41 protein-coding genes are annotated in these 48,944 nt (G+C 43.4%); 13 read left to right on the plus strand and 28 right to left on the minus strand.

Features of this window, described 5'->3' with window-relative positions; genetic code table 11:
- Window positions 1-33: 33 nt before the first annotated feature.
- The 19 genes from D0T57_RS04835 to D0T57_RS04925 form a co-directional block, all read right to left on the minus strand.
- Entirely contained in the window at window positions 34-1,593 is a 1,560-nt protein-coding gene (locus tag D0T57_RS04835; RefSeq protein ID WP_163271438.1) for an MBOAT family protein, read from the minus strand.
- Window positions 1,590-3,011, minus strand: coding sequence for a LysM peptidoglycan-binding domain-containing protein (locus tag D0T57_RS04840; protein ID WP_163271440.1), 1,422 nt, complete (start codon window positions 3,009-3,011; stop codon window positions 1,590-1,592). The genes D0T57_RS04835 and D0T57_RS04840 overlap by 4 nt, the downstream gene beginning before the upstream one ends.
- Window positions 3,012-3,014: 3 nt before the next feature.
- Window positions 3,015-4,424, minus strand: coding sequence for a hypothetical protein (locus tag D0T57_RS04845; RefSeq protein ID WP_255490500.1), 1,410 nt, complete (start codon window positions 4,422-4,424; stop codon window positions 3,015-3,017).
- Between the two features lie 107 nt (window positions 4,425-4,531).
- Window positions 4,532-5,011 (minus strand): pyridoxamine 5'-phosphate oxidase family protein, encoded by a 480-nt coding sequence (locus D0T57_RS04850; protein WP_163271444.1) that lies wholly within the window; start codon window positions 5,009-5,011, stop codon window positions 4,532-4,534.
- A gap of 25 nt (window positions 5,012-5,036) precedes the next feature.
- Window positions 5,037-5,336 carry a hypothetical protein gene (locus D0T57_RS04855; protein ID WP_163271446.1) on the minus strand — a complete coding sequence of 100 codons (300 nt, stop codon included), beginning with the start codon at window positions 5,334-5,336 and terminating at the stop codon, window positions 5,037-5,039.
- 16 nt (window positions 5,337-5,352) lie between these two features.
- Window positions 5,353-6,264: a DUF3316 domain-containing protein gene (locus D0T57_RS04860; protein WP_163271448.1), complete on the minus strand. Its 912-nt coding sequence runs from the start codon at window positions 6,262-6,264 to the stop codon at window positions 5,353-5,355.
- On the minus strand, window positions 6,239-8,965 hold the full coding sequence (locus D0T57_RS04865) for a DNA gyrase/topoisomerase IV subunit A (protein ID WP_163271450.1): 2,727 nt from the start codon (window positions 8,963-8,965) through the stop codon (window positions 6,239-6,241). Before D0T57_RS04865 ends, D0T57_RS04860 begins: the two co-directional genes overlap by 26 nt.
- Window positions 8,966-9,181: 216 nt before the next feature.
- Window positions 9,182-10,162, minus strand: a complete 981-nt coding sequence (pfkA, locus tag D0T57_RS04870; RefSeq protein ID WP_163271452.1) for a 6-phosphofructokinase — start codon at window positions 10,160-10,162, stop codon at window positions 9,182-9,184.
- Window positions 10,163-10,392: 230 nt separating this feature from the next.
- Window positions 10,393-11,283 carry a 4-hydroxy-3-methylbut-2-enyl diphosphate reductase gene (locus D0T57_RS04875; protein WP_163271454.1) on the minus strand — a complete coding sequence of 297 codons (891 nt, stop codon included), beginning with the start codon at window positions 11,281-11,283 and terminating at the stop codon, window positions 10,393-10,395.
- The gene (gene cmk, locus D0T57_RS04880; protein ID WP_163271456.1) at window positions 11,270-11,974 is read right to left on the minus strand and encodes a (d)CMP kinase; all 705 of its coding nucleotides are present in this window, start codon (window positions 11,972-11,974) and stop codon (window positions 11,270-11,272) included. Before cmk ends, D0T57_RS04875 begins: the two co-directional genes overlap by 14 nt.
- A gap of 183 nt (window positions 11,975-12,157) precedes the next feature.
- Window positions 12,158-12,616, minus strand: coding sequence for a hypothetical protein (locus D0T57_RS04885; protein WP_163271458.1), 459 nt, complete (start codon window positions 12,614-12,616; stop codon window positions 12,158-12,160).
- A gap of 4 nt (window positions 12,617-12,620) precedes the next feature.
- The gene (rpiA, locus tag D0T57_RS04890) at window positions 12,621-13,319 is read right to left on the minus strand and encodes a ribose 5-phosphate isomerase A (protein ID WP_163271460.1); all 699 of its coding nucleotides are present in this window, start codon (window positions 13,317-13,319) and stop codon (window positions 12,621-12,623) included.
- A gap of 138 nt (window positions 13,320-13,457) precedes the next feature.
- Entirely contained in the window at window positions 13,458-15,254 is a 1,797-nt protein-coding gene (locus D0T57_RS04895; protein ID WP_163271462.1) for a chloride channel protein, read from the minus strand.
- Window positions 15,255-15,581: 327 nt separating this feature from the next.
- Window positions 15,582-16,649 carry a 3-isopropylmalate dehydrogenase gene (leuB, locus tag D0T57_RS04900; RefSeq protein ID WP_163271464.1) on the minus strand — a complete coding sequence of 356 codons (1,068 nt, stop codon included), beginning with the start codon at window positions 16,647-16,649 and terminating at the stop codon, window positions 15,582-15,584.
- Between the two features lie 135 nt (window positions 16,650-16,784).
- On the minus strand, window positions 16,785-18,296 hold the full coding sequence (locus D0T57_RS04905; RefSeq protein WP_163271466.1) for an alpha-isopropylmalate synthase regulatory domain-containing protein: 1,512 nt from the start codon (window positions 18,294-18,296) through the stop codon (window positions 16,785-16,787).
- 85 nt (window positions 18,297-18,381) lie between these two features.
- The gene (gene leuD / locus D0T57_RS04910) at window positions 18,382-18,975 is read right to left on the minus strand and encodes a 3-isopropylmalate dehydratase small subunit (protein ID WP_368666901.1); all 594 of its coding nucleotides are present in this window, start codon (window positions 18,973-18,975) and stop codon (window positions 18,382-18,384) included.
- A gap of 66 nt (window positions 18,976-19,041) precedes the next feature.
- Entirely contained in the window at window positions 19,042-19,389 is a 348-nt protein-coding gene (locus tag D0T57_RS04915) for a four helix bundle protein (RefSeq protein WP_163271470.1), read from the minus strand.
- Between the two features lie 40 nt (window positions 19,390-19,429).
- Window positions 19,430-20,824, minus strand: coding sequence for a 3-isopropylmalate dehydratase large subunit (leuC, locus tag D0T57_RS04920; RefSeq protein ID WP_163271472.1), 1,395 nt, complete (start codon window positions 20,822-20,824; stop codon window positions 19,430-19,432).
- A gap of 73 nt (window positions 20,825-20,897) precedes the next feature.
- Complete coding sequence (locus D0T57_RS04925) at window positions 20,898-22,388, minus strand: 2-isopropylmalate synthase (RefSeq protein ID WP_163271474.1); 1,491 nt, start codon at window positions 22,386-22,388, stop codon at window positions 20,898-20,900.
- Between the two features lie 628 nt (window positions 22,389-23,016).
- On the opposite strand from D0T57_RS04925, the gene D0T57_RS04930 reads away from it, so the two are divergent.
- On the plus strand, window positions 23,017-24,099 hold the full coding sequence (locus tag D0T57_RS04930) for a retron St85 family RNA-directed DNA polymerase (protein ID WP_163271476.1): 1,083 nt from the start codon (window positions 23,017-23,019) through the stop codon (window positions 24,097-24,099).
- 127 nt (window positions 24,100-24,226) lie between these two features.
- Here D0T57_RS04930 and D0T57_RS04935 read toward each other — a convergent pair whose 3' ends face one another.
- From D0T57_RS04935 to D0T57_RS04955, 5 genes are all read right to left on the minus strand, one after another.
- Window positions 24,227-24,847 carry a DUF4230 domain-containing protein gene (locus D0T57_RS04935; RefSeq protein ID WP_163271478.1) on the minus strand — a complete coding sequence of 207 codons (621 nt, stop codon included), beginning with the start codon at window positions 24,845-24,847 and terminating at the stop codon, window positions 24,227-24,229.
- Between the two features lie 360 nt (window positions 24,848-25,207).
- Window positions 25,208-25,822 carry a hypothetical protein gene (locus D0T57_RS04940; RefSeq protein WP_163271480.1) on the minus strand — a complete coding sequence of 205 codons (615 nt, stop codon included), beginning with the start codon at window positions 25,820-25,822 and terminating at the stop codon, window positions 25,208-25,210.
- A gap of 290 nt (window positions 25,823-26,112) precedes the next feature.
- A complete protein-coding gene (locus D0T57_RS04945) occupies window positions 26,113-31,929 on the minus strand; it encodes a DUF3320 domain-containing protein (RefSeq protein ID WP_163271482.1) in 5,817 nt (1,938 codons plus the stop codon).
- A gap of 362 nt (window positions 31,930-32,291) precedes the next feature.
- A complete protein-coding gene (locus D0T57_RS04950) occupies window positions 32,292-32,999 on the minus strand; it encodes a DUF4276 family protein (RefSeq protein WP_255490501.1) in 708 nt (235 codons plus the stop codon).
- On the minus strand, window positions 32,996-34,144 hold the full coding sequence (locus D0T57_RS04955) for an AAA family ATPase (protein WP_163271484.1): 1,149 nt from the start codon (window positions 34,142-34,144) through the stop codon (window positions 32,996-32,998). The genes D0T57_RS04950 and D0T57_RS04955 overlap by 4 nt, the downstream gene beginning before the upstream one ends.
- Before the next feature lie 350 nt (window positions 34,145-34,494).
- On the opposite strand from D0T57_RS04955, the gene metA reads away from it, so the two are divergent.
- The 11 genes from metA to D0T57_RS05010 all read left to right on the plus strand — a co-directional run bounded on the left by metA (window position 34,495) and on the right by D0T57_RS05010 (window position 43,934).
- Window positions 34,495-35,445 carry a homoserine O-succinyltransferase gene (gene metA, locus D0T57_RS04960; protein ID WP_163271486.1) on the plus strand — a complete coding sequence of 317 codons (951 nt, stop codon included), beginning with the start codon at window positions 34,495-34,497 and terminating at the stop codon, window positions 35,443-35,445.
- Between the two features lie 2 nt (window positions 35,446-35,447).
- The gene (locus D0T57_RS04965) at window positions 35,448-36,125 is read left to right on the plus strand and encodes a suppressor of fused domain protein (RefSeq protein WP_163271488.1); all 678 of its coding nucleotides are present in this window, start codon (window positions 35,448-35,450) and stop codon (window positions 36,123-36,125) included.
- 30 nt (window positions 36,126-36,155) lie between these two features.
- Entirely contained in the window at window positions 36,156-37,991 is a 1,836-nt protein-coding gene (locus D0T57_RS04970; protein ID WP_163271490.1) for a U32 family peptidase, read from the plus strand.
- Between the two features lie 172 nt (window positions 37,992-38,163).
- The gene (locus tag D0T57_RS04975; RefSeq protein WP_163271492.1) at window positions 38,164-38,583 is read left to right on the plus strand and encodes a VanZ family protein; all 420 of its coding nucleotides are present in this window, start codon (window positions 38,164-38,166) and stop codon (window positions 38,581-38,583) included.
- A 15-nt stretch (window positions 38,584-38,598) separates the two neighbouring features.
- A complete protein-coding gene (gene hisH / locus D0T57_RS04980) occupies window positions 38,599-39,192 on the plus strand; it encodes an imidazole glycerol phosphate synthase subunit HisH (RefSeq protein WP_163271494.1) in 594 nt (197 codons plus the stop codon).
- A 13-nt stretch (window positions 39,193-39,205) separates the two neighbouring features.
- Window positions 39,206-39,925 (plus strand): 1-(5-phosphoribosyl)-5-[(5-phosphoribosylamino)methylideneamino]imidazole-4-carboxamide isomerase, encoded by a 720-nt coding sequence (gene hisA / locus D0T57_RS04985; RefSeq protein WP_163271496.1) that lies wholly within the window; start codon window positions 39,206-39,208, stop codon window positions 39,923-39,925.
- Window positions 39,926-40,286: 361 nt separating this feature from the next.
- On the plus strand, window positions 40,287-41,039 hold the full coding sequence (hisF, locus tag D0T57_RS04990; RefSeq protein WP_163271498.1) for an imidazole glycerol phosphate synthase subunit HisF: 753 nt from the start codon (window positions 40,287-40,289) through the stop codon (window positions 41,037-41,039).
- Between the two features lie 53 nt (window positions 41,040-41,092).
- Window positions 41,093-41,974 (plus strand): hypothetical protein, encoded by an 882-nt coding sequence (locus D0T57_RS04995; protein WP_221412283.1) that lies wholly within the window; start codon window positions 41,093-41,095, stop codon window positions 41,972-41,974.
- Between the two features lie 34 nt (window positions 41,975-42,008).
- Window positions 42,009-42,605 carry a bifunctional phosphoribosyl-AMP cyclohydrolase/phosphoribosyl-ATP diphosphatase HisIE gene (gene hisIE / locus D0T57_RS05000; RefSeq protein ID WP_163271500.1) on the plus strand — a complete coding sequence of 199 codons (597 nt, stop codon included), beginning with the start codon at window positions 42,009-42,011 and terminating at the stop codon, window positions 42,603-42,605.
- Window positions 42,606-42,694: 89 nt separating this feature from the next.
- Complete coding sequence (locus D0T57_RS05005) at window positions 42,695-43,435, plus strand: cell division ATP-binding protein FtsE (RefSeq protein ID WP_163271502.1); 741 nt, start codon at window positions 42,695-42,697, stop codon at window positions 43,433-43,435.
- Window positions 43,404-43,934, plus strand: a complete 531-nt coding sequence (locus D0T57_RS05010) for a GNAT family N-acetyltransferase (RefSeq protein ID WP_163271504.1) — start codon at window positions 43,404-43,406, stop codon at window positions 43,932-43,934. The genes D0T57_RS05005 and D0T57_RS05010 overlap by 32 nt, the downstream gene beginning before the upstream one ends.
- Before the next feature lie 319 nt (window positions 43,935-44,253).
- On the opposite strand, the gene uxuA is transcribed toward D0T57_RS05010, so the two are convergent.
- From uxuA to D0T57_RS05025, 3 genes are all read right to left on the minus strand, one after another.
- Entirely contained in the window at window positions 44,254-45,429 is a 1,176-nt protein-coding gene (gene uxuA / locus D0T57_RS05015) for a mannonate dehydratase (protein ID WP_163271506.1), read from the minus strand.
- A gap of 81 nt (window positions 45,430-45,510) precedes the next feature.
- On the minus strand, window positions 45,511-46,326 hold the full coding sequence (locus D0T57_RS05020) for an SDR family oxidoreductase (protein WP_163271508.1): 816 nt from the start codon (window positions 46,324-46,326) through the stop codon (window positions 45,511-45,513).
- A gap of 11 nt (window positions 46,327-46,337) precedes the next feature.
- Window positions 46,338-47,414, minus strand: coding sequence for a substrate-binding domain-containing protein (locus D0T57_RS05025; RefSeq protein ID WP_163271510.1), 1,077 nt, complete (start codon window positions 47,412-47,414; stop codon window positions 46,338-46,340).
- 826 nt (window positions 47,415-48,240) lie between these two features.
- On the opposite strand from D0T57_RS05025, the gene D0T57_RS05030 reads away from it, so the two are divergent.
- On the plus strand, window positions 48,241-48,711 hold the full coding sequence (locus tag D0T57_RS05030; RefSeq protein WP_163271512.1) for an energy transducer TonB: 471 nt from the start codon (window positions 48,241-48,243) through the stop codon (window positions 48,709-48,711).
- 58 nt (window positions 48,712-48,769) lie between these two features.
- Here D0T57_RS05030 and D0T57_RS16075 read toward each other — a convergent pair whose 3' ends face one another.
- The gene (locus D0T57_RS16075) at window positions 48,770-48,940 is read right to left on the minus strand and encodes an HU family DNA-binding protein (RefSeq protein ID WP_368666902.1); all 171 of its coding nucleotides are present in this window, start codon (window positions 48,938-48,940) and stop codon (window positions 48,770-48,772) included.
- Window positions 48,941-48,944 lie beyond the last annotated feature (4 nt).

Below are 48,944 nucleotides of genomic sequence, written 5' to 3' on the forward strand. Positions count from 1 at the left end.
GTTACTAAGTATTGCTGCAAAAATTTGCTACTTTTAAAACTGAAAATATATAAACGGTTGAGGCCCGCTCGATGCCGTAGCAAATATCATCCAGAATATCAGTCCGGCAATAAGTGCTTTTACGAACAAAGGCGTACTGATAAAGCCCGCTTTCAGCTTATTTACAAAATTCTCAGGCAGGAAGTGCATTACATACCCTATTACCACCAGTATAAATACATTCTGGTAGCCTTCGAGTATCGCCCACCATTCGTTTGGTGCAAATGTCAGTTGCCCGATATTGGAGATCACATTACCTGCCAGTTCGAAGCTGCCTGCCCGGAAGAATATCCAGCAAAACGCTACGAAATGGAATGTTAGCAGGATACAGATAATACGCGTCAGGCGGTTGTCCGGTACTTTGATAAACTGTTTGAAGAAACGCTCGACAACAAGCAACAGCCCATGCAATCCGCCCCATATCACAAATTTCCACGAAGCACCATGCCAAAGCCCGCCGATGAGCATAGTCATAAACAAGTTGAAATACGTTCTGAATTTGCCCTTACGGTTTCCCCCCATCGAGATATACAAATAGTCGCGAAGCCACGACGACAATGATATATGCCAGCGACGCCAAAACTCGGTTATCGACTGCGACTTGTATGGAGTGAGAAAGTTGGGCGGTATCTTAAAGCCCATCAGCAGCGAAAGTCCTATCGCCATATCCGAATAACCCGAGAAATCGCAGTATATCTGCAAGGTATAGCCGTAAACAGCCATCAGGTTCTCGAACGAGGTATAACTCATCGGCGAATCGAATACACGGTCGACAAAGTTGACGGATATATAATCGGATATAATTGCTTTCTTTATCAGCCCAATAAGTATCAAAAACATAGCCATTCCAAACTCTTCCTTTGTCAGTCCGAGCTTGTTTTTCATCTGTGGCAAAAAATCTTTTGCCCTAATGATAGGCCCCGCCACCAATTTAGGGAAAAAAGCTATATAGAAGCAGAAGTCGAGCAACGAGTCGGCAGGTTTCATCTCCCTGCGATAAAGGTCTACGGCATAGCTTATAGCCTCGAAAACAAAGAAGGATATACCTATCGGCAGAATGATATTCTGAAACGAGAGGTCGCCATGAAATATCGCATTTATATTGTCGATAAGGAAATTGGTGTACTTAAAGTAGGCAAGCATCAGCAGGTTGCCCACTATAATCAGTATGAGGTATGCCTTTTGTGTCGATTGCCTTTCTGAATTGTACATCCTTACAGCAAGCAGATGCGTGGCTACAGCGCAAATGACGAGCAGCACAAAGTAATTGAGGGAAAAATAATATCCGAACAAGTTGATATCCATCGTATCGCCCCCTGCCAGATAATAGAAGTAGAGGGAAAATACGATAAGGTATATCTTGCGGAAAGTATCGTGATTTTTACTCAGCACATATACAGTATATACTACAAGGAAAAACCCAAGGAAAAAGGCACTGTTGAACAACAGCCGATGATCGGGGTTGAACACGAAATAGGGTGTTATGTCGTCGATAAGTTTCCCGATGAAGTCGGGTAAATAAAAATTGCTAAGGTCGTCAAGTAGTGTTTTCAATTTTCCCTGTTTTTCTTAAAATTAGTATAAGCGTCGATAAAGTCGGATGCAAAAAGCTGTCCCTGAGCCGAATATCCCCCTGCTGTATAATGCACCTTGTCGCGGGCTATCATGCGGGCATATTCTCCCTTTGCCGATATGCCCGATGCCCCTCCCATGCGGGTATATAAGTCCCATACAGGCAGGTAGGTCAAGCCCATGAGGGCAATACTATAATCGGATATATAGGTGTTGGTGCGCCCACGGCGAAACATCGACGGTGGCGGTGTCATTACCAGCACTATTGCATCTTTGTTCAGTTTTTTTATTTCGTCTACAAATTGTTTCAACTGGAATATGTAATCCGAATCGGATATTTTGCCGAAAGATTCGTTTGTCCCGAAAGACAGGATGATAAGGTCGGGCTGCAAGATTGGCAGCTGCTTGAAAAACAATGGATATTTGGCATAATCCGTTATCTTAGCTCCGTTTACGCCTATCGAGTGATAAATAACGCCCGGGTGGTTGTTTTCTACCACAAAACCATTGAGGTTGTACATAGCCTGTTTTTGTGCAGGCAATATTGTCACCCTCTCTATAAGGGTATCCGATGTGAAAGATGAATAATATGGTTTCGAAACCAGGTCTGTATATTCCAGGCTGTCTTTCTCTATGTTCGATTTAGCAGCTTTGGCCGGCACTACTTTTGTCCTTACAGGTATTTTAAGCCTTCGTCCCGGATGAATTGTATTCGAGCGCAATCCGTTGGCTTTCTTTATCTGGGCTACTCCGACCTTGTATTTGCGGCTGATAGACGAAAGGCTTTCGCCGCTTCTTACCTTATGCGATTTGTAACCCGAAGCCGTAACGCTACCTGCTGCTGATTCGCTGACCAGAGCGTCGGCCGTTACCGAAACCTTATACTGTGGTTCTATGGTAGGGTAGATTATCTTTACGGTATTGAACTCGTAGCCGTCTGTCGGTGACAATTGCAAGATAAAATCTTCGGCAGACGTATAAAGTGCTATGCCGCTCAGCCCCATACCTACATCTGCCACAGGCGACACATTAAGCAGGCTGTGCCATCCCGCATTGCTGGTATAGCGTACAAAACGTGGCCCATTGGTACCAATCAACCTGTAGGGAAAAGAGAAGCCAACCCCACCATTGCCAAATTTCTGCTGCAAAGCCTGGCGTATAGCATTGGTAAAAAAATCAGCCTGGATGTGTGAGTCGCCGATATGCACGATATTCACCTTGCCCTGCTTATTTTTTTCCAGCTTGAGCAATTTGTCGAAAAGCGGGTTAAGCAAGGCCTGGTTGCTAAAAATATTACCGTCGTCTTTTAAGTCTCCAGGTCTTTCGTGAGAATATATGGCAGCAGCACAAAGTATGTGCAGCAATATGCTTATAACAATTGTTTTGCGAATAAAATTCATTAATTATTGTCCCTCTCCGTCTTTTGCATCTATTGTGGTTTTTGGTGCTACTTTATATTTTGCATAGCCGTAACCTATTTCGTTGTATATCATTTTTGCAATTCTTTTCGAGCCCGACCCCGTAAAATGCGTGTAGTCTTTTCCGGCTTGCCCCTTGCTCACCCATTGCGGCATAGAGCCGTTTCCACCCATCAGTTCATACAGGTTTATAAAGCCTGACGAGGTTTTGCGGGCATAGTTGCGCTGGGCCCTTGCCAGTGCAGGCACGGCTGGGTCTGTTTGCATTACACCGTCTATTTTCGACGATTTGTCGGCTGTGGATATAACCAGTATGTCGGCATTCGGAAAACATTCCCTCAGGTTCTTAATGACAGTGGTCATGCTTTTTTCGTACCATCCGTAGTTGAGTGAGCCATATCCCAGAACATTTGCTCCATAATGCAGTATAATCAGGTCGTAATTCAATTCTTCGTCGAATGCGTTCATCAGCGAAGGGTTGAGTATCGACAGTGGCAAGCCTGAATTTCCGCGTGTAGAGAAATTATCGACATGCACCCCTTTACCGTCATCGAAGTTGAAGCCATAGATGGGAATAGAATCTGCTTTGTTGAAATTCACTTGCAGCGACTTGGGATCGAACGATGCCAGTTGCAACGAGTTGAGCAGTTTCGATGGTGTCAGTGTTTTAGAGTATGCAGCTTCTTTATCGGCTGTTACTGTCACCGATCCCCTGCCATTCTTCGAACTACCGTAAAACAAAGTAGGATTGTTCAGAAGGGGCGAATGTGGGCGCGACTGGGCTTTATATCTTACCCAGTACGATTGCGATGGGTCTTTGGCAAAAAACACCTGCCCGTCGATGCCGAAAGGCCTGTCGGGTTTCTTCACCTTGAGGAAAGTTTGCGAATACCAGTTTTTGGAATATTGGTGCGATACCGAAGCTCTTGCTCCGGCCGAAAGCGAGGATATGGAAACAAAGCCTACACCCTGCCCGCCATAATCTTCCTGAAAGGCATCGCGCACATCCTGCACGATAAAGTCGCCATCGTTCATCGAGTCGCCAAAATAGGCTACACGCACAGTAGTGGTGCTATCTTTTTCCAGTTTGTTCAATTTGGCATAGAAGCGCGAAAGATTCTTGTATCCGTCGGCTTTGAGTATGGGATTGAGACTTTCGTCTACTTCTTCCACCATTTTTGCCCCCACAGTATCAGTAGGTTCGGCAATGATGTTTACTGTAGTATCTGCCTGTGCCTGTATGGCAAGGCTGTCCATTACTATATTGTTTGTATTTGCTGTTTTTTCAGGGAACAGGCGTTCGGGAAGAATTTCCTTGAATGCAAGGAAAGCTAGGGTAGCAAGGAGTAGAAAAAGTATGGTTTTTCCAAAATAAGAGCTTTCTGTTATATTCACAACCACTTTTTGTTAATATTTTTTCTGTATAATGAGTTCATGTGTAAAAAAGATATACAAAGCTAGGTACTTTTCTTTAAAATAAATACAGACCGACGATTATTTTATCAATATTTTGCTTTTGCTGTTATATGTTTGATTTCTAAGCTAAATACCGATGTCCTCTCCCATGATTTATCCATGTATTTTTCGCCTAGTTCTTCGTATCCTTCCGAATATTTAGCAACCAGCAACCTGAGCCCTTTCCGCTTTTCTTCGTCTGGCAGATCGAGGCAGGCTTTGCCGAATACGATAACGCTCTCGTAGAGGGTGGTAAACTGGCTGGCAACGGGCTTAGTGATACCAACTACGCAAAACGATATCTTATTGTTTTGTTTCATCATATCCAGTTTTTGCCCTTCGGGTGCGCAATGGAAATAGAGCTTATTACTTTCGGTATCGTAGGCATAACTTATAGGTAAGCCATAGCCATATCCGCTTTCGGATGTGCCAAGGCTAAGGAAACCGTATTCGGAATCTTTCAATAGTTCTTCGATACGGTTTTCATCTTCCAATATTCTGTTTTGGCGGCGTACTGGTCTGAACATTTTTCTTGTTTTATTTGGCTGATTATTATGCAAAATGTTGACAATAAGAGATCAACATAAATGTAACTATTCCAGCCAATAGCATAATATATACAGGCGTATAATATTCTTTCTTATCTTCCCGCAAATACTTACGACGGCAATAACCATATAAAAACACTCCGCAGCAAGCCCCTGTTCCAAATAAGACAGGAGATATGAGAAACAGTCCTTCATATTCCATATCCCCTTTGGCAATGCCGACAAGAGGAAGTTGTATAATCAATACAGAGAAAATAATAGACAGAAGTTTAAGCGTATGATACCCTAATTTGATAAACGACATATCCGGAACAGTTTGCTTACCAATAATCGTTTCTGGCTTTTCCCCTCGGGCGTTTCACCCCTTCTATCGGAAAACCTATAACAAAGCTGTTGGTGTAATGGTGTGTCTGTATATCATGTACTTTGGTCTGATACCACGAACCCAGATAGCCTACCCTTATCGTATATTTATTTATGGGAATATCTACCGTGAAATAGTTACGCAAAGCGCGCTGATTGTGTAATGATGCAAAATTGACTATGCCAACTGAGTTTCCCAGCGAGATTTCGTAATACGATTGCCCGAAACGCGGCGAAAACAGCATGCCTATAAACGGAGTGTCTAACTGCCAGCGCAAGGCAAACCATTTGAACTTATAGGAGGCAATAACCGACAGGTTGAGATTGGTATAGGCTCGTGCCGATGCGGGATTATTACCGTTGCGCTCGCTGTATAGGACACCTGCATTTACATCCCACAATCCACCTGCACCAATGCGCAAATTATTGTCGCTATAGATACGATAATGCCCACCAATTCGGTAATTGGCAAGAAACCAGTATTCGGTAGCATTCTTTGCAGGGTTGTCGCCCTGTGCGTATTCGACTTCGAATACTTGCTGCTTGTAAAACCGATAATTGAACCACGTAGTACGGCGCATTTGCTCATACATCAGTCGAACAGAAAAGCCTTTGTATTGTAACGGCGACAGGTATGTGTCGTACATATTTGCCGAACCGACAGAGGCTGTTATTGCATTGTTGGTAGTCAATGGCGGGCAAGGCAATGTGGCTAATTGAAAATCAGATGTTGAGGTAGGAGTGATTACTATAGTATCCGTTTTATAGATATAAACCGTATCCACTTTATTCTGTGCAGATAATCCGCACAAAAGAAACAAACCTGCAAGAATGAACAGGCAACTAGTCTTCACCCTCCTCTTCGTCATCTTTAAATAATGATTTTTGTCCTGTTATTTCGTCTATAATATCGGATATAGGTCTGTCTTCGTCGCCGTCTTCATCGTCTATCTGTACTTCGAATTTTTTTTCCTCTTCTTCGGGTTCGGGAAAACGAGTAGGTTCAAGCTCTTTTATCTCGGCAATTTCGAAAGTAGAAAGGCGTTTTCCTTTAGCCTTGAAGCCTTTGACTGCAATAAATTCTTCGGCATCTATATCCAAAGCTTCGCGATAATCGTCGCGCCCGCCGAATTTGACTCCGATACGCGGATATACGGTATCTGTAAGTATTTCGAGACGTGAATCGGGATTCTCTCCCAAGAAGTTTTGCTTTTTAGCCGAAGCTTCGAACGTAAACCGTTTGAGGTACATATATTTCTGGTCGGCATCGTAAAGTACTGCCGTCCAGTTCTTGTTTGCATTAAATTTCTCGATACGGATTATTCCCTGTTCGTAGTGATTGGTCACCTCGAACGATGTAGTATAAAAATCTCCATTCTTGTGGACTACCAATATCTGGTCGTCGCTCTGGAATTCACCCAAATACGTGCCGCGTTCGTCGTAATTGAGGCGCAACACATCGAAGTCGAACCATACCTTGCGCCCACCTAGCGTAGAGCCGCCTTTTTGCTTCAATGATATTTTGTGTACTTCTGCTTTAGTGAGGATATTACCCATCGACTGACGGCCTTTTATGGCTATTTCGCTAAAGTCTTTTTCGAATACGAGTATCTTCTGGCGTGGTTTTGGTTTCAGTATCACGCGGATGGTTTCGGCTTCACCGTTCGGGTTGGCGCTGAAATAGAGGATGCGCGAACCGTCTGTGCCCTGCGTAACATCATACTCCTTGTCGCGGGTAATACCTGTAACAGCAAAGCGTTTAATATAGGATGCAGCAGTAGTACCCTTTCCATTGCGGTAGACGGCATTGTAGATAGTACGTTTGTCGTTGCGACGGAATACATTAAGATACAGTATATTCTTGCCGACAAACATCTTGTCGCTCACGCGTACAACTTTGTATTTTCCGTCTTTGAAGAAAATGATAATATCGTCGATATCGGAACAATTAGCTACAAACTCGTCTTTTTTGAGCGACGTGCCGATAAAGCCTTCTTCGCGGTTGATATATAATTTCTGGTTGGCTTCTACCACTTTGGTTACTTCTATGGTGTCGAAGCTGCGTATTTCGGTCTTGCGCGGATAAGCCTTTCCGTATTTTTCCTTCAACATTACATACCACGAAATAGTATAGTCTACAATGTTTTCTATGTTGTGGCTTATTTCTTCTATTTCGGCTTTGTATCGTGCGATCAATTCGTCTGCCTTGTCGGAGTTGAATTTGAGGATGCGCCCCATCTTTATCTCCATCAGCTTGAGGATATCCTCACGGGTAACCTCACGGATAAAGTTTTTGGCAAATTTGGCAAGACGCTTGTCGATATGCTCGATAGCGATATCCATGTTTGCCGCATTTTCAAACTCCTTATCCTTATAGATACGCTCTTCGATAAATATCTTTTCGAGAGATGAAAAATGCAGAGCTTCCTGTATTTCCCTTCTCTGTATCTCCAGTTCGAGTTGCAACAGGCGTTGTGTGTTGTCGGTCGTGTCGCGCAATATGCGGCTAGCCGACAGGAAGTAAGGTTTATTATCCTCTATCACACAGCAGTTTGGCGATATACTTATCTCGCAATCGGTAAAAGCATAGAGGGCGTCTATCGTCTTGTCTGACGACACCCCTGCTGCCAGATGTACATGGATTTCTACGTTTTGTGCCGTAATATCGTCTACCTTGCGTATCTTTATCTTGCCTTTGTCGTTTGCTTTCAGTATCGATTCTACTACCGATGATGAAGTACGTCCGTATGGGATATCGCTAATAACAAGTGTTTTATTATCGAGTTTCGATATCTTGGCACGTACCTTTACCGAACCTCCCCGCTCACCGTCATTGTATTTGCTGACGTCGATATATCCGCCTGTCTGAAAATCGGGATATAATGTAAAATCTTCACCCTGCAAATAGGCAACGGCGGCATCGCAAAGCTCGTTGAAGTTGTGAGGAAGTATTTTCGACGACAAGCCCACAGCAATACCCTCGGCTCCCTGCGCCAATACAAGAGGGAATTTAACAGGCAAAGCAATAGGTTCCTTATTACGCCCATCGTACGAAGGTTTCCATTCTGTAATTTTAGGGTTGAACAATATTTCGAGAGCAAATTTCGATAATCGAGCTTCGATGTAACGCGGAGCTGCCGCCCCGTCGCCGGTAAAAATATTACCCCAGTTACCCTGGCAATCGACCAATAAGTCTTTTTGCCCCAGCTGCACAAGTGCATCGCCAATAGATGCGTCGCCGTGCGGGTGAAACTGCATGGTATGTCCAATGATATTGGCCACCTTATTGTAGCGTCCATCGTCCATACGCTTCATGGAATGGAGTATGCGCCGCTGAACGGGTTTCAGGCCATCGGCGATGTGCGGCACGGCACGTTCGAGAATTACATAAGAGGCATAGTCGAGAAACCAGCCCTGAAACATACCCGATAGGTGCAATTGGTTATCGCCTCCGTCTTTGACAGGGACTTTGTAGTCGGAATGTGAAGTTGAATCAACAGAATCGGTTTCTTCTGCAGACTCCGGTTCTTTTAAATTTTCTGGTTCGTCGATAATATCTTCGGGGAGCATGTGTAAAATTTGATATTCTTATATAATATTCAAAACAAGCCCAAAGATAGTTTTTTTCAGTGGAATTTCAAAATGGAAATTGGCTGCCGGATCGCCCTCGAAAGGACAGGGCCGTTAAGTTCTTCGCATTTTTTTCATTACATATCCTTTGTCGTATTACGACAGAGAAGTAATAACCGGGACTTAACAGCCCTATCCCTCCTGGAGGTACAGATTTTATATAGAAAGTATCTTCAACGTCCTCATCAAGTCTTCCTGAAAAGGCTTGTTTTTCTTAATCGCTTTCGAGAATGGCACATAAACAATGTTGTCGTTTTGAATGCCGATCATCACATTGCGTTGGTCGTCGAGCAAAGCATCTACCGCAGCTGCACCCATACGGCTAGCCAGAATGCGGTCGTTGGCAGTAGGCGATCCTCCACGTTGTACGTGCCCCAAGATGGTTACGCGTACATCATATTGAGGAAATTCGTTCTTCACACGTTCGGCCTGTGCCATCGCACCTCCCGTTATATCGCCTTCGGTAACAAGTACGAGGCTGCTGTTTTTACTTTTGCGGAAACCGTTGGAAATCAAGTCTCCCAACTGGTCTTGCTGGAACGACATTTCGGGTATGATTGCAGCTTCTGCTCCCGATGCAATAGCACCATTCAGGGCAAGGAAACCACATTCGCGCCCCATGACTTCGATGAAGAACAGGCGTTCGTGCGAACTGGCTGTATCGCGGATTTTATCCACAGCTTCCATGATGGTATTCAGCGCAGTATCGTAACCGATTGTAAGATCTGTACCCATCAGGTCGTTGTCGATAGTACCCGGAAGTCCTACGACCGGAAAATCGTATTCCTGAGCGAATATACGCGCTCCGGTAAGCGAACCGTCGCCACCGATAACCACCAAAGCGTCGATGCCTTCGCGCACAAGTGCTTCGTGGGCAACCTTACGGCCTTCGGGTGTTTGAAATTCTTTGCAGCGGGCAGTCTTAAGCACTGTTCCGCCTTGTTGTATAATATTACTTACGCTGTTCGACTTGAAAGGAACTATTTCGTCGGAAATAAGCCCTCTGTAGCCGCGCATAATACCTTTTACTTCTATACCACTATAAATAGCTGCACGGGTTACTGCACGTATTGCCGCATTCATTCCCGGAGCATCGCCTCCCGAAGTCAAAATCCCGATACATTTAATATTCGCCATAGTTTATATAATTTAAAATTATAAGTTTTATGTATTTGTTTCCTTGCTTTTTACTTCAATAATTCATTTCGAATTACAAAATATCACCCATTTTGTGTATATGAATCAAAAAAGTCAATATTTCGAGTGTTCTACTTTCACTCCTTCATTTGAATTGAAGATGCAAAAGTAAAAATAAAATTAATGAACAACTACGTAAAATTGGTAAAACAACTAATTTTATCAAATTTTCACCCGATATTAACCAATCCTTCACCGCCCCTTATTTCGTTTATACGGGTTTCTACATCTTCCATCTGCCAACGCGGGGTGGATGTGGCTCCGCAAATACCTATAGAAGCGGTGATGTTGAGTGTTTTAGGGTCGATGTCGTCGGGCGTGGTGACAAAATACGAATTGGGATTGTATTTCTTACATTCGGCAAACAGTACTTTCCCATTCGAACTTTTTTCGCCTGCCACAAAAAATATGATATCGTGCTTCTGTGCAAATTCTTTGATATTGGGGATACGGTTCGACACCTGCCGGCAGATGGTATCGAAATATTCGAACCGTGCATCGCCCTGCATACGGCTTTCGATGATGTCGATAATTTCCTGAAAACCATCGAGCGGCTTGGTGGTTTGCGAAAACAGGCAAATATTGCGCGAGAAGTCGAGCTTGTCGAGGTCTTCTTTCTTCTCTATTACAATGGCCTCGGATTGTGTTTGCCCGATCAACCCGATTACTTCGGCATGGCCTTTTTTTCCGTAGATAACTATCTGTGTATTATTATCTTTTTCCTTATCGTACTTGTCGTGTATCTTCTTTTGCAGGCGAAGTACTACGGGGCACGAAGCGTCTATTATCTCTATATTGTTTTGGCGGGCAATCTCGTATGTCGAAGGCGGCTCGCCGTGTGCGCGAAGCAGTACCCGCACGTTTTTCAAAGCTGCAAACTGTTCGTGGTTGATTGTCCTCAGACCTAGTTTTTCGAGGCGGTCTACCTCCAGGTTGTTGTGCACTATATCGCCCAGGCAATAGAGTGTACCTCCTTTTGCCAGTTCTTCTTCGGCTTTTTTTATGGCGTTGACCACCCCGAAGCAGAAACCTGATTTCAGATCTATTTCAATGTTGCTCATCTGTTGTTGTTATTTGTTTGAACTTGTCTATCAACCATTGCATTTGTTGGTCAATGGTCATATGCGAGTTGTCGAGAACAAGGGCATCGTCAGCTTGGCGGAGGGGTGCTTCCTCACGTGTCTGATCCATATGGTCCCGGGCTTTCAAGTTTTCGAGGACTTCCTCGTATGTCGTTTTTGTATCTCCCTTACTTTTCAGTTCGTCGTAACGTCTTTGAGCGCGTATGTCGGCATCGGCTGTTACAAACACCTTCATTTCGGCTTCGGGGAAAACCACGGTGCCTATATCGCGCCCGTCCATCACGATGCCTTTTGCCTTGCCCATTTCCTGCTGCAAGGCTACCATTGCATGACGCACAAAGGGTATAGCACTTACGCGGCTTACCAATCCCGATACTTCCATGCTGCGTATTTTTGCTTCTACATTTTCGCCGTTGAGGTATGTTTCGGGTAGGCCTTCGCTGTTGAGGTGAAAATCTATCTTTATATTGTTTATTTCGTTGTGCAGGCGGCCTTCATCCAGATTCTTGTCATTATCGAACAGTCTGTGCATGATACAATAAAGAGTTACGGCGCGGTACATGGCTCCACTGTCGATGTAGATATAGCCTACTGCGCGGGCAAGGCTTTTTGCCATCGTACTTTTGCCATTCGATGAGAAACCGTCTATTGCTACAACTATCTTTTTCATAATTTGTTTCTTCGTGTTATAAACAAGTATTGTGCAATACAAGTTTTGTTTATTAATATTTTAATTCTTTTTTGGTTAAACGGATAAATCTAATGGACGTCAGTAGGAAGAAGATGAAAGAACGTTTTTATATATCATTTCAAATACTGATTCGCGTTTATGTTCTTTCCCTTTTGAAGATATTTATTCAATCTTTTTCGGAAAAATGAGATGGAATAAAAATGCGGTTATACCACAAATTGTATAAATATCTATCAGTCCAAAAGTAAAAAATGGGTTCAAAAGTATATAACTTAAATTTATATCTTTAAATATTAGCGATAAAATGGAAATGATAGCAGAGGAAACTATCAGTATAAAAAATATATCAAGATATTTTGTATTAGTCTTCTTCTTTCTTTTATTGCGATAAAAGAAGAAAACAAGCGCAAGAAGGGTTGATAAAATAACGAGTCGCAACAAAAAAAATACATTTAGCACAGATGTGGAAGCTACTCCTGTATTAAAAGTTGGTCTAAACTCAAGAACATTAGGGATTATTATAAATACATCACCTACGTAATATTTATTAATAACCATTATTGTTACTAATTCGACAAGAACCAAAACAACAATCCACAATATTATTTTCTTTATATCCATGTTGTCAATTTTTCAATATCTCTACATTGTAACCGATAAACAGCCCGCTTTCTATCACTCCGGTTATATTCTTTATTTTCTTTTCCATCAGCGGGTCTATATTGTCGAACCACGCATCGAGCACAAAATTGCCGTTTTCGGTGATTACTGGTCCGTCTTTGCCCTTAGCCATACGAAGCGTTATATCTCTTGCGCCCAGAGCTTCGAGTTGCTGCTCCACATAGACCAGCGATTGGGGAAATACTTCTACGGGAACGGGAAACTTCTCGCCCAGACGGCCGACAAATTTAGACTGATCGACTATGATAAATGTCTTTTTACTATTGCATATCAATAGCTTCTCTTTGAACATTGCTCCTCCCCTGCCCTTTATCAAACTTTGTTGGGGGTCTACCTCGTCGGCTCCGTCGAATGTCCAGTCGGGTGTCTTTTCCCAAAGGGTGGTTTGGCGAAGCCCCAGCTGCACACAGGTCATAGATATTTCGTGCGAGGCGGGTATGATTTCTATGTCGAGATTTTCGCGCTTCACCTTTTCGGCAATGGCAAGCATTGCCACATATACCGTAGAGCCCGAACCGGCGCCTATTACCTGCCCATCGCGCATCATATTGGCTATGAGGAGGGCTACACGCTCTTTGCGTTCGCGGTTGGTAATATCAGCAGACCATTGCAGGCGGCTAATGACAGTGTTGATTTGTTTCATAAAACTGCTTTTAAAAACAAGTTTCAAATTTACGCTTTATTCTGCAAATGACCGCGATATTTAAGAGCCTGTTTAATTTTTTACCACAGAGTAAAAAGTCAAGATGAGTTCTATATTGATATTATCGCCGCAAGCCTATTATTCTTCCACGAAATTTTCAGCAAGCACTTCGCGATAAACATCCAGTATGTTCGACTTGGATATGAAGCCTAGATACACATCGTTTTCGTCTATCACCGGCAGGTTCCAGGCCTTTGTGCCATCGAAACGTTTCATAATCTCCTCCATTGTCATTCCCACAACTATGGTTGCCGGCGGCGAGGTCATAAAGCGCGATACATGAAAACGGTTGTATAGTTCGGGGCGGAACATTATATTCCGTATATTGTCTATGAGTACAATGCCCAGAAATCGTTTCTTATCGTCTAATACGGGGAAAACATTACGCGACGAACGTGAAATGACTTTGACCATATCACCCAGGCTCATTTCGGGATTTATTGCTTGAAAATTGGTTTCTATCAGTTTTTCAATATCCATCAATGTCAATACTGCTTTGTCTTTCTGGTGCGTTATCAATTCACCTTTCTTAGCCAGACGCATAGAGTATATGCTATGTGGTTCGAAAAGCTTGATTACTACATACGATGATATGGAAACGATCATTAATGGTAGTAAAAGCTCGTATCCACCTGTCAGTTCTGCGATAAGGAATGTGCCTGTCAGTGGCGCATGCATTACTCCTGCCATCACTCCCGCCATACCCATCAATGCAAAGTTTTCTTCCGGAAGCAGGGGTATATATGTGGCGAAACCCGAATGATTGAGGCCGAATGCAAATATAAACCCGGCTATACATCCAAGGAAAAGAGAAGGTGCGAATATACCACCGGTTCCGCCAGCACCATTAGTCGCACTGGAGGCAAAAACTTTCATCAGCAATACTCCCGACAGGAATATTATGATAGTCCATCTATAATCCTGAAATTTATAAAATACACTATTGTCGATTAGCGTACCAAAATCGCCGGAGCCGCTAATCAGCGCATTTATCGTATCGTATCCTTCGCCATAAAGCGGAGGGAGCAGGAAGATAAGGATGCTCAGTATAGTTGCGCCTATAGCGAATTTGGGCCAGTAAGTAAGTTTGCGGAACTGGTTTTCGAACCATCCCATAGCACGGGTAAAGTACAGTGATACCAATCCGCAGAATATACCTAAAAGTATGACATATGGTATGCGTTCGAGCAGGAAACTATCGGTATGGGCATAGGTAAACATAGATGTAGTACCCATTGTGAGATACGAAAGGGTAGCCGCTGTAACTGAGGTAACCAGAAGTGGCAGAACGGTAAAGGTGGTAAGGTCGAGCAGTAACACTTCGACCACGAAAACCAAACCTGCAATCGGTGCTTTAAATATCCCTGCAATTGCACCGGCAGCACCACAGCCGATAAGCAGCATAAGGTATTTTTGTTCTACTTTGAAAAAACGCCCCAGATTGGAACCTATAGCCGATCCTGTAAGCACAATCGGAGCCTCGGCTCCTACCGATCCCCCAAATCCGATGGTGATAGAACTGGCTACGATAGAGGTATAAACATTATGTAATTTTATAAAGCTTTTCTTCTGCGAAATGGCATAAAGTATCTTCGTTACCCCGTGGCTGATATCATCGCGAACCACATATCTTACAAAAAGCCCGGCTATGAGTATGCCTATTGCCGGATAAATAAGGTACATATAGTTAGCACCTTCGGTAAGGAAAGGGGATGTGAGTATCTTTTGGATGAGATGGATAAGGCTCTTGAGTATATATGCTGCCAATGCCGTGAATATCCCGATAAGGAAACTCACAAACAATACCATTTGCTTTTCTTTTACATTTTTGGTTTTCCAGACAAGGAAATTATTGTATAGTTTTCTGAATGACATTTCTTTTTGAATTGAACCTCCAAAAATATAAAAAATAAAGCATATTATGAAAATATTAAGAGCCTGTTTAAATTTTAGCGAAAATATTTCTTATAGGTTCTTTAGTACAGTTCTTAGCAACTTTTTTATGCTCTTTTTAGCGTATTTTCCACATTTTCCTCTCGGTTTAGCCCGCTAAACCAGCGAGCAAAATACGTAAAATCCATCTAATAATAGCTATAAAAAAGATTTGCTATAAAATTTAAACAGGCTCTAAAAAAATGTTGCTGTTAAAAAACAAAAGGCGGAACATGTGATTGCTCCGCCTCTGTTAATTATATAGGAACGTTATTCTTTAATATAATTTAGAAGCCAGTCGCCGACTTCCGATGTCGAATAAGCTTTTCCTCCCTGTGCAATATCTTCTGTCACTACTCCGGCGTCCATCGAAGCATCTACAGCTTTGCGGATAAGCGCCCCTTCTTCGTGAAGTTCGAACGCGTATTCGAACATTAGTGCTGCCGACAGTACGGTTGCCAGTGGGTTGGCTATGTTCTTGCCTGCTGCCTGCGGATAAGAACCGTGTATCGGTTCGAATACAGATGTATGTATCCCGATTGAAGCAGAAGGAAGCATTCCCAGCGAACCGGTTATTACAGAAGCCTCGTCGGTAAGGATGTCGCCGAACAGGTTTTCGGTAACAAGTACATCGAAACGCTTAGGCCATTGTATGATCTGCATAGCAGCATTGTCTACAAACATATATTCTGTTTCTACATCAGGATACTGTTTTTCCACTTCCTGAGCTACCTGACGCCACAGGCGTGATGTAGCCAGTACATTAGCCTTGTCTACTACCGTAACTTTCTTACGGCGAAGACGGGCATATTTATAAGAAAGATGGAGGATGCGTTCTACTTCTTCACGTGTGTAAACACAAGTGTCGTAAGCTGTATTGCCATCTTCGCTCCGTCCTTGCGGGCGTCCGAAATACAGGCCACCTGTAAGCTCGCGGATACACATAAAATCTGCTCCGTCAACCAAGTCGGCACGGAGTGGTGATTTATGTATCAACGAGGGGAAAGTAGATACCGGACGGATGTTGGCATATAGCCCCAGTTTTTTACGCATGGCGAGCAAGCCTTGTTCGGGACGCACTTTAGCCGAGGGGTCGTTGTCATATTTAGGGTCTCCTATGGCTCCGAATAAGACAGCATCGGACGACATACACAACTCGTGTGTACCATCGGGATATGGGTTTCCTACTTGGTCGATGGCAGAAGCTCCAACGAGGGCATATTCGTAGGTCAGGTCGTGTCCGAATTTTTCACAAACGGCTTCTGTTATTCTCAATGCCTGGCTTATTATCTCAGGCCCTATCCCGTCGCCGGGAAGTACAGCAATGTTTAAATTCATTAGTTGTCAACTTTTAGCTTATAGCTCATAGCTATTTGCACAATTAGATATTCTTATTTCCTGTTTTTTTCACGCTTAAATATACAAATTTCCTGTAAATTGGCATATACGTATATACCTGAATAGAGTATTGGTTTACATATCCTCTATTATATTCAGCATCTTTTCGGTAGCCTTCACAGCAGCTTCCGTCTGGTCGGCATCCAGCCCCCTTGTCTTAAAGGTCTTGCCTTTAAATTCCCATGTGATAACTGTTTGCACCAAAGCATCGGTACGCCCGCCGGGCGGAATGTACACGGCATAGTTGGTAAGAGTAGGAGTAGGTTTATCCAGGCGCGTGTATATTTTGTAGAGAGCCTTGGAAAAAGCATGATATTGTCCGTCGCCCGGAGCTGTCCACTCATATTCCTGTCCGTCTATCTCTACTTTGACTGTAGCTGTCGGGCGCAATCCTTTGGTCAGGACAAAGGCAAAAGAAAGTATCTTGATACGGTCTTCTTTCTCATTGTTTTTAAGTACATCGGCTATGATGTATGGAAGGTCGTCCTGCGTGATGATTTCTTTTTTGTCTCCCAACTCTATGACACGGGTGGTAACTTTTGCCATTTCCGTTTCATCGAGTTCTATGCCCAACGCCTCAATATTTTTCCTGATATTAGACTTTCCTGAGAGTTTTCCTAAAGCATATTCGCGAATACGCCCGAAACGTTCGGGAAACAAATCGTTGAAATACAGATTGTTTTTGTTGTCGCCATCGGCATGGATGCCTGCGCATTGTGTAAACACATTATCGCCAACAATCGGTTGGTTGGAAGAAATAGCCTGACCGGAAAATGATTCGACTACACGGCTTACCTTATTTATTTTCTGCTCCTTGATAGATGTTTCAAGGTTCAGCTGATCGTGAAATACGGCTACGACACTGGCTAAGGATGCGTTTCCGGCACGCTCGCCCAATCCGTTGACAGTTACATGTACACCTTTAACGCCTACTTCGGCCGCTACCATCGTATTAGCCACAGCAAGATCGTAGTCGTTGTGAGCATGGAAATCGAAATGCAAATTGGGATACCGGTTTATCATCCTGCGGCAACAACGCCATACACTATGAGGATTGAGTATTCCTAACGTATCGGGAAGCATAAACCGCTTGATAGGCAAATCTTTCAGGCCTTCCATCAAAAAATAGACATAATCTTCGGAGTGAATGATACCATTCGACCAGTCTTCGAGATAAAGATTGACTGTAACACCCATTTTATGAGCCAGTTCTACTTCATATCTTATGTCTTTAAGATGTTCGTCGGGCGTTTTGCGCAACTGCTCGGTAACGTGTTTGTACGATCCTTTTGTAAGCAGGTTTATGGTTTTGCATCCGGCATCTTTTATCCATTGCAGCGAAGCTCCTTTGTCTATAAAGCCGAGTATTTCCACTTTCTCTATATGCCCTGCCGATGCAGCCCAGTTGGCAATCTTCTTTACGGTATCAAATTCCCCTTGCGATACGCGTGCCGATGCTACCTCTATGCGGTCGACACCAAGGTCTTCGAGCAAGAGGTGGGCTATGCTCAGTTTCTCTTTTGTAGAGAAAGATACTCCTGATGTTTGTTCCCCGTCGCGCAGGGTGGTATCCATTATTTCGATCATAGTTCAATTAGCAGATTAGTAAATTAGCATATTAGCAAATTCAAGAATTAGTAAAAATAAACTCAATTTGCTAATATGCTAATTTTCAAATTTTCGAATTAACTTCATATTTCTCTGTCAGGTCTTTCTTTGATAGTAGGTAATCTATATCATCGAGCCCCTTGAGCAGGCATTCTTTCTTATATGGGTTTATTTCGAAGTTTTCCGATTTGCCTGTTGCATTATTTGTTATCGTTTGCTTTTCGAGATTGATAGTCAGTGTTGCTTTAGGGTCGGCATTTACGCTTGCAAATATTTCTGCCAGAAATTCAGGTGAAACTATAACTGGCAAGACCCCATTGTTCAGAGCATTGTTCCTGAAAATATCGGCAAAGAAACTTGATACTACGGCTCTGAAACCATATCCACCTACTGCCCATGCAGCATGTTCGCGGCTCGAACCGCTACCGAAATTTTTGCCGGCTACAAGTATCTGTCCGCTATACGTAGGGTTGTTTAATACGAAATCTGCCTTAGGGCTGCCATCTTTATTGTAGCGCCAGTCGGCAAAGAGGTTGTTTCCGAATCCTTCTTTGTCTGTAGCTTTCAGGAAGCGTGCAGGTATGATTTGGTCTGTATCCACATTCTCGATAGGAAGCGGAACGTATGTTGATGTTAGTGTTTCGAATTTTTCCATAATGTTAATTTGTAAATTAGCGAATTAGCATATTAGCAAATTAAATTCTTTAATTTTCAAATTTGCTGATTATTTTGATTTTGCTGTTCCGATAATTTTGTTGATAATCTTTTGTATAATTTTTATATCTTCTAATAACTGAGGTGAAAAAGGATAATTTTCTGAGTTTTCACATAAAAGTAACCAGTACTCAGTTTCATCCGCCTCTTTTGCTGCAATCTTCAATTTATGGATAAAATCTTGTTTGCTTTCTCCATTTTGGGCTTCTCTTACGTTTGCCCCAATAGAAGTTCCACTTTTTAATAATTGATTTGCAACTATATATTTTCTTTCCCGTTCCAGTGTTTCTGCAAAAACGATGATGTCTAAAGCAAATTTAAAAGATAAGTCAACTATTATATTTCCTGTTTCTCTCATTTATTTCATTTTCAAATTTGCTAATACTCGAATTTGCTAATTAAACAGCTCTCGGATCAGTTATCCTTCCGGTTACAGCCGCCGCGGCGGCAACAAGCGGCCCGGCGAGTATAGTGCGTGCGCCCGGCCCCTGGCGTCCTTCGAAGTTGCGGTTGGATGTAGAGACTGCATACTTTCCGGCAGGAACTTTATCGTCATTCATGGCAAGGCAGGCCGAGCAACCCGGTTGTCGCAGTTCGAAGCCGGCTTCGGTAAGTATCTTGTCCAGTCCTTCTGCTTTTATCTGGTCTACTACCATGTGGCTGCCCGGTACAAGCCAGGCGACTACATTGTCGGCTTTTTTCTTGCCTTTTACAAAGTTGGCAAATGCGCGGAAATCTTCGATACGTCCATTGGTACAACTGCCAAGGAATACGTAGTCTATTTGTTTGCCTTCTACTTTCTCGCCCGGCTCGAAGCCCATGTAACCCATAGATTTTTGGAATGAGATACGCCCGGCTTCATCTATCTGGTCGAGGGTCGGTATCGACTCATTGATGCCCATACCCATTCCCGGGTTAGTTCCGTAGGTAATCATCGGTTCTATTTCGGAGGCATCGAAAACCAGCTCTTTGTCGAATTTAGCTCCTTCATCGGTTTTCAACGTTTTCCAGTAAACCAGAGCTTTGTCCCAAGCCTCGCCTTTAGGGGCAAATTCGCGTCCTTTTACATATTCGAATGTGGTTTCATCCGGAGCGATTAATCCACCACGCGCACCCATTTCGATGCTTAGGTTACAGAGTGTCATACGTTCTTCCATCGACATATTGCGGATGGCTTCTCCGGCATATTCTACAAAATAGCCTGTTGCACCGCCTGTCGTTAGCTTCGAAATCATATAAAGTGCAAGATCTTTAGCAGTAACCCCGTCTTTCAGTTTACCGTTGAAGGTGATACGCATTGTCTTAGGGCGAGTCTGCAATACACACTGCGAAGCCAATACCATCTCCACCTCGCTGGTACCGATACCAAACGCTATCGAACCGAATGCTCCATGTGTGGAAGTATGGCTGTCGCCGCAAACAATAGTCATTCCCGGTTGTGTAAATCCATTCTCAGGGCCGATGATGTGTACCACGCCATTTTTCTTATGTCCAAGAGGGTAAAACAGGTTTATCCCGAACTCTTGCGCATTTTTAGACAGGGTATCCAATTGGTTTTTAGACACAGGGTCTTTTACCGGCTGGTCTTGATTGATAGTAGGCGTATTGTGGTCGGCGGTGATGGTTGTCTTTTCGGGACGGAACACCTTTAGCCCGCGTGCCCTAAGTCCGTTGAATGCTTGTGGACTGGTTACCTCGTGGCAGAAGTGACGGTCGATATACAATTGTGTAGGTCCGTTTTCTACAGATGATACGACATGCGCATCCCAGATTTTGTCGAATAAAGTTTTCATTCTTTATAATGATTTTATAGTTTTTACTTTAATGGATCTTGCGTGGCTGATATTTTGGCAAATACACTCATCCTTATTTTACGAATTTATTAACTGCGTTGATAAATGCTTCTACCGAAGCTACTACTATATCGGTATGAGCCGAGAAACCATAATAATTCTGACCTTCGTGCGATACCTGCATATGCACTTTCCCTGTATCGTCGCTACCCTTATTGATGGCCTGGATAAGAAATTCTTCTATAACCATTTTCCGCTTTATTATTTCTTTCACAGCCTTTATCGCCGCATCCACAGGTCCGTTTCCGGTGGCCGATGCCTGAAATTTTTCACCGGCAATATCAAGTCCTACTACACCTATACATTTTACGCCCTTGCCCGAAGTGGTCTGCATAAAGTCGAGCTTGATACGTCGCATCATATCAGTTTCTCTTCCCGCCAGTATCAAGACATCTTCATCGGTAATGTCTTTTTTGCGGTCGGCCAGTTCGAGAAAACGTTGGTATAGTTCGGCTAGGTTGTCTTCGCTAACTTCTATACCCAGCAATTCCAACCTGTTTTTAAGGGCGGCACGTCCGCTACGTGCTGTCAACACGATAGCATTATCGTCTATACCTACGTCTTTAGGGTCGATGATTTCGTAGGTAGAAAGATTCTTAAGTACACCATCCTGATGGATACCCGAAGAGTGGGCAAATGCATTGCGTCCCACAATAGCCTTGTTTGGCTGAACCGGCATATTCATCAGGCTTGATATCATGCGGCTGGTGGGATATATCTTTTGTGTATTGATATTAGTCTCTATATTCAGTTCTTTGTGGCTTCTGATTGCCATAACCACTTCTTCGAGCGAAGTGTTTCCGGCACGCTCGCCTATACCATTAATAGTAACTTCTACCTGGCGCGCTCCATTCAGCACACCCATTACCGAATTGGCTGTAGCCATACCCAAATCCTGATGGCAATGCGTGGAAAGGATTGCATTCTTCATATCCACATTATCTATCAGGTACTTGATTTTTGCCCCATATTCGGTAGGGAGGCAATAACCGGTAGTATCGGGAATGTTGACAACAGTAGCACCTGCATTTACAACGGCTTGTACTACCCTTGCCAGATACTCGTTGCTGGTACGTCCGGCATCTTCGGCATAAAACTCCACATCTTCTACATAACGTTTGGCATACTTCACGGCAGCTATTGCACGTTCTATTATTTCGTCTTGATTGGAGTTGAATTTGTATTTGATGTGGTATTCCGATGTGCCGATACCTGTGTGAATCCGTTTGTTTTTTGCATATTTCAATGCTTCGGCAGCTACTTCTATGTCTTTTTCTACAGCACGTGTAAGGGCACAGATGGTAGGCCAGGTTACGGCTTTGGATATTTCGACAACCGAATTGAAGTCTCCCGGACTGGATACAGGAAAGCCGGCTTCTATAACGTCTACACCGAGCGATTCGAGCGCCTTTGCTACTTCTATTTTTTCGATTGTGTTCAATTGGCAACCGGGCACTTGCTCTCCGTCTCTCAATGTTGTGTCAAAAATAAATAACCTGTCCATAACTTTTCTTAATTGGTTTTACATTAACATATATCTCATAAAAAAACCTTTCTCATCATTTAAGAGTGAGAAAGGCTTTCAGTTTTTTATATCGTTAACTACATAGCAACACTCACCCTAAATTTCTCCAGAGGATAATGAGTGAGCTAAGAATAATATTACTATGCTTTGTCATATGCTTTTTACTTTTCGGTTGACAAAGTTATTTTATTTTTCTGTAAACACAAATAAAAAGTTTATTTTTTTCCTGTTTCGTGACAAAATTGTTCTTTGTTTGCATTTTATGCAATTAAGTAACAAATTCTTCATGTTGTTTTGCTATCTTTGGTGGTAGTTTGCTACTAAAAAGGTAACGATCCGGCAGCAGGAGTTCTGCCCAAAAGCGTGCTTTTAGCTAAAACAGTTAAACACAGGCTGACACTAACACACAATAATAACTCTTTGATATACTGAGGATGGGTATAAAGATTTAGCAAGAAAGGGGTGCATTCGCCCCGCAAAATCATGTATTTTCCGAGATTTAGATAAATGCCTAAAGCTAATATTCTAAATCCTCCGGAATTTATTCATGCTTTAGGCATTTATCTAAAAGTAAACTCCCATCCTCTGTTTTATAAACGAATGTACGATGGACATACTTATATATTTTGCAATAGCAATAATTATAATCTGGGCTATATTCAAACTACTCAACTATGATAACAGCGCAGAAAAAGACAAAACCAGGATCAACAACAAACCCCAATCGCCGGGATTGTGGCAACGGATAACGGCCCCGCACGTTCCGTACGATAATCAATCGCTATCGTGGTGCAGCAAATTGTTGGCTGTAGACGTAGTAGAACTTAAAAAGATACTGGCATACAGAGACATTCACTATAAAAGCTTCCGTATAGGGAAACGCAGCGGGGGCTATCGTACCATTTCGGCGCCTAACGAGCAGTTGCTCAATATACAAAAGACGATATACAACCGTATATTGCTGCCTGTCGGACTACACCCCGCTGCCACAGGCTTCCGCAAGGATACCTCTATAAAGGACAATGCAAAACCACATCTGGGTAAGAGGCTGGTGCTCAAGATGGATATTGTCGATTTTTTCGGTTCGATACACGAATATCGCGTCAGGAAAATATTTCAGGCAATAGGCTATCCGGTCAATGTATCGGATGTGCTGGCTGCTTTATGCTGCCTTCGCCAACGATTGCCACAAGGCGCACCTACAAGCCCCGCACTGAGTAATATTGCGGCTCTCGAAATGGATAAGAAACTGGCTGCTTTGGCTACAAAGTACAACCTGACATATAGCCGTTATGCCGATGATATGACTTTTTCGGGCGATGAGTTTGAAAAAGACAAACTGATAAAGATAGTGACCAAAGCCGTACAATCCGAAAACTTTGCCGTCAAGAGATCTAAAACCCGCTATATGGGTGAGAAACAGAGAAAGATAGTAACAGGTATTTCTATCAGTTCGGGCGAGAAGATGACCATTCCCAAGTCTAAGAAGCGGCAGGTGCGCCAACAAGTACATTACATACTTACCCGCGGACTGGATGCTCACCAACGACATATTGGCAACAACGATCCGGCATACCTGAAAAGATTGGTGGGATATCTTAATTTCTGGCTGTCGGTAGAACCTGAGAACAGGTATGTAAGGAATTCGATAAAAGCCTTGGCTAAAATAAAGACCGTGGGAATAGTATAAAAAGTAAAAAGGCCTCGATATCGCATCGAAGACCTCCTTAAACCCTAACACAAACTTAACAAACTATACACCTTAAACATTAGACGTTGTATAAATGTTCAGATAAATATGCGAAATTTTGTTAAATCTAACCTTTCGGCTGCATTTTATCCGATTTAAATGATACAAGTATATGTTTAAATCCCATAGCCTGTAAAATAGGAGTAAGGAGATTGGTTGCATTTTCGCGGCTTTTGCTTTCTATATCCAGACGATAAGCCTGTTCTCTCAATTTGATTTCGGCATGGCGGTAAGCTTCGTCCACTATTTTGGCAGTCTCCCACAACCCGTATTCCATATTGTAGATGCGCGAATTTTTATGGTCGATGCTTACATGGCACACCTGCGGGGCAGGCAGCATCAAGCGGAGCGAGTCGCCCGAAACATAGATATCCTTTTCGCTGAGGAGGGAAAGGTCGATACACCCGGTAACCTCTCCCGATATTACCAGCATAGTTTTGGCATTGGGTAGCCACTGGCGTATCTTCTTGTATTCTACAATATCCTGTAGGTTGTATTTTACCACTTCAAGGTTTCCTATATCGGTTATCGTCTCTATTATCATATTGTGGGATACTTCGACTCGCGGTTCATCCTTTTTATTGCTTCCTCGTAGCAGAAACATAAATAATGCCCCTATAGCTATTCCCAACAGGAGAACCAATATGGAAGTCTTTTGCGAAGTTGCGAAGATATTTTTTCCCGTCATTATCTTTTTTAAATGATTTTATAGTAAGGTAAAGGTACAAAATAGCATAGAGGATGGCAAAAACTGTAAGTTAAAGAAATATTACAGTTACTAAATATCCTATACAAATAAGCATCTGTGCCCTTCGCCGGATTTAATTGCCGGCTAAAACACAAATGCTTAATTTGAGATAAGATGAACTTATAAAACGCAATTGCGGGCTTGAGGTCGCAACTGTCTTTATTTTTTTTACTGCCAATGGTAAGGCTTTTTACAGATATTTTGTATCCTTTACCATTCAGCTTTACCTTTGCTTCGGATATAGTCTACGAAAGGGCTTTAATTCATCTGAACAAAGAACTAATCGTATCCCTCTCTCCTTCAACGAGAAGACGCTGCATAACCGTTCGAAGAGGTCGATGTTGCCGTATGGTCTGCTATATTATACGAATATCCGTCTTTATCGTCGGCAATGAAGTAGTTGCCATTGTCCCAGAATTTAACACGGTGGACATCTAAAGATGTATTCCTCAACGCATTTTTCAACGATTGAGGTACAATTCCCCTGTATTTATATCCGTTACGGTAAGTTAATACAATGCCTTTCTGCGACATATGTGCATAAAGCAATGCTCCATGCTCCTTAACGCCTTCATTCATAAAGTCGAGAAGTTGGCGGCTCGAAGCCGATACTTTGTTGTCGGTAATTACCATCCAGTCTCCGGCATCGTTGAATGTTACCGAAAGAAGCTCTTCGCCTGCAGTGTTAAGCTCTTTGAGACGGGTGGTTAAGTCGGTAGGTAGGTTACTGCTGTTGTAGCCGTTTACCCCCCAAAGGATGAGCCACTTTCCACCTTCCGATAGGCGGACATCTTTGATTTTTTTGTCTTCGTTGTTAAGATTTGTAATTTTCTCTCTCAAGTCGGACGGAATATCTTTTGTACAGCAATAACCATTGTTGCCATAGATAGCTACAGCTCCGTATTTGTCGGACATAGCAACATTTTTACACTGTCCCCACTTCTGTATCGAATTTCTGATATGGGAACGATCTTGGGCATTTAGGGCATTAAACAGTACAAGAAAACCCGCTAAGACAATTAATTTTCTTTTCATTTTGTGCTGTGTATTAGAAGTTTTACTCACATAACAAGGAACATAAACCAAATAGCGTTGCCTTACATTCCTTCTTCCCAATAGTAATTTTACGGGGTAAAAATAATATGGATTATTTTCTTATTTGAATATTTTATGTTAAAAAATCAAGTCTATAGCCTAGACAGACTCTAACAAATCACAGCGCGCAGGTTTTCTACCCGTATATATCCCTTACGTTCAGCTTCTTTAAGTCCCCGTTGCATAGCAGCCTCAACATTAGTCCCACTGCGGGCAAAACCGAACAGTTGAGCACAAAGCCGTTGAAGATCAGATACAGGCAAACTGATCTCATCTCTTAAAATAGACCTCATCGCATTTGCAATTTCCTCCGGTGGAAGGTCTACAGCATCGCGCGAAGCTCCCGGGCGAAACGAATCGTAGGCGTCGCATTGTTCCTTATCATTCCATATATATATAAGTCCTTCGTGCTTAGTCTTGTAGTGAGGTACCAAACTGAACAGCATTTCGAAATTGGCATCGAGACGCTGCCCCAACCGCGATATCCCCCATGCAGCCAATATCTGGCGGCACACACGCAGACGGCTTACGGGCGCTTCTACCTGTATCACTTCTTTCATCTGCGAAAGTATGATCCTCCGGCTTTCAGGCGACAGAAACGTTTCGGTACTGTTGTCGGAAACTATGGTTTGCAGTTCGGCGGATATATACTTTTCACTACTGTCACCCCCCACCCTACTATCAACTACCTGTTGCTGAACACTTTTCAGCACTTGAGACACGGCTTCTATTTCGGGTTCTTCTTCCGGTAGTTCTTCAATATAAAGTTCTTCTTGCGGCTTATTCGTTATAGCTTCCTTTATCTGGGAGATAACATCGTCACTGTTTTCCCACCAATCCATTGTCCATATCCGGCAAATGTTCCAACCCAGTAGTTTCAATACACCGTTTTGCACAATCTCCCTGTCGCGGGCTGTCTTAGTCCGTTTATAGTTCTTTCCGTCGCATAATATGCCCAATATGTATTTCGACGGGTTTTCCGGGTCTACGATACCTATATCTATCTTGTAACCCGAACATCCTATATTGGTATGCACCGTAAAGCCTTCTTCGCGCAGTCTGCCGGCTATCACATTTTCGATAGCCATCGCCGGTTGTTCTTCTGCTTGTCCGGCAACAACGATACGTTCGCCCCTTTCGGCATATTCGAGGAAACGCTTCAAGCCTACCACCCCGACAGCCGATGTGCGAGCCAGGTCTATCTGTTCCGACCGCAATGTGCTGAAAATTATCATCTCGTAGCGCGCGCGCGAAACTGCCACATTCAAACGGCGTTCACCACCCAGGCGATTGAGCGGGCCGAAGTTCATACTCACACGCCCCGAAGCATCGGGCCCGTAACCCACCGAAAACAGGATAACATCGCGCTCGTCTCCCTGCACATTTTCAAGGTTCTTTATAAACAGAGGCTCTTCGCATTCGAGCGCCAGTGTTTCCAGTTCGGGGTGGAATATAAACAGGTCGGACAGCAGGTCTTCTATCAACGATTGCTGTACGGCACTGAACGTTACAACCCCTATGCTCTTCTTCCTTAGCTTGCGATCCCTCAGGCGGCGTTCTATTTCATTTATCACGGCTTGCGCCTCAGTCTTATTTTGCCTCGATTTGCCCTTATCGTAAAAACCTTCGATATGCACCATTTTCACTTTCGATTCTATATTATCGGGCGAAGGGAAGGTAAGCAGTTTATTATCGTAATACTCTGAATTGCTGAATGCTATAAGGCTTTCGTGCTTACTGCGATAGTGCCACAACAGATGCTTCGATGGAATGGAAAGGGCTAGACAATCGTCAAGGATGCTTTCAAGGTCTTCCATTTCGATATTGTCTTCGTCTACAGTATTCACCGAGAAAAAGTTGGTCGGCGGCATCTGCTTAGGGTCGCCCACGATGACAACATTGTTGCCACGGGCAATAGCTCCTACAGCCTCGTAGGTAGGCATTTGCGAAGCCTCATCGAACACTATCAGGTCGAACTTGTCGGCATCGGCATCTATATACTGTGCCACCGAAATAGGGCTCATCAGCATACATGGGCACATACGCGACAAAAGGGTCGGTATCTGGTCGAATAGTTTGCGGATGGATATACCCCTCGCATTGTTCCTTATGTTGCGCTGTAGAATACCCACTTCGGAGTTTTGCGCAGCTTCGCGTGTAAACGATGGTATATTGGCTGCCAGACGGGCAAACAGTTCCTTTTTGGTAAGTTCGGAAAAATCAGCCATCAGGCGTTTATACTTCTCTATCACCTCGTTGAACATCTTTCCTTTGAACAGTTCAAGCTGAGGCTCTTGTGATATAATGTAAAGGATGGCAGCATGGCTCACAGCCTTTTCAAACACCGCTTCTATACTCGTTGACGGTATATTATCTTCTTTATATCTGGATGCTACAAATCCTAATCCTATTTCTTCTACCTGCCTGCGCGCCACCAACCATTGATACCAGTCTTTGAGCATATCCCAATTGCTGAGCCAAAGATTGAGGCGGGTCAAAGCCAATGCAATCCAATCGGCTGAGTTGCTATACAGCATATCTTTCGATATACCAAGTGTTTGCACCAATATGTTTACCGCCGTTTCGAGCTGAGACAGCAGGCTGTTGATTTCGGCAAGCGGATTTCCGTATATGCTCCTGAACGGCTCTATTCCTTCCGACAACTGGCGGGCAAAGGCTTTCTTTATACGCGAAGAATCGGATATATCGTTTGCATATTTCATTATCAGCGAATTGATAACAGCCGTTTCGTCCATTATCTGTTCCATCACCGCCCAGTCTTCTGCTCCGCGCCTGCCATAGCGTCCGAACAAGGATGGCAGGTTGGCGGCAAACTGAGCCACGTATTTTTCCTCTTCCTGATATTTTATAATATCATTTAATATGCTTCTTACATTATCCGTCTCTACAGGAGAAACAGCATATAGTTTCAACATTTTCTTTATTTTCCGCTGACCGAGCAATCGTGGCAGGAACCATTTGTCGCTTGCCTGATTCCACGACAGTAATGCCTGACGGGCATCCATGGCAAGGATATCTGCAGTGAAATGCTGCCCTAAATTATTTTTCAGCCTGTCGCGCTCTTTGCCATGAACGCCAACTTCGCGGTATTCGTCAATCGTTTCGGTGAGGCGTGGTGCAGTAAGCAGGTCGGGTGTAAGTTCGGGTATATGCAGCAAATGATCCATTATAGCCGAAATGATATCCATATCGGCTTTCGTGTACTCGGGCTGTGTATCTCCCAACAACTCAGATATAACCGACAGCCGGGATTTTATTTTTTCGAGAAGGACTACAGTATCACCGATATTGCTTCGCGCCTCATCTTTCAGTGCCGACGAATAATTGGCAATTTCGATACCCGATAGCGGATGGTTGTGCGGATGCCCACAAGCATTTGTTGTCCTCACTAGCGAATCTACAGCCTCGCGCCATTGCAACAGGGTTTCTTCATCGAGCGACTCTATCATCGTGCGGGGAATATCGAAGAGCTTTTCCTCTGTTATCGACTCGTGGTGCGAAATAGCATCGTATAGCGACCATCCAAATGGATATACTTTGTGCAGGGCTTCTATATGCACATTCAATTCCTTACGCAGAGCCAACAAGCGTTCGGCTTCGCGGGCGAAATTTTCGGGAGGTGTTTGTTTCACAACTTCCGATGTATCTTTCAGTTGCGACAGCACCGCAGTCTTTTTCACCTTATTGGAATGCAATTCGAGGCAAAACGGAGCAAGCCCGATAGCAGCAAGCCTGTTTTGCACAACAGAAAGGGCAGCCATTTTTTCGGCTACGAACAACACGCGCTTACCCTTATACAGTGCGTTGGCTATTATATTGGTTATCGTTTGCGATTTACCTGTTCCCGGAGGGCCATGCAGGATGAAACTCTTATCGTTGACAGCTTCGTAAATGGCTTCGAACTGCGACGAGTCGGCACTGATGGGAAGCATCAGTTCGGTAAGCGACAACTGCTTCTCCAAGTCGGAAGCATCTGCCATCTGGTCGTCTACCTCCCACTCTATTTTGCCGTTCATCAGGCTCGATACAATCGGGTTTTTAGCCAGCTTGTGCGAGTTGTTGTGGATATCGTTCCACATGATGAACTTATTGAAAGAAAATATGCCCAGTATGGCTTGTTCTTCCACATCCCATTTGCGCTGGTCTTTGATGCTGTTGCGGATAATGGAATATATCAGCTTTACATTTACGCCTTTCTCGTCGACAGGTAGCGGATCGAGCCCCGATATGGTAATACCAAAATTCTGGCGAAGCATTTCCAGCAGGGTGATATTCATCATCGTATCTTCTTCGCGCGAACGTATTATATAGCCTTTCGATGCCGACTTGCGCACAATTTCCACAGGCAACAACAAAATAGGTGCATAGCGCGGGCGTTCGCTGGCCGGTGTCTCGTACCAACGGAGCAAGCCTAATGCAAGATAAAGGGTGTTTGCCCCGTTTTCTTCCATTGCCGTGCGCGACGAACGATAGAGGTATGTAAGTGCCTTTGCCAGATCGGCTTCCGAAAGGTATGACCGCAGGCGGCTTTGCGAAAGCTCCGAGTTTATCAGTTCTACAATCGGGTCGCTTTGGGCAACAGACTGGTAGATACCGAAATTGTACAAGGGATTGTCCCAATCGGTAGGTTTGTGCATTATGCGAAACTCGCTGCCTTCGGCCAAAGCATCTTCCAATGCGGGAAGGTCGGCTGGGATAAGCTGCAATGTATTCTTAGTGACGCGTATATTCAGCAGGTTGTTGCGAAGGCTCAGGTCGAGCAGCTTACGTTCCCACATCAGCTGTTTGGTAACGACTATCTCGGTATCTATACCCGACAGGTCGTAGCGGCTGACGGCTTGCGGGGCTGATTGTACGGATTCGCTTGCCTGCGATTCGTCTTCTTTTATCTCCCAATACTGCCCGTTGAGTATCCGTTGAGGTATAGGCCTGATTCCCGAGAAACGTGACCTTTTGATATCTACTGCCAATATAAATTCGGAGAGTTGTACCAGCCGTTTGTCGGCCAACCTGACAGCCTGATCGAAGTCTGCACCTACGCCCATATTCATGCCGGTAGTTTCTACCAGCGTAATATCGTTGATACCATCGGCCGTACGCTTAGTTATCAGCGAGGCATCGTCTATCACATTATCGGGGAAAGTTTCGGGCACAAGCCACCCTCCGGCAAATGCATGTCCCTGCACAACTATAATCAACGGATAAATGCCGACCGCTTCAAGGCACGAAGCATAGAACAAAGCCATGTCGAGGCAAGTCCCCAGCTTTTGAGACATAACGGTGTCGGCAAGCCGCACGCGCTGCCCATATTCTTCGAAACTGGCGGGTACTGTACTGTATATAATATCCTGCTCGGCTATTGCCGAGTAGATGGCTGCCATCTGCTTGCGCACACGGTCGGGATTGCGGCTCTGGTATTCGTCGAGCGAAGGGCTTCCCGTCCATTGTTCGAGTATGGCGGCAGCACGCCTTATTACCGGCACTATGGCTGGATGATTGGGGGTGACAAAGGCCGAAAGCATTTCGGGAAGCACTGCTATACCTCCCCACTGGTCGTATGCCAATATGTCGATAGGATATACCTGCCGGAAAAGCTCATCTTCGCCCGACGATATTTGCACCGTGATGCTACCGGCTAGCCTTTCGGTAAGTTGGGCAAAGTATGTAGACGAGAGGTTGAGCGACAAAGATTCCACACGGATGGTTTCGCCTGCACCCAACGACTGTATGGCGACAGGCACCGCCTCGCCGAAAACAGGTTCGGCAATAAGGGTTACCTTCAAATCGTTGAAATGGTTTCCGGTGAGGTTTTCTATTGATAATTGGCGGATAAGCGACACCCGGTTTTGCTGCATTGCAAAGTTGACAACAGGCAGGTAGGTAAATTCAACTTTCAGTTTGTCCATTTAGTCAGATAGTATTTATATGCATTGAGCCACAAAAATGTTAAAAATGAAACCAAGCTACAATGATACAAAAAAATAAGGCTGAACAGTGTATTTAGCCTTATTTTTATCTTGATTTTTACCACGGAGCCGGATAGAATTATACGAGGAATATCGGATTCGTGTAATAAAACCGATGACAGACGAAAATTATCCGAACAAATGCAGAACTTAAATTACTACTTTTTCTTCATTCATTTTTAGTCTGTTTTCGGCTAATTTCCCCCTTCGCTCAGCTCAAGCAGCCCACTACTACCGCTTCGCGCATGAAAAAATTATCTCTAAAACAGTTCTAAAAATTAGAATGAATAAAATTTAAACAATTACTTAAACTTCTCTATTATTTTCAGCAGCTTGCCTAGCGATGGTATATCATATCTGAGGTTGTTGCGGATATTGTCGAAGTCCAACTTATTTACCACCCGTAAGGTTGTATAAAAACGCTTAGTGTACGACTTGCCTACAAGGCGATAGATATTGTCGAGGTCTTTTGCCGGATGCTTTCTCATCTGGGCATCTACAACAAAGGGGTCGAAGCCAAGTTTTTTGTGGATAAAAGGGCCTGTGAGCCTTTTGTCTATCTTACGGAAATGATGCGTCTCTGCCAGAAACCATGCTTCTATTTCGTGTATGGCAATTATCATATCGTAGTACGGCGCATCGTGCTTGAGGTGCGCAGGCAGAAAACGCAGCCCCTTCTCCAGCCGTGCAAGGTCGTCGATAGGTATAGGATATAAGTCGCGCAGGCCGATAATCTTTTCATAACCACGCTTCCGCAGGTTCGATATATTTTCTATTATTTCCGATTTCACCCTGTTGTCGGCTCCGCAATCGTATATCATTATCTCGTATTGGGGATTGCGCGAAAACGAAGAGTTGCGGACAATTTCCTGCTTCGGTATGCTAGTACCTCCACGAAACTGCCGCTGTAAGATATTGATATGGGAAGCTCCCAGTATTTCCTTAGCCAGACGGGTTACAAAAATCTGTTCGGTCTGTCCTTCAACAAAAAAGGCAATCCTTTTCATCATTCATCGTCTTCTTCCATAGCACCGAAGCCTTCTTTAAAAAAGTCGGTGGTAAGAAATTCAAAGTTATTTAGTCCTGTGTATTTGAAGTCTTCAAATTTGTCTTTCGAATTGGTATAGTCGTAAAATACCGATCGCGCCGATGTTTCACGCTCTATCACCGTCCAGTAACGCAGAGGTATCTGGTTCATCACATAACGGTCGTTGGTGGTGATGAAGAACTGAAGGTTGGAGTTGTTTATCCGTTTGATAACAATGTTCATCATACGGCGCGAAGCATCGAAGTCCAGCCCTTCGCCCATATCGTCTACAAGCATGCAAAGCGACATGTTGCTCATACGCGCATAGCTGAGCATAATAATCATGGCCAATGAGCGGAACAATCCCTGCGACATATCGCGCTGCGAAACAATATAGCTTCCGTCTTCTTCGACACACAAACCGTAGGTATTGTCTTCGTTTTTATGTATGCTTACATCAGTGATATTATATCCCAGATCGTTCATGCCTGCAATAATATCATCCTTGAAGGCATCGCCATACGTCTCGCCACCACTATAGAAGGTATAAATCAGAATTTCGGTGCTTTCGATGCCGGGGTCGCCGCCGTCGATACGAGTATAATCCAGTACCTGCTTGCTTTTTTCAAACTGGTTGGCAAACATATAATTCATCAGCGAATTTCCCCATTCTACAAAAAGTTCGAAATAAGGTTTCCCGTCTTTGTCGAACGAGGCAGCAATGGGTTTGCTCGTTTCCACTTCGTACGCTATTTGCTTGCCGCTGCTGTCGAGCAGGAAATTCTTATTCCTGTCCAGAAGGGTCTTCCCTTCATATTTAATTACCTCATCGGTCACTTCTCCATTTTTCAAAGAGAGTATATAGTTGTAATGTTTGCCGTTGTCGGTAAATATCACATCAAAATTTTCGGAAAATCCTACCGTCACATCACGCCCATGCTCTTTGCCGTGTTTCAGCAAGTTGGCAAGGCTATGGATAGCACTGAGGGTACGGGTCTTGCCCGCCGAATTTTTTCCGACCAACAAATTTATATTTTCGAAATAGGCATAATCGCCACCGGGACCATCCAGTTGCCATTGGCGGGGCTGGCTTATATGTCGCGTATATTTTATGGCTCTGAGTATCATAGCTTTGTTGAATATAAAGTGTTCTTACTCTTCTGTAAAACGTATTGCATAAACAAAGATAGCTTTTTTAAGAGTCTGTTTAAATTTTATAGCAATTTTTTTATGGCTACTTTTAGATGGATTTTTTGTATTTTATTCGATGGATTAGCGGGCTAAACCGAGAGGAAAAGATAAGAATAGCTAAAAATGAACGAAAAAAGTTCTGTTTTTTTAGATGGAAACGATATACAAACACGTCTTTATCAATGTTTCGATGAATGGTTATAACCAACATCTAATTATCTCTCTCGTTTCGGGTTTTTTATTTTCTTTTCGTACCTTTGTATCCTAATAGAAAACTAAACAGACGCATGCCGGTAAATATTCCGAACAATCTTCCTGCAATAGAGATTCTGAAAAAAGAGAATATCTTTGTAATGAATGACTTGAGGGCAAAAGAGCAAGATATCAGACCCTTGCGTGTTCTGATACTCAACCTGATGCCAATAAAGATAACTACCGAGACAGATCTTATCAGGCTCTTGTCGAACAATCCCCTGCAAGTGGAAGTAGATTTCCTGAAACTGGAAACACACACGTCGAAAAACACTTCGGAGGAACACCTGACTATGTTCTACAAAAATTTCAGCGAAGTAAAGGACGATTTCTACGACGGAATGATAATCACCGGCGCACCTGTCGAACTATACGACTACAAGGATGTAAGCTACTGGCCCGAAGTATCTTCTATTTTCGACTGGGCACGCACCCACGTCACCTCTACCCTATATATCTGTTGGGCGGCACAAGCTGCACTTTACCACTTCTTCGGCGTAAACAAACAAGTATTACCCGAAAAGATGTTCGGGGTATTCAAGCATACGGTACACGATAAGAAATTCCCCTTGTTTCGCGGATTCGACGATGAATTTTACGTGCCTCACAGCCGACATACGACCGTCTCGCGCGAAGATATTTTGCGTAACGGCGAACTGAGGATATTATCCGAATCGGACGATTCGGGCGTGGGTATAATCGCTTCGCGCGGTGGACGCGAATTTTACTTCACTGGGCATTCCGAATACGCGCCTTACACCCTGCACAACGAGTATGTGCGCGACCAGGAAAAAGGGCTGCCTATAAAAGTACCTGCCAACTATTACAAAAACGACAATCCGGCCAATGCCCCCATCGTACGCTGGTCGGGACACGGCAATCTCTTGTTCAACAATTGGCTCAACTATTTTGTCTATCAGGAAACACCATTCGATAAAACCCAGATAAAGAATTTAAAGGATATAATGCCTGTAAACAACAAGTAAAAATGGAAACCCAGATCATCAAACAAAGCGATTTTACCCCCGAGCTATATACGCAAGAACAGCTCGACTGCGTGGAAAATCATATCAAAAAGCATTTCGGGAAAATAGGACACATTTTTCACGAAAACGTCTCCCCCGACATCCATGTAGACGTATATGTAGTAGAACCAACCGAAGAGAAGAATTACTACACATTGCTGACCGTAGGCATGGGTGCCCACAAGATGAACGTACCCGAAAATATAGGAGACGAAACCTTAGCACGAGCCGAACTGCTGATAAAGTTGCCACCAACATGGGACATAAAGGCTTACGAGGAAGAATATTACTGGCCTCTACGTTGGATAAGGCAGATGACCAGATACCCCATAAAATACGATACATGGCTGGGATACGGCTATATTTATACTGCTAAAGAAACATTTGCCGAGAACACAGATTTTTCGAGCCTATTGTTCGATATACCTATCACATCGGGAAAAGAGGCTTGTATATGCACACTACCCGACGGTAAGCCTCTAAGGTTTTTCCAAATGATTCCTCTATACAAGGAAGAAGTGGCATATAGAAGCGAAAAAGGGATAAGTGCCCTGTTCCGCCTGCTGGGAAATGAATACCCGGATATTTTGGATATCAGTCGCCAGAATTTCGTGGAGAAGTTTGGAGCCGTAGAGAAGTAAAAAGTAAAGATCGACTAATTAAAAACACCCTTGCTCAAAGCCCGAAAAATAGAACTTCTTGCTCCCGCCAAAAATCTGGAGTGCGGTATCGAAGCCATCAATCACGGTGCCGATGCCATATACATAGGTGCGCCCCGGTTTAGTGCAAGGGCAGCAGCAGGCAATACGCTCGACGATATAAAAGCATTGGCCGAGTATGCCCACCTGTTTGGCGCAAAAGTATATGTAGCCCTCAATACAATACTCAACGACAAGGAATTGCAAGCTGCGGAAGCCCTCATTTGGGACTTATACAACCATGCCCACGCAGACGCCCTCATCGTGCAGGATATGGGCATCACCCGCCTCAACCTGCCGCCGATACCCCTGCATGCAAGCACACAGACCGACAACCGCAGCGTAGAAAAAGCCCGCTTCCTCGAAGAAGCAGGATTCAAGCAGATAGTGTTGGCTCGCGAACTCACATTGGACGAGATAAGCGAAATATCGGCACAAGTATCCGTTCCGCTCGAAGTATTCGTACACGGGGCATTGTGCGTGTCGTACAGCGGGCAATGCTATATCAGCCAAGCCCTTTCGGGACGTAGTGCCAACAAAGGCGCGTGTGCCCAATATTGCCGCCTGCCCTATACGCTGACCGATGCCAATGGCGCGGAGATACAGAAAGACAGGCATTTCCTGTCGATGAAAGACCTCAACCAGTCGGAGCATCTCGAAGCATTGCTCGATGCAGGCGTTTCGTCGCTGAAAATAGAAGGACGGCTAAAAGACGTTTCGTATGTAAAAAATACGGTAGCCTATTACCGTAAGAAACTGGACGCCATCTTTGAAAGACGTCACGAATATGTACCTTCATCGTCGGGAAAAGCAACCTATAGCTTTACGCCCGACCCAGCCAAAAGCTTCAACCGGGGGTTTACCAACTATTTTCTGAATGGCAGGGCGAAAAATATCTGGTCGATAGATTCGCCAAAGTCGATAGGCGAACCGATCGGCAAAGTAGCGGAAGTAACCACCAGATTTATCAGCCTGCACAACGGTGACGATATACACAACGGCGACGGGCTGTGTTTCTTCAACTACAAGCGCGAACTCGAAGGCATACATGTCAACCGCGTGGAAGGCGACCGCATCTATCCCGCCACCATCCCCAATGTAAAGAAAGGAACAATGGTATATCGCAACTACGACCATGAGTTCAATAAAATATTATCGAAAAAATCGGCCGACAGGAAAATAGCGGCCACAATCCTCCTCAAAGAGATACCTTTTGGCTTCTCCCTCGAAACAGAAGACGAAGACGGCAATTATGCCATCCTCAACTTCGAACACAAAAAACAACCTGCACAGAAAGACCAGGCGGAAAATATAAAAAGTAACCTCAGCAAGACAGGAAATACTATCTTTTTCATCGAAAAGGTAGATATAAACTTTAGCCAGAGTTGGTTCGTACCCGCATCGCTGCTCTCGGAATGGCGGCGGCAACTGACCGACAAGCTCCTCTCGCTGCGGAAGATAAATTACAGGCAGGAACAGGTTGCATTTAAACAAACCTCTCACCCTTTCCCCAAAGAAAAGATTTCTTATCTGGGAAATGTAATGAACGAAAAAAGCAGGGAGTTTTACCGCCAACATCAGGCTGAAGTGATAGAACCTGCATTCGAAGCCGAAGCACAAAAAGATGTGCCATTGATGTTCACACGCCACTGCATCAAGCAATCGCTGGGCTGGTGTCCCAAAGAAGGACGGGAAAAACACGCATACAAAGAACCTTTCTTTTTGACATATAATAATACAAAATTAAAACTTTCGTTCGATTGCAAGCAGTGTGAAATGAAAGTATATTGCGATTCTTCCGATAATTAATATACATATTGATATTTTCTTTATCTTTGGATTTTAATTTTAACAAAACAGAGATATAACTTTTGTGAACTTTGCGTAAAACTTTGTGTCCTTTGTGGTAAAAATAAATTAAACCACTAAGAGCATAAAAGAGTATCACAAAGGACACAATTTATACATAGTAAGAAAACCTATGCTGAAAAAAATAATAAAATACACCTGGCCTCCTGCCATAGTAGCCCTCATTATATTCTATTTGTGCTGCCTGATACCGACTGACGATGTGCCAAGTGTAGCATTCGAATTTCCCATCCCTACCGATAAGGTTGTACATTTCCTTATGTATTTCGGGTTGTCGGCAGTAGCTTCTATCAATTACATTTACGATAAGAATGGGAAAATAATCATACTCAAACTCATAGTATTCGCCATATTGATACCTATACTCTATGGCGGACTGATAGAGATATTGCAACACAACTATTTTGCAGAAAGAAGCGGCGACTGGTACGATTTTCTTGCCGATGCATTAGGTTCGCTGGCATCGCTGCCATTTTCGCTCTGGTTCAGGCGTTTCCTGCTGCGCAGGCATGTGGAAGAGCATTACGCATAAAAAATAAAACAGGCTATGAACATTGTAATAATAAAATACAACGCAGGCAACATCTTTTCGGTCGAACACGCTTTCAAGCGGTTGGGCATCGAAGCCCTCGTTACCGGCGACAAAGAACTGATACAGAAAGCCGACAAAGTGATTTTCCCCGGCGTGGGCGAAGCCAGTTCTACAATGAAATACCTGCAAAGTACAGGATTGGACAAGGTGATACCCAACCTCACGCAGCCTGTACTGGGCATCTGTCTGGGTATGCAGTTGATGTGTACACATTCGGAAGAAGGCAACGCCGGCTGTCTGGGCATCTTCCCTACAGAGGTAAAACGCTTTATCGCGCAAAAGCACGAAGAAAAAGTGCCGCATATGGGTTGGAACAATATTTATGAGGTGAAAACTCCATTGTTCGACAGCCGGCTCGAAAACCAGTTTGTTTACTTCGTCCATAGCTACTATGTAGCTCTGTGCGAGCACACTGCTGCCACAACAAACTATATACAACCTTTCAGCGCGGCATTGCATAAAGACAATTTCTACGCCACACAGTTCCACCCCGAAAAAAGTGGGGATATAGGCGAACGTATATTGAAGAATTTTATAGAAAACTGCTGACAACAGATCCCAAATGATAGAAATAATACCCGCAATAGACATAATAGACGGCAAGTGCGTACGCCTTTCGCAAGGCGACTACAACGAAAAAAAGGTTTACAACGAAGACCCGCTCGAAGTAGCCCGCATGTTTGAAGGGGCAGGCATACGCCGCCTGCATCTGGTAGACCTCGACGGGGCAAAGGCGCGGCATATAGTAAACATCGGGGTACTGGAAAAAATAGCAAGGAATACCAATCTCGTCATCGACTTTGGCGGTGGTGTACAAAGCGACGAAGATGTGCAAAAAGCCTTCGATGCAGGAGCATCTATGGTTACTGGCGGAAGCATTGCCATACGCGATAAGGAATTATTTGAGGGCTGGATAGAAAAATATGGCTCGGATAAAATCATATTGGGAGCCGACTGCAAAGACCGCAAGATAGCCGTATCGGGCTGGCAAGAAGCTACATCGGTCGACATCATCCCTTTTCTGGGCGAATATATTGCCGAAGGTATATCGAAAGTCGTATGCACCGACATCAGCAAAGACGGTATGCTGCAAGGGCCTTCCGTCGGCTTATATAAAGAAATATTACAGCATTACCCTACCCTCTACCTGATAGCCAGCGGAGGAGTTAGCTGTTTTCAGGATATTCTCGATCTGGAACAGGCGGGCATTCCTGCTGTTATTCTGGGTAAGGCAATTTACGAAAACAGGATAAGCCTCGAAGAATTGAGCAGGGGGAACTAAAAAAGAATGGACAAAAAAGTAACAGCCATTTGTTACTTTATCCTTATAGCTTTATCTTTACTATATAGATAATAAGCGTATTGTCTGGAAAAAAGTGACAAATAAAAAACAGGAGAAAATGTGTTACATGTGTTACTTTTTGGAGAGATACAAGATACTGGTGGCGAGTAGACGAGTTGGTTGCTGATAGAATATGAACTTGTGTCTCGTATCCGGAGCAAACACATGAAAAAATCTACGGGCGAATGATAATTCGCCCCTACAAAGCTCAGAATTGAGTTCAAATAAATTTCATGCATTTGCTCTGGTCGTGTATTTTGTTTACTTGTATCTAATTGTTGACTGCTAACTAAAAAACGATATGCTTGCAAAAAGAATAATACCCTGCCTCGATGTAAAAGACGGCAAAACCGTGAAAGGAACAAACTTTGTCAACCTGCGCGAAGCCGGCGACCCGGTAGAACTGGGCGTGCGCTATAGCCAGCAGGGAGCCGACGAGCTTGTATTCCTCGACATTACGGCTTCGCACGAAGAACGTAAAACGTTTACCGAACTCGTAAAGCGCATTGCGACAAACATAAACATACCTTTCACCATAGGCGGGGGAATAAACGAACTGGCCGATGTAGACCGCTTGCTGAATGCGGGAGCCGACAAGGTATCGGTAAACTCTACGGCTATACGAAATCCGCAAATAATTACAGAGATAGCTAAAAACTTTGGTTCGCAGGTCTGTGTTTGCGCAATAGATGCTAACTTTGAAAACGGGGTATGGAGTTGCTATACCAGCGGAGGGCGCAACAAGACAGACAAAGAGCTGTTTAGGTGGGCAAAAGAGGCCGAAAACCTCGGTGCGGGCGAAATACTTTTCACCAGTATGAACCACGATGGTGTGAAAACGGGGTATGCCAACGAAGCTCTCTGCAAATTGTCGGAGATGCTAAGCATACCTATCATAGCATCGGGGGGAGCAGGCAAGATGGAACATTTCCGCGATGTATTTACGCAGGGGAAAGCCGATGCTGCACTGGCGGCCAGCGTTTTCCATTTTGGGGAGATAGCGATAAAAGACTTGAAAGATTATCTGAAAAGAGAGAATGTAAATGTGAGGTAAATTAAGAATAATATAGCTTTTATTGAAACTAACAACTAGTATAACTATTTGATTTGAAAACAATAAGTATCATCATATTCTCCATCTTTTGCCTGTCGCTCAGCGTAGCAGGTCAAACAGTCTATACCGGATATGTAGATAAACACCCGGTTGAATTGGTAATCTCGACTATATATTCCGACGGCGATGCCAGAGCGATATATGCATATTCCAAGTATAATACTCCGATTGAGATAAACGGAAATCTGAAAAAAAAGGAGTTGAGGCTCTACGAAAAAAATAATGATGACACCGACAAAGCAGTTTTCTTTTTCAAGAACTTTGACGATAAAGGTCAAAAACTGAGCGGTATATGGACAAATATAGAAACCGGTAAGAAACTCAACGTTATCTTAAACAGGCAATTCTCTCTCGATGCAGAAGAAAGGCATCAATGGGATACAAGGGAGATTCTGCAAAAAAATTCCCTCGATGATAAATACTTTAAGTTGGTAATATCTAAAGATGATGGTGATTTAGACTCATCTGCATCCGAACTTAAAATACTGAAAAAGAGTACAGGCAAATTGTTTCAAAAAATTGATCTGGGATACCAATTGGAGGGAATAGATAATATCGAAATAGATGATTACAACTTCGATGGATATATGGATTTCTCTGTTTTCGAAGCTAGTTATGCCGGCCCTAATACATCGAGCATCTATTTCTTGTACGACCCGGCAACGGACAGCTTTTTCCGGAGTAGCTTTTCAGGAACATCCCTGTCTTTCGATAAAGAAAAAAAGTTGATACACGAACATAATCAGTGTTGTGCAGGCCGTATTCATATGAATGCAATATACAAAGTAGAAGGCAACCAAATGGTTTTGGTAAAAAAAACCTGCCGTGAGTATAATGATGATATGGCAGATTTTATAGAAGTAGACTGTAACTAACATAAAAATAATAGAATAAATAGTTTTGGCAACAATGAAACTGGATTTTGAAAAAGTAAACGGGCTAATACCCGCCATCATACAAGACAATGAAACAAACAAGGTCTTAATGCTGGGCTACATGAATGAAGATGCCCTGAAAAAGACACAGGAAACAGGCAAAGTAACCTTCTACAGCCGTACCAAAGAGCGGCTATGGACAAAGGGCGAAGAAAGCGGCAACTTCCTCAATGTGGTGAGCATAAAAGACGACTGCGACCACGACACCCTGCTCGTCAAAGTGAATCCAGTTGGCCCTGTCTGCCACACGGGAGCAGATACCTGCTTCGAAGAAGAGAATAAAGAGAACATATTGTTCCTTAAATATTTACAACAGTTTATAGAAAAGCGGTACAAGGAAATGCCGGAAGGTTCGTACACCACATCGCTGTTTCAGTCGGGTGTGAACCGCATGGCGCAGAAAGTTGGTGAAGAAGCCCTGGAATCGGTAATTGAAGCATGCAACGGTACTGACGAACGCCTCGTTTACGAAGCGGCCGACATGCTTTATCATCTCATTGTGCTATTGACATCGAAAGGGCTGACCATCGAAGATTTAGCAGTAGAATTGCAAAAAAGGCATAAAAAATAGTTAGTTGCAAATTAGAATCCGTTCTCTACTACAAACTAAATTTGTCGCTAGCTGTTTACTTAGTATAATAAGCAAGTAAATAAACAGTTATGAGCGAGGGAAAAGAAACTATCGTAGACTACGAGAATGTCGAACTTAGCAGGGAGGGTAACACAATCCTCTCCGGTGTTAACATTACCATAAACCAAGGCGAATTTATCTACCTGATAGGTAAAGTGGGATCGGGAAAAACTACTTTCCTGAAAAGCCTTTATCACGAAATACCACTGACAAAGGGGCACGGGCAGATATTCGACTACCATCTCGAAAACCTTGACAGGAAACAGACTCCCCATCTCAGGCGCAAGGTAGGTATTGTGTTTCAAGACTTCCAATTGCTGACCGACAGGAGCGTGAGCGGCAACCTGCGCTTTGTATTGCGGGCTACAGGCTGGAAAAACAAAGACCTGATGGATATGCGTGTAGAAGAAGTGCTGGCGCAGGTAGGGATGCAAAACAAAGGCTACAAGATGGTATATGAGCTTTCGGGAGGCGAGCAGCAACGGGTAGTGATAGCGCGTGCCCTGCTCAATTCGCCAAAGATAATACTGGCCGACGAACCTACGGGTAACCTCGACCCCGAAACGGGTAACCAGATAGTAGAACTATTGCATAAGATATCGGAAGAGGGCACGGCGGTAATCATGTCGACACACAACTATGCCCTTGTGCAGAAATATCCCGGAAGGATAATAAAGTGCGAAGACGAACATATTAAAGATATAAAACTAAGCAACCATAACAAACCGAAGGAACAGCATGAAAATCAGGAAACTCGATACAGCGAATAGTAATGGGGTCTCTTTTGTTGAAAACCTTTATATAGAATCATTCCCGCTGAGCGAACGCCGCCCGGTGAACAAGATGCTGGAACTATATAGCGGCGATGCCCCGTTCGAGATAATCGTCGCTATAGAAGACGGCGAATTGCTGGGATTCCTCACCTATTGGGATTTGGGCGAGTTCATCTTTGCCGAACATTTCGCTATTTCGCCTGAGTTTCGCAACGGAGGTTATGGTGGCAGGGTGATGAAGCTTTTTATGGAAAATATCACTAAGCCGATAGTATTGGAGGTGGAACTGCCTACAACGATATTATCTGAGCGAAGAATTGGTTTTTACCAACGGCTGGGATTCCGGCTGTGGGAAGATGTACTTTACCAGCAACCGCCTTATTACGAAGAAACGGGGGCCATACCGATGAAACTGATGTCGTTTGGCGATATAGACATCGAAAAGGATTTCATTGCTATTAAGGAAACCCTGTATAGTAATGTATATGGATTTTAAGGATTAAGGAAACGCATAACTAACTGATATCTAAACGCTATTATTTCGAACTCACATTAATGTTGAATAAAAAACCATTCCTTCTGCCATAAACAGAGGAATGGTTTATCTATATATAAAACTATTCAGCCGAGAGGCAAAAAGTAACAAATAAAAATATCGTAGATGTGTTACTTTTGTTACTTTTTAGCCCCTCCAACCTCCCCTAGGGAAGGCTTAAAGCGAAGCTGCGACAAGAAAAATGTAACATGCAAAAACAGTAAAAACCTGTTACTTTTGTTACTTTTTCTATTACGGCCGAAAAGCGTTCTTCATTTTATTATTTAGAATACAGCGTTTTAGCAATACCCAGTTCCAAGCCGCGAAGCTCTGCCAAACCACGCAATCGCCCGATGCCCGAATAGCCCGGATTGGTCTTCTTATGAAGATCGTCGAGCATCTGGTGACCATGATCGGGACGGAAAGGAATAGATACATTGCGCTTTTGCTGCACTTCGAGGAAGCCTTTCATCACGCCGTACATATCCACATCGCCCTCCAAATGGTTGGCTTCGAAGAAGTTGCCCTCTGCATCGCGCTGAGTAGAGCGAAGGTGGACGAAATACACCCTGTCGCCCAGACGCTTGATCATGTTAGGCAGGTCGTTGTCGGCACGTACTCCGAACGAGCCTGTACAGAAGCACAATCCGTTCGACATATTAGGCACAGCAGCTACCAGCTTGTTGAAATCGTCTTCGGTGCTGAGAATACGCGGCAAACCGAGGATCGGATAAGGAGGGTCGTCGGGATGGATGGCAAGAACCGCCCCTACCTCGTCGGCAACAGGTGCTATCTGGCTTACGAAGTAAATCAGGTTTTTGCGTAACGTTTCGGCATCTATACCGTTGTACCTGTCGAGTTGAACCTGAAATTCTTCCAACGTGAAGCTTTCTTCCGCACCCGGAAGCCCAGCTATCATATTGCGTACGAGCAGGTCTTTGTCTTCCTGTGTCATTTGCTCGTAGCGAGCTTTAGCCTTGGCTATATCTTCGGCACTATATGTCTCTGCTGCCCCAGGGCGTTTGAGTATAAAGAGTTCGAATGCCATAAATGCAGCACGCTCGAAACGCAATGCTTTCGAACCGTCGGCCACAGTATAAGCTAGGTCGGTACGCGTCCAATCGAGAACAGGCATAAAGTTGTAAGTTATCACTTTAACCCCACATTTGGCAAGGTTGCGGATACTTTCTTTATAGTTTTCGATGTATTTATGGAAATCGCCCTCTTGGGTCTTGATATACTCGTGTACAGGGACACTTTCTACGACAGACCATTTCAAGCCTATAGCTTCTATCATGTCTATACGCTTTTGTATTTCCTCCACAGTCCATACTTCACCATTCTTGATGTGGTGCAATGCTGTGACAATACCGGTTGCCCCGGCTTGCTTTATATCGGCTAACGATACCGGGTCGTTTGGCCCGTACCAGCGCCATGTTTGTTCGCTTAATATCATAAAATTCTTATTTGGATATTTGATAATGTGTCGATTAGCAAATTCCGATTAGATAATTATCGAATTTGCTAACCTGCTGATTTAAATAGAAAAAGCGTCGAAACCTCCGTCAACAACCAAGACTGTTCCCGATACGAATTTGGAGGCATCGGCAACCAGGTAATGCAGTGAGCCCAGCAATTCGTCTGCTTTGCCAAAGCGCCTGTAAGGAGTATGAGCTAGTATGGTTTTCGAACGGTCGGTATATGACCCGTCAGGATTTAGCAACAGGTCTTTATTCTGAGTGGTAATAAAGAATCCCGGTGCAAGGGCATTCACGCGGAAGTTCTCTCCGAATTTAAGAGCTAGTTCGCCGGCCATGTACTTGGTGAAGTTGGTTACGGCTGCTTTTGCGGCTCCATATCCTGCCACACGTGTAAGCGGGCGCAGTGCCGACTCTGATGCTATATTGATAATATTACCGGCACCACCATCTACCATCGCTTTGGCAAATACCATTGTAGGGATAACGGTTCCGAAGAGGTTGAGGTCTACCACTTTCCTGAAAGCATCTATTTCGAGGTCGAATATTGTCTTATCCGGCGCAATTGCGGCTCCCGGCATATTACCTCCGGCAGCATTAATCAATACGTCGATTCTGCCATAGGCTTTTATAATATCTTCGCGGTTTTGCTCCAGCATTTCTTTGTTCAGCACATCGCAAACGAGGAACATAGCTTCGCCGCCTGTTGCTTTTATTTTAGCTACAAGCTCATTTCCTTTTTCTTCGTTTCTGCCGAGCACTACTACTTTACAACCTTGTTTTGCAAGGTACTGAGCCATATCTGCTCCTAAGATGCCATAGCCTCCGGTAATCAGTACAACTTTGTCTTTTACATGGAATAAGTTTTCAGTCATAAGAATTTTAGTTATAGTTTATAGTTATTGTAGAAATCGACATTCTCTTTTATCAATATATCTATCGGCATATAGTTGACTTTCTGCGGTGTTTGCTTGAACAGGAAATAATTGCCCAAGGCTTTTATAGCATCATACCCTTGTAGTTCGGGGCGTTGTGAGAGCAAGAAAGATATACGTCCCTGCTTCAGTGCTTCTACATTGAGGGGGATAGCATCGTGCCCTATCAACTTGATCCGGTTGCGGTAAGGCTCTTTCATTTTATCGAGCAAAGGTATGAGTTCGTATATACGCGAGTTTAATACTATGCCGCCAATCAGTGCCGGGTTTTTATCGATAATATCTTCCAATAGCGATATGCAGGCCTCCGGATTGTCGGGATTCACTTCTATATGGTGTATGTTCCCTGTATAGCCGCTTTTTTCGAGGTAATCCATAAATCCCTGTTCACGGGTTTTCATTTGCAAAGATATATCCTTGTACCTGAACCGGATATGGGCAAAGAATATATCGGCTGATAAACCGACTTCGCCAATTAACAGCTTTGCCGCAATGGTTCCACTGGCGAAAGAATCGCCTCCGAAATAAGAAAGGTCATCTTGGGCAGGTATATCCGAGTCGATATATATGTAGGGGATTTCTTTTTGGTCGAGTTCTCTTGACAAGCTGACAACCTGGTCGCCAAACAATGTTGCGATAAGTACTCCGTCGAACTCCTTCTCTTTGAAGGCCATGACAGCACGGTCGAATGAGCGGCGATCGTATTGGTTGAAACGGAAGTATTCGGTACTGACAAGGAATTTTTTCAGTTCGGCAGTAGCGAGGTCGATGCCATTAGAGGCTAATTCCCAATAGCTTCCTGGAGTGAATGTTGGCGATATTACGGCAAAACGGTAACTCTTTTTCGATGCTAATACGCGAGCCACCATATTGGGTTCATAGTTAATTTCCTTAAGAACCTTTTCTACTTTGGCTCGCTTCTCGGGAGAGACTTTTCCTCTGTTGTGTAACACACGGTCTACTGTGCCGGGCGAAACTTCTGCCATCCGGGCAATATCGACAATGCGTATATTTGCTTTATTTTCCATGCGTATTGTATAGGGACAAGCATATAGAGCTTAATAAAATGTGCATTTTAAAAAGTGTGTGCGCACACACAATCTTTCAATACAAAAATATTACAAATATTTGATTATGCAATAAGTTTGGAGGCTAATATTATATAATTTAATTATTCAAGAGCCAGTTTAAATTTTAGCGAAAGTTTTTATATAGACTCATGGGAAAATACTTGCTAATTTCTTTGACGAAAAGCAGCAGAAATGGTTAAAAAAGACTAATAATTAAGAGAAAAACAAAGAAGTATGTTGTATAACATAAAAATATCGTCTATCTTTGTACTGTGTTTTTCATGGTATTAGATTTAAGGTTAACAATGAAGATTGGTTGTCGGGATGACAACCTTTTCTTTTTTAAGCCCTTACGTATAATTTATTGAAATTCAGCTATACACAAACTCTCTTTTCTTGAAATATCCCCTAATTCTTAAAGTGCTGTACGTAATAGTGTATTTATGAAGGGTTAAATACTATACATTTATTTACTCAAAAGTATATGTTTTTTTTGTTATTACATTCATAAAATATTGATGATTTCAGCAGTTTATATTTTACAATGATATTTTACGGCATTTTCCTATTCATATAAATATACATAATAAAAATGTACAAAATAAGTATACATTTAATATCCGCTTAAATTTTCTATCTTTATGTAGTATCAAAATATATATCCATGAGAGCATGTCTCGTTTTAGCCATACTTATATTACATTCAATGTATATCTACTCGCAAACGGATAAAAAGATTATTCCTTTTCAAGTGGATTCCGTCAGGAAAAAAGACACAATCCTATTGGAAGAATTGAGAAGTATCCATGCTATTAAAAGTGAACGTCCTTTTATATATAACTCCGAAAGAGTCTCCTGTTTTATCGGAGGTGATAGTGCTATGGTTGTTTTCTTTAATAAAAATATCAGATACCCCAAAAACGTAAAGAGTGGTGAAACTGAAGGTATTGTTGTTATCAGATTCGTAACTTTAAAGAATGGTAGCATTGATATGAAGAAAGTAGATATACTAAAATCCTTTTCTGAGGTTTGTGATAAGGAGGCGTTACGTTTAGTGCTAAAAATGCCTGCATGGGCACCATTCATAACCGGCGGACTTCCTGTTCCAGCTTATCAGACAATCGGTATTTATTTTGGTAATAAAGAATATGATATTGTTAAAAGGCTTAATTATAAGGATACAAACATTACTTTAGAAGAATGGCCTGATTACAGTTCGGAAAGAACATGTAATCCACATACATATAAAAAGTAGAGGTCACCCATAATGTGAATAACCTCTGACTTTTTAATAAGAAGGAAAAAACATGAACCTATGCCTTCTTATTGAGTGAAGATTTAAACTTCACTACCCTCTTAGCCGGTACCTTTGTTGGAACCCCATCTTTCGGATTCCAAGCGTTTCTTTCACCAAATTCCTTAACATGGAACGTTCCAAAATTTTGTATGGTAATTCGTTCGCCTTCTTTTAAAGAACTTTGTATAACT

The sequence above is a fragment of the Dysgonomonas sp. 511 genome (assembly GCF_010501105.1).
Taxonomy (GTDB): domain Bacteria; phylum Bacteroidota; class Bacteroidia; order Bacteroidales; family Dysgonomonadaceae; genus Dysgonomonas.

Excerpts from the sequence above, each read along its gene's own strand:
- D0T57_RS04915 (WP_163271470.1), bottom strand. The coding sequence starts at position 19,389 with ATGAGAGAAACAGGAAATATAATAGTTGACTTATCTTTTAAATTTGCT.
- D0T57_RS04930 (WP_163271476.1), top strand. The coding sequence starts at position 23,017 with ATGGACATACTTATATATTTTGCAATAGCAATAATTATAATCTGGGCT.
- D0T57_RS04860 (WP_163271448.1), bottom strand. The coding sequence starts at position 6,264 with ATGACGAAGAGGAGGGTGAAGACTAGTTGCCTGTTCATTCTTGCAGGT.
- D0T57_RS04840 (WP_163271440.1), bottom strand. The coding sequence starts at position 3,011 with ATGAATTTTATTCGCAAAACAATTGTTATAAGCATATTGCTGCACATA.
- D0T57_RS04875 (WP_163271454.1), bottom strand. The coding sequence starts at position 11,283 with ATGAGCAACATTGAAATAGATCTGAAATCAGGTTTCTGCTTCGGGGTG.
- D0T57_RS04925 (WP_163271474.1), bottom strand. The coding sequence starts at position 22,388 with ATGGACAGGTTATTTATTTTTGACACAACATTGAGAGACGGAGAGCAA.
- leuC (WP_163271472.1), bottom strand. The coding sequence starts at position 20,824 with ATGAAAACTTTATTCGACAAAATCTGGGATGCGCATGTCGTATCATCT.
- D0T57_RS04950 (WP_255490501.1), bottom strand. The coding sequence starts at position 32,999 with ATGATGAAAAGGATTGCCTTTTTTGTTGAAGGACAGACCGAACAGATT.
- hisA (WP_163271496.1), top strand. The coding sequence starts at position 39,206 with ATGATAGAAATAATACCCGCAATAGACATAATAGACGGCAAGTGCGTA.
- D0T57_RS04965 (WP_163271488.1), top strand. The coding sequence starts at position 35,448 with ATGGAAACCCAGATCATCAAACAAAGCGATTTTACCCCCGAGCTATAT.
- D0T57_RS05025 (WP_163271510.1), bottom strand. The coding sequence starts at position 47,414 with ATGGAAAATAAAGCAAATATACGCATTGTCGATATTGCCCGGATGGCA.
- metA (WP_163271486.1), top strand. The coding sequence starts at position 34,495 with ATGCCGGTAAATATTCCGAACAATCTTCCTGCAATAGAGATTCTGAAA.
- D0T57_RS04945 (WP_163271482.1), bottom strand. The coding sequence starts at position 31,929 with ATGGACAAACTGAAAGTTGAATTTACCTACCTGCCTGTTGTCAACTTT.
- D0T57_RS05010 (WP_163271504.1), top strand. The coding sequence starts at position 43,404 with ATGAAAATCAGGAAACTCGATACAGCGAATAGTAATGGGGTCTCTTTT.
- rpiA (WP_163271460.1), bottom strand. The coding sequence starts at position 13,319 with ATGAAACAAATCAACACTGTCATTAGCCGCCTGCAATGGTCTGCTGAT.
- hisH (WP_163271494.1), top strand. The coding sequence starts at position 38,599 with ATGAACATTGTAATAATAAAATACAACGCAGGCAACATCTTTTCGGTC.
- D0T57_RS04975 (WP_163271492.1), top strand. The coding sequence starts at position 38,164 with ATGCTGAAAAAAATAATAAAATACACCTGGCCTCCTGCCATAGTAGCC.
- D0T57_RS04850 (WP_163271444.1), bottom strand. The coding sequence starts at position 5,011 with ATGTTCAGACCAGTACGCCGCCAAAACAGAATATTGGAAGATGAAAAC.
- hisIE (WP_163271500.1), top strand. The coding sequence starts at position 42,009 with ATGAAACTGGATTTTGAAAAAGTAAACGGGCTAATACCCGCCATCATA.
- D0T57_RS04905 (WP_163271466.1), bottom strand. The coding sequence starts at position 18,296 with ATGATCGAAATAATGGATACCACCCTGCGCGACGGGGAACAAACATCA.
- D0T57_RS04940 (WP_163271480.1), bottom strand. The coding sequence starts at position 25,822 with ATGTCCGACAAATACGGAGCTGTAGCTATCTATGGCAACAATGGTTAT.
- D0T57_RS04855 (WP_163271446.1), bottom strand. The coding sequence starts at position 5,336 with ATGTCGTTTATCAAATTAGGGTATCATACGCTTAAACTTCTGTCTATT.
- D0T57_RS04895 (WP_163271462.1), bottom strand. The coding sequence starts at position 15,254 with ATGTCATTCAGAAAACTATACAATAATTTCCTTGTCTGGAAAACCAAA.
- hisF (WP_163271498.1), top strand. The coding sequence starts at position 40,287 with ATGCTTGCAAAAAGAATAATACCCTGCCTCGATGTAAAAGACGGCAAA.
- D0T57_RS05005 (WP_163271502.1), top strand. The coding sequence starts at position 42,695 with ATGAGCGAGGGAAAAGAAACTATCGTAGACTACGAGAATGTCGAACTT.
- uxuA (WP_163271506.1), bottom strand. The coding sequence starts at position 45,429 with ATGATATTAAGCGAACAAACATGGCGCTGGTACGGGCCAAACGACCCG.
- leuB (WP_163271464.1), bottom strand. The coding sequence starts at position 16,649 with ATGAATTTAAACATTGCTGTACTTCCCGGCGACGGGATAGGGCCTGAG.
- cmk (WP_163271456.1), bottom strand. The coding sequence starts at position 11,974 with ATGAAAAAGATAGTTGTAGCAATAGACGGTTTCTCATCGAATGGCAAA.
- D0T57_RS04885 (WP_163271458.1), bottom strand. The coding sequence starts at position 12,616 with ATGGATATAAAGAAAATAATATTGTGGATTGTTGTTTTGGTTCTTGTC.
- D0T57_RS04955 (WP_163271484.1), bottom strand. The coding sequence starts at position 34,144 with ATGATACTCAGAGCCATAAAATATACGCGACATATAAGCCAGCCCCGC.
- D0T57_RS04865 (WP_163271450.1), bottom strand. The coding sequence starts at position 8,965 with ATGCTCCCCGAAGATATTATCGACGAACCAGAAAATTTAAAAGAACCG.
- D0T57_RS05020 (WP_163271508.1), bottom strand. The coding sequence starts at position 46,326 with ATGACTGAAAACTTATTCCATGTAAAAGACAAAGTTGTACTGATTACC.
- pfkA (WP_163271452.1), bottom strand. The coding sequence starts at position 10,162 with ATGGCGAATATTAAATGTATCGGGATTTTGACTTCGGGAGGCGATGCT.
- D0T57_RS04935 (WP_163271478.1), bottom strand. The coding sequence starts at position 24,847 with ATGACGGGAAAAAATATCTTCGCAACTTCGCAAAAGACTTCCATATTG.